The organism is Janthinobacterium sp. SUN128, from assembly GCF_030587275.1.
Taxonomy (GTDB): Bacteria; Pseudomonadota; Gammaproteobacteria; order Burkholderiales; family Burkholderiaceae_D; genus Janthinobacterium; species Janthinobacterium lividum.
Window position 1 is genome coordinate 281,774 of the sequence record NZ_JAPWHY010000002.1, and the last position, 56,370, is coordinate 338,143.

General features: G+C 62.1%; 56 protein-coding genes (2 of these 56 only partly in view). 24 read left to right on the plus strand and 32 right to left on the minus strand.

The window, feature by feature from the left end:
- The 5 genes from O3297_RS21310 to O3297_RS21330 all read left to right on the plus strand — a co-directional run.
- Positions 1-322 carry the 3' portion of a carbohydrate ABC transporter permease gene (locus tag O3297_RS21310; RefSeq protein ID WP_305049989.1) on the plus strand. 509 nt of this gene lie to the left of the window's left edge, so 322 of the gene's 831 nt are visible here — the last part of the coding sequence; the start codon falls outside the window, past its left edge; its stop codon occupies positions 320-322.
- A 26-nt stretch (positions 323-348) separates the two neighbouring features.
- A complete protein-coding gene (locus tag O3297_RS21315; RefSeq protein WP_052140085.1) occupies positions 349-1,677 on the plus strand; it encodes an MFS transporter in 1,329 nt (442 codons plus the stop codon).
- Between the two features lie 14 nt (positions 1,678-1,691).
- Positions 1,692-2,825, plus strand: coding sequence for an ABC transporter ATP-binding protein (locus O3297_RS21320; RefSeq protein ID WP_092611586.1), 1,134 nt, complete (start codon positions 1,692-1,694; stop codon positions 2,823-2,825).
- Positions 2,826-2,984: 159 nt separating this feature from the next.
- Positions 2,985-4,292: a lipopolysaccharide assembly protein LapB gene (locus O3297_RS21325; RefSeq protein ID WP_070257505.1), complete on the plus strand. Its 1,308-nt coding sequence runs from the start codon at positions 2,985-2,987 to the stop codon at positions 4,290-4,292.
- An 81-nt stretch (positions 4,293-4,373) separates the two neighbouring features.
- Positions 4,374-5,576, plus strand: coding sequence for a DUF5009 domain-containing protein (locus O3297_RS21330; protein WP_305049992.1), 1,203 nt, complete (start codon positions 4,374-4,376; stop codon positions 5,574-5,576).
- A 2-nt stretch (positions 5,577-5,578) separates the two neighbouring features.
- Here O3297_RS21330 and O3297_RS21335 read toward each other — a convergent pair whose 3' ends face one another.
- The 3 genes from O3297_RS21335 to O3297_RS21345 all read right to left on the minus strand — a co-directional run bounded on the left by O3297_RS21335 (position 5,579) and on the right by O3297_RS21345 (position 10,776).
- Positions 5,579-6,691 carry an acyltransferase family protein gene (locus O3297_RS21335; protein ID WP_305049993.1) on the minus strand — a complete coding sequence of 371 codons (1,113 nt, stop codon included), beginning with the start codon at positions 6,689-6,691 and terminating at the stop codon, positions 5,579-5,581.
- Entirely contained in the window at positions 6,688-8,001 is a 1,314-nt protein-coding gene (locus O3297_RS21340; RefSeq protein WP_305049994.1) for a glycoside hydrolase family 18 protein, read from the minus strand. The genes O3297_RS21335 and O3297_RS21340 overlap by 4 nt, the downstream gene beginning before the upstream one ends.
- 123 nt (positions 8,002-8,124) lie before the next feature.
- Positions 8,125-10,776, minus strand: a complete 2,652-nt coding sequence (locus O3297_RS21345; RefSeq protein WP_167468636.1) for a TonB-dependent receptor — start codon at positions 10,774-10,776, stop codon at positions 8,125-8,127.
- Between the two features lie 459 nt (positions 10,777-11,235).
- On the opposite strand from O3297_RS21345, the gene O3297_RS21350 reads away from it, so the two are divergent.
- Entirely contained in the window at positions 11,236-11,976 is a 741-nt protein-coding gene (locus tag O3297_RS21350; protein WP_034781815.1) for a GntR family transcriptional regulator, read from the plus strand.
- Positions 11,977-12,168: 192 nt separating this feature from the next.
- Here the strand turns inward: O3297_RS21350 and O3297_RS21355 are convergent, their stop codons facing one another.
- The 10 genes from O3297_RS21355 to rpsP all read right to left on the minus strand — a co-directional run bounded on the left by O3297_RS21355 (position 12,169) and on the right by rpsP (position 19,552).
- The gene (locus O3297_RS21355) at positions 12,169-13,632 is read right to left on the minus strand and encodes a carbon-nitrogen hydrolase family protein (RefSeq protein ID WP_305049995.1); all 1,464 of its coding nucleotides are present in this window, start codon (positions 13,630-13,632) and stop codon (positions 12,169-12,171) included.
- A complete protein-coding gene (locus O3297_RS21360; protein ID WP_151093066.1) occupies positions 13,629-14,447 on the minus strand; it encodes an AraC family transcriptional regulator in 819 nt (272 codons plus the stop codon). Before O3297_RS21360 ends, O3297_RS21355 begins: the two co-directional genes overlap by 4 nt.
- A gap of 78 nt (positions 14,448-14,525) precedes the next feature.
- Positions 14,526-14,975 (minus strand): CBS domain-containing protein, encoded by a 450-nt coding sequence (locus tag O3297_RS21365; protein WP_035825422.1) that lies wholly within the window; start codon positions 14,973-14,975, stop codon positions 14,526-14,528.
- Positions 14,976-15,056: 81 nt separating this feature from the next.
- Entirely contained in the window at positions 15,057-15,392 is a 336-nt protein-coding gene (locus tag O3297_RS21370) for a DUF3579 domain-containing protein (protein WP_029496213.1), read from the minus strand.
- A gap of 225 nt (positions 15,393-15,617) precedes the next feature.
- On the minus strand, positions 15,618-16,577 hold the full coding sequence (locus O3297_RS21375; protein ID WP_034759859.1) for a CobD/CbiB family protein: 960 nt from the start codon (positions 16,575-16,577) through the stop codon (positions 15,618-15,620).
- 97 nt (positions 16,578-16,674) lie between these two features.
- Positions 16,675-17,334 (minus strand): CoA pyrophosphatase, encoded by a 660-nt coding sequence (locus tag O3297_RS21380; protein ID WP_034781809.1) that lies wholly within the window; start codon positions 17,332-17,334, stop codon positions 16,675-16,677.
- Between the two features lie 81 nt (positions 17,335-17,415).
- The gene (gene rplS / locus O3297_RS21385; protein ID WP_010395528.1) at positions 17,416-17,799 is read right to left on the minus strand and encodes a 50S ribosomal protein L19; all 384 of its coding nucleotides are present in this window, start codon (positions 17,797-17,799) and stop codon (positions 17,416-17,418) included.
- Between the two features lie 133 nt (positions 17,800-17,932).
- Positions 17,933-18,679, minus strand: a complete 747-nt coding sequence (gene trmD / locus O3297_RS21390; RefSeq protein ID WP_070282502.1) for a tRNA (guanosine(37)-N1)-methyltransferase TrmD — start codon at positions 18,677-18,679, stop codon at positions 17,933-17,935.
- Between the two features lie 50 nt (positions 18,680-18,729).
- A complete protein-coding gene (gene rimM, locus O3297_RS21395) occupies positions 18,730-19,287 on the minus strand; it encodes a ribosome maturation factor RimM (protein ID WP_070282501.1) in 558 nt (185 codons plus the stop codon).
- A 13-nt stretch (positions 19,288-19,300) separates the two neighbouring features.
- A complete protein-coding gene (rpsP, locus tag O3297_RS21400) occupies positions 19,301-19,552 on the minus strand; it encodes a 30S ribosomal protein S16 (protein ID WP_010395524.1) in 252 nt (83 codons plus the stop codon).
- A gap of 288 nt (positions 19,553-19,840) precedes the next feature.
- Between rpsP and O3297_RS21405 the strand changes: the two genes are divergently transcribed.
- Positions 19,841-20,275, plus strand: coding sequence for an NINE protein (locus O3297_RS21405; protein ID WP_305050003.1), 435 nt, complete (start codon positions 19,841-19,843; stop codon positions 20,273-20,275).
- A gap of 137 nt (positions 20,276-20,412) precedes the next feature.
- Positions 20,413-21,039, plus strand: a complete 627-nt coding sequence (locus tag O3297_RS21410) for a glycine zipper 2TM domain-containing protein (RefSeq protein WP_070282499.1) — start codon at positions 20,413-20,415, stop codon at positions 21,037-21,039.
- A 181-nt stretch (positions 21,040-21,220) separates the two neighbouring features.
- Here the strand turns inward: O3297_RS21410 and O3297_RS21415 are convergent, their stop codons facing one another.
- The 6 genes from O3297_RS21415 to O3297_RS21440 all read right to left on the minus strand — a co-directional run bounded on the left by O3297_RS21415 (position 21,221) and on the right by O3297_RS21440 (position 28,755).
- Positions 21,221-23,011, minus strand: coding sequence for an acyl-CoA dehydrogenase (locus tag O3297_RS21415; RefSeq protein WP_151093058.1), 1,791 nt, complete (start codon positions 23,009-23,011; stop codon positions 21,221-21,223).
- A 92-nt stretch (positions 23,012-23,103) separates the two neighbouring features.
- Positions 23,104-24,036 carry an electron transfer flavoprotein subunit alpha/FixB family protein gene (locus O3297_RS21420; RefSeq protein WP_305050005.1) on the minus strand — a complete coding sequence of 311 codons (933 nt, stop codon included), beginning with the start codon at positions 24,034-24,036 and terminating at the stop codon, positions 23,104-23,106.
- Positions 24,037-24,078: 42 nt separating this feature from the next.
- Positions 24,079-24,828, minus strand: a complete 750-nt coding sequence (locus O3297_RS21425) for an electron transfer flavoprotein subunit beta/FixA family protein (protein ID WP_305050006.1) — start codon at positions 24,826-24,828, stop codon at positions 24,079-24,081.
- 256 nt (positions 24,829-25,084) lie between these two features.
- Entirely contained in the window at positions 25,085-25,312 is a 228-nt protein-coding gene (locus O3297_RS21430; protein ID WP_010395510.1) for a sulfurtransferase TusA family protein, read from the minus strand.
- 237 nt (positions 25,313-25,549) lie between these two features.
- Positions 25,550-28,162, minus strand: coding sequence for an alanine--tRNA ligase (alaS, locus tag O3297_RS21435; protein WP_034781778.1), 2,613 nt, complete (start codon positions 28,160-28,162; stop codon positions 25,550-25,552).
- Between the two features lie 119 nt (positions 28,163-28,281).
- Complete coding sequence (locus tag O3297_RS21440) at positions 28,282-28,755, minus strand: Fur family transcriptional regulator (protein WP_305050010.1); 474 nt, start codon at positions 28,753-28,755, stop codon at positions 28,282-28,284.
- 157 nt (positions 28,756-28,912) lie between these two features.
- Between O3297_RS21440 and O3297_RS21445 the strand changes: the two genes are divergently transcribed.
- Positions 28,913-30,970, plus strand: a complete 2,058-nt coding sequence (locus O3297_RS21445; RefSeq protein WP_191909597.1) for a TonB-dependent receptor domain-containing protein — start codon at positions 28,913-28,915, stop codon at positions 30,968-30,970.
- A gap of 89 nt (positions 30,971-31,059) precedes the next feature.
- Here the strand turns inward: O3297_RS21445 and ugpQ are convergent, their stop codons facing one another.
- Positions 31,060-31,797: a glycerophosphodiester phosphodiesterase gene (ugpQ, locus tag O3297_RS21450; RefSeq protein WP_151093054.1), complete on the minus strand. Its 738-nt coding sequence runs from the start codon at positions 31,795-31,797 to the stop codon at positions 31,060-31,062.
- A gap of 197 nt (positions 31,798-31,994) precedes the next feature.
- Between ugpQ and O3297_RS21455 the strand changes: the two genes are divergently transcribed.
- Together O3297_RS21455 and O3297_RS21460 are read left to right on the plus strand one after the other, a co-directional pair.
- On the plus strand, positions 31,995-33,113 hold the full coding sequence (locus O3297_RS21455) for a sensor histidine kinase (RefSeq protein WP_305050014.1): 1,119 nt from the start codon (positions 31,995-31,997) through the stop codon (positions 33,111-33,113).
- Entirely contained in the window at positions 33,110-33,976 is an 867-nt protein-coding gene (locus O3297_RS21460; RefSeq protein WP_151093050.1) for a LytTR family DNA-binding domain-containing protein, read from the plus strand. The genes O3297_RS21455 and O3297_RS21460 overlap by 4 nt, the downstream gene beginning before the upstream one ends.
- Positions 33,977-33,995: 19 nt before the next feature.
- Here the strand turns inward: O3297_RS21460 and O3297_RS21465 are convergent, their stop codons facing one another.
- Positions 33,996-34,322, minus strand: coding sequence for a hypothetical protein (locus O3297_RS21465; protein ID WP_034781762.1), 327 nt, complete (start codon positions 34,320-34,322; stop codon positions 33,996-33,998).
- A gap of 167 nt (positions 34,323-34,489) precedes the next feature.
- Here O3297_RS21465 and O3297_RS21470 point away from each other — a divergent pair, with 167 nt between their 5' ends.
- Positions 34,490-35,143, plus strand: coding sequence for a hypothetical protein (locus O3297_RS21470; RefSeq protein WP_305050016.1), 654 nt, complete (start codon positions 34,490-34,492; stop codon positions 35,141-35,143).
- Positions 35,144-35,148: 5 nt separating this feature from the next.
- Here the strand turns inward: O3297_RS21470 and O3297_RS21475 are convergent, their stop codons facing one another.
- The gene (locus O3297_RS21475) at positions 35,149-36,426 is read right to left on the minus strand and encodes an MFS transporter (protein ID WP_305050017.1); all 1,278 of its coding nucleotides are present in this window, start codon (positions 36,424-36,426) and stop codon (positions 35,149-35,151) included.
- Between the two features lie 108 nt (positions 36,427-36,534).
- Between O3297_RS21475 and O3297_RS21480 the strand changes: the two genes are divergently transcribed.
- Complete coding sequence (locus O3297_RS21480; RefSeq protein ID WP_034781759.1) at positions 36,535-37,437, plus strand: LysR substrate-binding domain-containing protein; 903 nt, start codon at positions 36,535-36,537, stop codon at positions 37,435-37,437.
- 28 nt (positions 37,438-37,465) lie between these two features.
- Here the strand turns inward: O3297_RS21480 and O3297_RS21485 are convergent, their stop codons facing one another.
- The 4 genes from O3297_RS21485 to O3297_RS21500 all read right to left on the minus strand — a co-directional run bounded on the left by O3297_RS21485 (position 37,466) and on the right by O3297_RS21500 (position 40,059).
- A complete protein-coding gene (locus O3297_RS21485; RefSeq protein ID WP_034781756.1) occupies positions 37,466-38,338 on the minus strand; it encodes a hypothetical protein in 873 nt (290 codons plus the stop codon).
- 19 nt (positions 38,339-38,357) lie between these two features.
- A complete protein-coding gene (locus tag O3297_RS21490) occupies positions 38,358-39,158 on the minus strand; it encodes a hypothetical protein (protein WP_034781755.1) in 801 nt (266 codons plus the stop codon).
- On the minus strand, positions 39,148-39,660 hold the full coding sequence (locus O3297_RS21495) for a hypothetical protein (RefSeq protein ID WP_035828715.1): 513 nt from the start codon (positions 39,658-39,660) through the stop codon (positions 39,148-39,150). The genes O3297_RS21490 and O3297_RS21495 overlap by 11 nt, the downstream gene beginning before the upstream one ends.
- 105 nt (positions 39,661-39,765) lie before the next feature.
- A complete protein-coding gene (locus tag O3297_RS21500) occupies positions 39,766-40,059 on the minus strand; it encodes a DnaJ domain-containing protein (protein WP_010395442.1) in 294 nt (97 codons plus the stop codon).
- A 161-nt stretch (positions 40,060-40,220) separates the two neighbouring features.
- On the opposite strand from O3297_RS21500, the gene O3297_RS21505 reads away from it, so the two are divergent.
- From O3297_RS21505 to O3297_RS21515, 3 genes are all read left to right on the plus strand, one after another.
- Complete coding sequence (locus tag O3297_RS21505) at positions 40,221-41,987, plus strand: glutamine--tRNA ligase/YqeY domain fusion protein (protein WP_305050020.1); 1,767 nt, start codon at positions 40,221-40,223, stop codon at positions 41,985-41,987.
- Between the two features lie 201 nt (positions 41,988-42,188).
- A complete protein-coding gene (locus tag O3297_RS21510; RefSeq protein WP_305050021.1) occupies positions 42,189-44,048 on the plus strand; it encodes a CHASE domain-containing protein in 1,860 nt (619 codons plus the stop codon).
- Between the two features lie 189 nt (positions 44,049-44,237).
- A complete protein-coding gene (locus O3297_RS21515) occupies positions 44,238-44,984 on the plus strand; it encodes a hypothetical protein (RefSeq protein ID WP_034781741.1) in 747 nt (248 codons plus the stop codon).
- A gap of 87 nt (positions 44,985-45,071) precedes the next feature.
- Here O3297_RS21515 and O3297_RS21520 read toward each other — a convergent pair whose 3' ends face one another.
- The 4 genes from O3297_RS21520 to O3297_RS21535 form a co-directional block, all read right to left on the minus strand.
- The gene (locus tag O3297_RS21520; protein WP_029496207.1) at positions 45,072-45,311 is read right to left on the minus strand and encodes a hypothetical protein; all 240 of its coding nucleotides are present in this window, start codon (positions 45,309-45,311) and stop codon (positions 45,072-45,074) included.
- 242 nt (positions 45,312-45,553) lie between these two features.
- Entirely contained in the window at positions 45,554-45,916 is a 363-nt protein-coding gene (locus O3297_RS21525; protein WP_305050024.1) for a hypothetical protein, read from the minus strand.
- Between the two features lie 112 nt (positions 45,917-46,028).
- Positions 46,029-46,289: a hypothetical protein gene (locus tag O3297_RS21530; protein WP_070257479.1), complete on the minus strand. Its 261-nt coding sequence runs from the start codon at positions 46,287-46,289 to the stop codon at positions 46,029-46,031.
- A gap of 84 nt (positions 46,290-46,373) precedes the next feature.
- A complete protein-coding gene (locus tag O3297_RS21535; RefSeq protein ID WP_305050026.1) occupies positions 46,374-47,291 on the minus strand; it encodes an SDR family oxidoreductase in 918 nt (305 codons plus the stop codon).
- A gap of 12 nt (positions 47,292-47,303) precedes the next feature.
- Between O3297_RS21535 and O3297_RS21540 the strand changes: the two genes are divergently transcribed.
- The 5 genes from O3297_RS21540 to O3297_RS21560 all read left to right on the plus strand — a co-directional run bounded on the left by O3297_RS21540 (position 47,304) and on the right by O3297_RS21560 (position 52,177).
- Positions 47,304-48,329 (plus strand): CDP-6-deoxy-delta-3,4-glucoseen reductase, encoded by a 1,026-nt coding sequence (locus O3297_RS21540; RefSeq protein WP_305050028.1) that lies wholly within the window; start codon positions 47,304-47,306, stop codon positions 48,327-48,329.
- An 80-nt stretch (positions 48,330-48,409) separates the two neighbouring features.
- On the plus strand, positions 48,410-49,681 hold the full coding sequence (locus tag O3297_RS21545) for an MFS transporter (protein WP_305050029.1): 1,272 nt from the start codon (positions 48,410-48,412) through the stop codon (positions 49,679-49,681).
- A 38-nt stretch (positions 49,682-49,719) separates the two neighbouring features.
- The gene (locus tag O3297_RS21550) at positions 49,720-50,385 is read left to right on the plus strand and encodes a DUF1345 domain-containing protein (RefSeq protein WP_034781730.1); all 666 of its coding nucleotides are present in this window, start codon (positions 49,720-49,722) and stop codon (positions 50,383-50,385) included.
- 189 nt (positions 50,386-50,574) lie between these two features.
- Positions 50,575-50,952, plus strand: a complete 378-nt coding sequence (locus O3297_RS21555) for an HPF/RaiA family ribosome-associated protein (protein ID WP_034781728.1) — start codon at positions 50,575-50,577, stop codon at positions 50,950-50,952.
- A 259-nt stretch (positions 50,953-51,211) separates the two neighbouring features.
- The gene (locus O3297_RS21560) at positions 51,212-52,177 is read left to right on the plus strand and encodes a GGDEF domain-containing protein (RefSeq protein ID WP_092612043.1); all 966 of its coding nucleotides are present in this window, start codon (positions 51,212-51,214) and stop codon (positions 52,175-52,177) included.
- A 106-nt stretch (positions 52,178-52,283) separates the two neighbouring features.
- Here O3297_RS21560 and O3297_RS21565 read toward each other — a convergent pair whose 3' ends face one another.
- Positions 52,284-52,898: a DUF5610 domain-containing protein gene (locus O3297_RS21565; RefSeq protein WP_305050031.1), complete on the minus strand. Its 615-nt coding sequence runs from the start codon at positions 52,896-52,898 to the stop codon at positions 52,284-52,286.
- A gap of 146 nt (positions 52,899-53,044) precedes the next feature.
- Between O3297_RS21565 and sbcB the strand changes: the two genes are divergently transcribed.
- Entirely contained in the window at positions 53,045-54,493 is a 1,449-nt protein-coding gene (gene sbcB / locus O3297_RS21570) for an exodeoxyribonuclease I (protein ID WP_305050032.1), read from the plus strand.
- Positions 54,494-54,628: 135 nt separating this feature from the next.
- Here the strand turns inward: sbcB and pyrF are convergent, their stop codons facing one another.
- On the minus strand, positions 54,629-55,453 hold the full coding sequence (pyrF, locus tag O3297_RS21575) for an orotidine-5'-phosphate decarboxylase (protein ID WP_305050034.1): 825 nt from the start codon (positions 55,451-55,453) through the stop codon (positions 54,629-54,631).
- A 167-nt stretch (positions 55,454-55,620) separates the two neighbouring features.
- Between pyrF and O3297_RS21580 the strand changes: the two genes are divergently transcribed.
- Positions 55,621-56,235: a LemA family protein gene (locus O3297_RS21580; RefSeq protein ID WP_034781723.1), complete on the plus strand. Its 615-nt coding sequence runs from the start codon at positions 55,621-55,623 to the stop codon at positions 56,233-56,235.
- Between the two features lies 1 nt (position 56,236).
- Positions 56,237-56,370, plus strand: the beginning of a protein-coding gene (locus tag O3297_RS21585) for a YgcG family protein (protein WP_070282465.1). It continues 703 nt past the right edge of the window; the window shows 134 of its 837 coding nt (coding positions 1-134); the start codon lies at positions 56,237-56,239; its stop codon lies beyond the right edge, outside the window.

Sequence of the window (56,370 nt, forward strand, 5' to 3'; positions counted from 1 at the left end):
GATCGACGCGGCGCGTGTCGATGGCGCTACCGAGTGGGTCATCTTCAGCCGCATCATGCTGCCGCTGATTACGCCATGGCTGGCCACCGTCGGCATCCTGACGGCCGTCGAATCGTGGAATGAATACATCTGGCCCTCCATCGTCATGAGCAAACCCGATGAATTCCCCCTGTCGGTGGGCGTGCTGTACTTGCGCGGCACCTTCGGCAGCAGCACGCGCGTGATCGCCGCCGGCACCCTGATCACCATCGTGCCGACCCTGCTCGCCTTCCTGTTTACCCAACGCTTCTTCATGCGCGGCATGGACGGCGCAGTCAAATGAAAACGTCTCTCGATAAGGAAGCCCCCATGCACGACCAGCGCATCAGCATCAGCAAAAAAGTCCGCAGCCCGATTTCCTGGGTGCCCACCTTGTACTTCGCCCAGGGCTTGCCGTTCTACGCCGTGGCCCTGGTGGCCGGCCTGATGTTCAAGAGCATGGGCGTGCCGAACGACCAGATCGCCCGCTGGACGGGCCTGATCGGCTTTGCCTGGGTCTTCAAGTCGCTGTGGAGCCCCTTCCTGGAACTGGCGTCGAGCAAGAAGACCATGGTGGTGCTGTTCCAGTTCGCCGGTGGCCTGAGCCTGGGCCTGATCGCGCTGGCCCTGCAAACGCCGCTGTGGTTCGCCGCCTGCATCGCCGTGCTGTTCGTCGCCGCGCTGGCCTCGTCCACGCACGACATCGTCTGCGACGGCCTGTATATCGCCAGCCTGTCGGACAAGCAGCAGGCAGCCTACGCGGGCTGGCAAGGCGCCTTTTTCAATGCGGGCAAGTTCATCTCGCTGGGCGGCCTGGTGATCCTGGCCGGCTACCTGGAGAAAAAAATCGGCATCAAGCCCGCCTGGTCGGTGATCTTCCTGATCATCGGCGCCATGATGCTGTCGCTGGCCGCGTACCACCTGTGGGCGCTGCCGCAGGTGCGCAATGCAGCCGTGGCCGACAAGAGCGTGGCCGGCATCAGCCGCACCCTGTGGGACGTGCTGGTGGACTTCCTGAAAAAGCCCGGCATCTGGGGCATGATCGCCTTCATCATCCTGTTCCGCGCCGGCGAGGCGCAAGTGCAGACCATCGGCCCGCTGTTCCTGCGCGAAGCACGCGAACTGGGCGGCCTGGGCCTGTCGACGACGGAAGTGGGCGCCGTGTACGGCACGGCCGGCACCGTGGCATTCCTGCTGGGCAGCATCGGCGGCGGCTACTTCACTTCGTGGCTGGGCCTGAAGCGCGCCATGTTCTTCCTGATCCTGGCCATGAACTTGCCGAATCTGGTGTTCTATTACCTGAGCCACAGCATGCCGACCGACCTGACCCTGATCACGGCCGCGCTCAGCGTGGAGATGTTCGGCTACGGCTTCGGCTTCGTCGGCCTGATCCTGTTCATGATGCAGGTGGTCTCCGTCGGCAAGTACCAGACGGCCCACTATGCGTTCGCCACCGGCGTGATGCAGCTGGGCTTCGTGCTGTTCAAGATGATCAGCGGCGACATCCAGACGGCGCTCGGCTACAAGACGTTTTTCCTGTGGGTGCTGGTGTCGGCCGTGCCCGTATTGATCCTGTCGCGCTTCATGCGCATCGGCCCGAAGGATACCTCCGACCAGTCTGACGCTGGCGCCACGTCCGCGCCGGCCAGCGCAAGCTAGGAATCGCACAGTCCATGGCACACATCGCATTAAAGAATATCGTCAAGCTGTATGACGACAAGCACCCGGTCATCCACGGCATCGACCTCGATATCCGCGACGGCGAATTCGTCGTCTTCGTGGGGCCCTCCGGCTGCGGCAAATCGACCCTGCTGCGCATGATCGCCGGGCTGGAAGACATCACGGATGGCGAGCTGCATATCGGCGGCAAGCTGGCCAACGATATCGCGCCGGCCGAGCGGGGCCTGGCCATGGTCTTCCAGAGCTACGCCCTGTACCCGCACATGACGGTGTACGAAAACATGGCCTTCGCCCTCTCCCTGGCGGGACACAAGAAGGCCGAGGTGCGCGCCGCCGTCGAGCGCGCGGCCGACATCCTGCAGATCACGCCACTGTTGAAACGCAAGCCGAAGGACCTGTCGGGCGGCCAGCGCCAGCGCGTGGCCATCGGCCGTGCCATCGTGCGCAAGCCACAGGTTTTCCTGTTCGACGAACCGCTGTCGAACCTCGACGCGTCGCTGCGCGTGCAGATGCGCGTGGAAATCTCGCGCCTGCACCAGGAACTGAAAACCACCATGATCTACGTCACGCACGACCAGGTTGAGGCGATGACCCTGGGCGAGCGCATCGTCGTCTTCAATGGCGGGCGCATCGAGCAGGTGGGCAGTCCGCACGCGCTGTATAACAATCCCGGCAACCTGTTCGTGGCCGGCTTCCTCGGCGCGCCGAAGATGAACTTCATCGCTTGCACGGCCGTTGCCAGCGGCCCCGGCTCGGTGGCCGTGCGCCTGCCCGGCGGCGCCGTCATCGACGTCGAGGCGCAGGGCGGGAGCGTGGCGCCGGGCGACGGGCTGACCCTGGGCGTGCGCGCCGAGCATGTCAGCCTGCAGCACGGGGACAATGCGGACGGCAACGTGATCGACGCGGCCGTCAGCCATGTCGAATACCTGGGCGACGTGGCCATCGTCTACGCCAGCATGCCAGGCGTGGCCGAGATGCTGGCCGTCAAGCTGCCGGCCGAGGAAGGCTTGCGCCAGGCGGGCGACGCCATGCGCCTGCACCTGCCAGCGCAGCGCTGCCTGCTGTTCGATGCCGCAGGGCAAGCCCTGGCACGCACGTTTGCCGCACCCGCTCAGCCGTTTATGTGACAATAGCCGTTTTGTATCATGCCGCTTCTGTTTGACTTACGCAGGCAGAACGGCAGAAATGTGTTTTTCGAGCTTCCTTGCCCCTCTGGCAATGCCACTGCACGATGTTGCGGTTGCCAGTGCAGGTGCGTATTTTTGTTATTGATTGAAGGATTGACCATGTCCCAATTCCGTCTTGCCCGTCTTAGCCTGCTCCTGGCCGCCATCGGCCTGAATGTCCTGCCATCCCTGTCGCACGCGCAGGATGCCAAGCCAGCCGCCGCCGCGGCTGCCGCTCCGGCCGAATCGGTGCGCCCTGAAGTGTTCAAGCTGCTCGATCCGACCGCCGTGAAGGCATCGATGGATGCCAAGAACTACGCCGACGTGCAAAGCCGCATCGACCAGGCTGCCGCCATTCCGGCCCTGACGCCGTATGAAACGTTCGTGCTGAACCGCCTGCGCGTGGCATTGGCATCGGCCACCAACAATGCGCCCATGGCCATGACGGCACTGGAAGCGGTGATCGAATCGGGCAAGCTGGAAAAGAACGTCAAGGGCGATTTCATCCAGGCGCTGGCCAACTACCACTACAACGCCAAGGATTACCCGAACGCCATCAAATGGTTCACCCGCTACCAGACGGAAACGGGCGATGTCGCCAGCGTACGCAAGTACATCGTGCGCGCCTATTACCTGGGCAATGACTTTGCGCGCGCAAAGCAGGAATTGTTGGCCGATATCACGGCACAACAGCAAGCGGGCAAGACACCTAGCCTGGAAGAATTGCAATTGCTGGCCAACACGGGCTCGAAAAGCAAGGATCCGGCCACCTACCTGATCGCCATGGAAAACCTGGTGCGCTACTACCCGTCGGACGACTACTGGACCGACCTGCTGGGCCGTTTGCAGGGCAAGGCCGGCTATTCCGACCGCTTCGCGCTGGACGTGCTGCGTCTGCAATTCCAGGCCGTCGGCACCATGTCGCCGCAGGATTACAGCGACATGGCTGAAATCGCCTTGCAAAACGCCTTCCCGACGGAAGCGAAAAAAGTCCTCGACGCCGGCTTTGCCAAAGGCGTGCTGGGCACGGGCGCGAATGCGGCCAAGCACAAGAAACTGCGCGACCAGGCCAACAAGGCTGCCGCCGACGATGCGAAAAACATCGCCAGCGGCGAAGCGTCGGCCATGAAGAGCAAGGATGGCACGGGCTTGATCAATCTGGGCTATGCCTTCGTGACGATGGACCAGTTCGACAAAGGTATCGACCTGATCCAGAAAGGCATCGCCAAGGGCGGCCTGAAACGTGCTGAAGACGCCAAGCTGCGCCTCGGTTACTCCTACGCCATGGCTGGCAAGAAAGATGACGCCATCAAGGTCCTGGAAACGGTCAAGGGCGGCGACGGCGTGGGCGACCTGGCCCGCTACTGGATCCTGTGGCTGAACCGTCCTGCCACGGCAGCGGCGGCACCGGCAGCAGCGGCACAGTAATTCCCGCTCCGTCCAGCATGCGCAAGGCAGTTCCCGGCTCAGGCCGGGGCTGCTTTTTTTTCGACCTTTTTTCATCCTTCCATGCCGCCAGCCACTGTCGCCACCGCCACCGCCGCCGAACGATTGACCAGCCTGGACGCCTTTCGCGGCTTCGTGATCGTCACCATGATCTGGGTCAACTACCTGGCCGGCATGCCCGGCATTGCCTGGTGGCTCGAACATGCGGGGCCGCGCGCCGACGGCATCAGCGCGCCGGACCTGGTCTTTCCCGGCTTTCTGTTCATGGTCGGCATGGCTATTCCGCTGGCCTTGCAGCGCCATTGCGGCCACGTCACGCCAGCCCTGCTGGGACGCCTGCTGTGGCGCTCCGCCAGCCTGATGCTGGCCGGCGTGGTGCTGGCGAACGCCTACCGCTACGATGCGCAGGCGGCGCTGCTGCCGCACGCCGTGTATTTCCTGCTGTTTTATATGGCCATGATCCTGCTGTGGCGCCAGGGTGCGGGCAAGCTTGAGCTGGCCGCGGGCGGCGCCCTGATGCTGTTCCTGCTGGCGACGTTCCGCGGTGAATTGAATGCGGAATTTTCCAGCACCTGGCTGCAACCGTCCTGGTGGGGCATCCTCGGCATGATCGGCTGGTCTTACCTGCTGTGCAGCCTGCTGTACCTGGCATGCCAGGGCAGCGGCACGGCGCTGATGGGCGTGCTTTCCCTGCTGATCGCGCTGTACATGGGCGGCATGGCGGGCAGCCTGGATTTCCTGCCGGCGGGTATCAACGGGTTTGTCAACGTGCCGCAAGTGCTCGGTTCGACGGCGGCGAATGTGCTGGCCGGCACCCTGGTGGGCCGGCTGTTCCTGCGCGGCGCGGCATTGAACCATGCCCAGAGGATACGTTTCATGGCGTGGTTCGCGCTGGGCCTGCTGGTGGCCGGCCTGCTGCTGCGGCCGTATCACCACATCAACAAGATCGCGGCAACGGAATCGTACACGCTCGTGTGCAGCGCCATCATCCTGGCCCTGTTCCTCGTGTTTTATATCGTCATCGACGTGTGGCGCTGGCGCGCCTGGGCGGTGGTGCTATTGCCCGCCGGCACCAATGCCCTGTTCGCCTACATCGTACCCGACCTGTGGCAGCAACTGGCAACCGTGCTGCACCTGCCGCACTTCTGGTGGCCGTATCTTGAAACGGGCGGCGCGGCCGGCCTGTGGAATGCCGCCGCCGTCACCGCCCTGATGCTGCTCTTCACGGCCCTGGCCACACGCTATGGCCTGAAGCTGAAGTTCTAGCGCTAGACCTTGATATAGATCTTGCGCTTGTCCATGCCGTAGGCGATCAGCCAGCACAGCAGCATGAAGCTGACGGCAAACAGCAAGGAGCCCACGCGCGCCGGCGCCCAGCCCGTAAACCACTGCTGATACAGCCACTGGTACAGGTTGCCGCCACCGATGCGCACGGTAAACGCAATGATCACCAGCACTTCCGACACCAAGTAGATGAACAGGGTGTTCTTGCCGAAGACTTCAAAAAAATACGTCCAGCCCGTGATCTTGCGCACGTCGATGATGAACATCAGCAACGCCAGCAGCAGCAAGTCCAGGCCGATACCGAGCATCACGTAAGAGCTGGTCCACAGCTTCTTGTTGATCGGAAACACTTCATTCCAGCACAGGGCCACCGCCACGCAAATGGCGCCGGCCACGGCCAGCTGATACAGGCTCGAGCGCAATTGCACCGGTGCCGCCTGGCGCAGGAAGCTGCCCGCCAGGTAGCCGGCAATCACATTGACAATCGAGGGCAAGGTACCGAGGATGCCTTCCGGATCGAAGGCGATGCCTTCGCCGTGGTACAAATGGCTGTCGCCCAGCAGGATCAGATCCAGCTTGGCCGGCGCGTTGCCGTGCAAGCCGTAGTCGCCCCAGGTCGCCAAGATGGCCCAATAGCCAAGCAAGGCGCAGGCGCTGAAGACCAGCGCGCCCCGCGTCTTCCAGTAATGCAGGATCAAGGCGGCGGCCAGGTAGCACACGGCGATGCGCTGCAGCACGCCGGGGATGCGCGTGTGCGACAGGGGCGACCAGGCGAACTGGCCCGCATCGTCGAGCTTGAAGAAGGGAAACCAGTACAGCAGGAAGCCCAGTAAAAAGATCAGCGCGCTGCGCTTGCACAACTTGGCCAGCACGGCGCCATGGCCCAGGTTTTCATACTTGCCCAGCGCAAAGGCCAGCGCATTGCCAACGACAAACAAAAAGCTGGGAAAGACCAGGTCCGTCACGGTAAAACCATGCCATTCGGCATGCAGGAACGGCGCATACACGCTGCCCCAGTCGCCCGGCGTATTGACGACGATCATCAGGGCGACGGTCAGGCCGCGCAGGACGTCGAGGGCGAGGTAACGCTGGTTCATGGCTGCGCCCCCTTCAGAATAGGCGCCAGGGCCGTGCCCAGCACCTGCTGCGCATCGCCGCTCAATTCCCAGAACATGCCACCGCGCAAGCCCTCGTCGCGGATATAGCGCACTTTACGGGCCACCGATTGCGCATCTTCATAGCTGATGAAAACGCCGCTGTCGCGGTTATACAGATACGGCACTTGCGATGCAGCATTCCAATGGCGCTGGAAACCGCGCGCGCCCTTGCCATCGACCAGATAGCCCTGCTCGAGCAGATGCCGGTACGTGAATGTCGGCGTACCGTCATTGCCGCTGGCCGCGCCCTGGCAAGGCTGGTACAGGCCGTCACCGCGGGGACCGGCGGCGCACTGCTTCCAGCCATAGCCATAGAAGGGCACGCCCAGCACCAGCTTGGCGGCAGGCACGCCGGCGCGCAGGAAGCGCGTCACGGTGGCGTCCGCATGCAGCGCCTTGTCGCGCTGCGGGTCGGCGGGATCCGCATACAGGGGCGCCAGCTGGCCATTCTCGGCATCCCACACGCCACGGTAGTCATACGTCATCAGGTTGATCCAGTCCAGCTGCGCCGCCAGGCGGACGATCCAGCCGGGCGCGGCGTCGCTGTCATCGGTCAGGCTGGCATGCGCGCCAGCGGCGATGGTGATCAGGTAATGGCGGCCGGCCGCCTGCTTGCCAGCCTGGTCGAAGGCGCTGCGCAATTCGGCAACCAGGCGCACATAGTTTTCCTTGTCGTCGCCGCGATGGCAGACCTTGCCTTCGATGCAGGGAATCCCCCCCGTGGCCGGATGTTCCCAGTCGATATCGACGCCATCGAGGCCATGCCGGTGCACCAGCTCCAGCGCGGAGGCGATGAATGCCCGGCGCGCGGCAGGCGTGGCGGCCACGTCTGAAAAGCGGTTCGACCAGATCCAGCCGCCCACCGACAGCAGGACGCGCAGCTGTGGATTGCTGTGCTTGAGAGCATTGAGTTTGCGCAAGTTGTCGGCATCGGCTTGCGGTGCCGGCAGCACGATGCTGCCATTGGCCGGTCGCGACGGCTTGCCGTCCGCATCCAGGCAGGCGCTCACGCCGCCGCCATCGGGCGCGGGATTGCCGTGTTCGCCATCCCAGCAGATGTCGGCGAACGCGTACTGGATCAGGCTGACATTGCCAGCGCGAATATTGTGCTCGTTAACGGGAAAATCGGCCGATTTCCAGCCGGGATAATAAGCCACCACTTCCGGCGCAAAGGCCGGAGCGGCAGGCGCAGCAGAGGCGGCCAGCGGCAGCGCGCAGGCGAAGCAAGCCAGCATTGCGTGTAATGTCATCGGATGTATCCCACCATGTAAAGAAAACCATCTTGCAATAAAAAAATGGCGGAGCCAGCTGCGCTCCGCCATTGTCATGCCATACCGGGTGTCCGCCGGGAGGCATCAACTACATAAAACGTCTTACATCTTGCCTTGCAGTGCCAGGTAGATCTGACGGCCGTTCTTGTAGAACGCGCCTGGCATGTCATCCGAACCTGGGGTCTTGATGGTCGAACGCGACAGTGGATTGTTCAAGTCCTTGCCGTCCAGGGTGATGGCCAGGTTTTCCGTCAACTGGTAGGCGATCGATGCGGACAGGCCGCCGATGCCAGCCTGGTAGGCGGCGCTGCGACGCGAGGTGCCGTTCAGGAATTCCGAACGGTAGCTGTACGTCAGGCGTGCGCTGAACTTGTCGTTTTCAAAGAACGCGCCAATGTTATACGCATTTTTCGAGGTGCCGATCATGGTGCATTCGCCGAAATCACCGCATGGCGAACCCTTGACGTTGCCCGTTTCCTTGCCATCGGTATAGGTGTAGTTGGCGTTCACACCGAAGCCTGCTGGCAACGCTTGCACATACGACAGTTCCAGGCCTTTGACTTCCGCCGTGGTATTGGTTGGCGTGCCAACTTCATACTGGGTGAACTTGTTCTGCAACTGGTTGTAGAACGTCGTCACACCTTTGCCGTAGGTCACATAACCATCAAGCGACGAGTAGAAGATACCAGCCGAGACCATCGATTTTGGCGCGAAGTACCATTCCACGCCGATGTCGGCGTTGTTCGAACGAATAGGACGCAGGTTAGGATTGCCGGCGTTGCCGTCGAGCTGGTTGTCGCGCAGATCCAGGCCAGCCATCATGCCCAGTTCAGGACGGGCCATGGTGCGGCTGATGCCGAAACGGCCGATGATATCCTTCGTCACATCCAGGCGGAAGTTGGCGCTAGGCAAGAAATCGTTATACGTGTTGGTGTAGTTCTTGATTTCGTACTGGGCAGCCGGGTTCAGCTCGTAGCGGTTGACGTCTTCCTTGGTATGCACATAGCGCACGCCAAAGTTACCCGACAGGCCTTCCGTGCTGAAGTTCGCCATCGCGTAGACCGACTGGGTCGGTTCCTTGATGTTGAACTCGGACTGGCGCAGGTTGCCTTCATACGTGGCGTTATCCTTGAGCCACTTGTTGACGCTCGCTTGCGAGAACGTCCAGTAGCCGGCGCCGTTCACGCCCAGGTCCTTGAAGTTGCTCGGGAACGAGGTCAGGCCATCCATCGGCAGGTTGGCGGTGACGCCCAGCGATGGCTTGGCGACGATGCCGATGGCGGTCAGGTCACGCTTGTGTTCCGCGACGCGGGCACCGAATTCCACCGACGAGATCGCTGGCAAGTCCAGTTTCAGGATACCGTCGATCTGGCCATAGGTTTCCTTGTCGTTCGCGGTGACGTGCGAACCGTAGGTGTAAGGCGTTGCCTGACGGCCGCCGATCGAGAACTTGTTCGCGCCCGGGGTATCGTAGATCACGCCATGGCTGGCGCCGTTCTGGGTGTAGCCGCCGCCCGTCCAAGGCATCCAAACGCCCAGCGCGCCGCTTTCCGTGTTGCCCACGCCCTTGGTCGTGCCGACTTTGCCCGAGAAGGTCAGGCGGTCATTGACGCGGTATTTGGCATCGACGTTGAAGAAGTCGGACTTGCTTTCCGCCACAGGACGGCTGAACTCTTCCTGCACTGCGCTGGAATAGCCGGCGCAGATGGCGCCGCAATTGGCTGGCACGGTGGTGTGCAGGCCGGTAACGATACCACCCTTGTAGGTGCCGCTGACGTTGCCGACAGGATAACCACCCTTGCTGCCCGTTTCCAGGCCCACGGTCTGGATGAAGTTATGGTTGATGTTAGGGGCGTCGAGTTCGGAATGGAACAGGGTGAAGTCCAGGGTCAGCGCGCTGCTCGGCTTGATCTGCACGTCGATCAGGCCGCCCTTGCGGGTGCGTTCCTGTTCGAACCAGGCGGTGCCGCCCATGTAGTTGACGCGGCCACCGGCCGAACCTGGCAAGGCGCCAGCGACTGCCGAATCCGCGGCAACGCCGTCATACCAGACGCCATTTTCCTGGCCGACGCGGCTCAGTTTGCGCTTCTGATAAAAGCCCTGCAGCATCACACCCATGGTGTTGTTATCGTTCTTCCAGTTCAGCATGCCGCTCACTTGCGGATCTTTCTTGCCCGAGTTGGACGAGTACACGGCGCCCAGGCTGACCTGGCCCGTAATTTGTTTCTTGAAGTCCAGCGGTTTGCGCGATTCGATATCGATCACGCCCTGTGCGCCGCCTTCCAGCAGGTTCGCTTGCGAACCTTTGTGCACGGTGACGCGGCCGATCAGTTCGGAAGGGAATAGCGAGAAGCTGACGCTGCGGCCACCGCCGATGATGTTGTCGGCAAACCAGTCGCCGCTGCTGACCGAGTGGCCATTGAAGGTGGTCAGGGTCAGGCCGAACGGTGTGCCGCGCAGTGCCACGCGGTCATTTTCGCCAAAGCTGCCTTCGTTGCCGCCTGCGGCGGCGACGCTGACGCCGGGCACGCGTTGCAGCGAGTCGGCGATGTTTTTGTCAGGCATCTTGCCCACGTCTTCAGCCGTGATCACTTCGACCAGGCTGTCGGAATTGCGTTTTTGGTTCAAGGATTGTTGCAGCGATGCACGGATACCCGTCACGACGACGGTCTGGCCTTCGTCAACTTCGGCCGCCGCTGCCGGCTTGGCTGCCACGGCTTCCTGCGCATGCGCCGAGAAACTCGCGCCTGCCATCAACATAGCCACAGCAGCGGCGATAGGCGTCAAATTGCGTGCTGCAGAGCTAGCTGTCAAATTGCGTTTCATGTACTCCCCCTTGATTTAGGCTCCAGGATTGGATCCTTTTCATTTTTAATGTAGGTCTTCTTTCCAGCCGCCCACTCTCGCCGGCATGCTGCAGACCCTTCGGCACAACCACTTACAAAACCAATTCAACGCCAATATACTACTATCCAATACCAGAACACTACCAGTTGCAACTTTTTTTTTATAACGTTGCTTGAATCACACAGACCACTTTATCTAAATCAATCCGTAGCCCGTATGAGCGGGCTAAATCTCAGCGAAGCCAGGCATAAATTGCTGGCATGACAATTCAAATTGGTTTTATAACGGCCTTTTTTGGTATTATCCAGCGACACAAAACAGATACAGAGCGCGTCTGCAACGCGCCGTAACGGAGACCCTCAGCGTATGACAACCCTGGCTCACATCATGCAAGGCCTGGGGCAGACGAGTAGCCTGCCCCTGTACCAGCAACTGCAGCGCGCGCTGCGCGAAGCGATCGACAAGCGCATCCTCGGCCCCGAGGAAGCCTTGCCGGCCGAGCGCCAGCTGGCCAGCGACCTGTCCGTCTCGCGCATCACCGTGCGCAAGGCCATCGATGGCCTCGTCAACGAGGGCTTGCTGGTGCGGCGCCCCGGCTCGGGTAATTTCATCAATACGCGCATCGAGAAAAATTTCGCCAAGCTGACCTCGTTTTCCGAGGATATGCGGGCGCGCGGACGCACGCCGCGCAGCGTGTGGCTCAAGCGCGCGGAGGGCACCGTCACGCCGGAAGAGGCCTTGCGCCTGCGGCTGTCGCCGGGCGCGCCCGTGTACCGCTTCCACCGCATCCGCTATGCGGACGAGGTGCCGATGTGCCTGGAATACGCGACCATCGTCGCCAGCTGCCTGCCGAACCTCGACGCTGTCGATATCTCCATGTATGACGCGCTGGAACAGGCGGGCAACCGGCCCGTGCGCGCCTTGCAACGGCTCAGCGCCTTGTTGTTGACGGGGGAACAGGCCAGCCTGTTGCAGGCGGAGGAAGGCGACGCGGGATTGTCGGTGGAAAGACTGGGCTTTTTGCGCGATGGCCGCGCCGTGGAATTTTGCCGCTCCTACTTCCGCGGCGATATGTATGATTTCGTGGCTGAATTAAGTACCAATTAATACCAGCTGCCCGAATTTCTGAATACCAGATAAAACCACTTATTGCAGTGCAATATATATGCCGGCATCGCGGCTATATATGCACGGCAATGGTGCAATCATCGGCGGCGATTATGTGGCTGCCTGCGCGGAATATAAAATAAGAGCGCGCAATACGCTTTTTGCGCATTGCAGCAAAACGGTGACTACCCGTCAGGAAGCGGGCGCGGCGCAGCGGCCCACGCACAGCAAAATCACGCCCAGCGCCACGCACAGCCAGCCGAATAGCGGCCGCAGCCATCCGGCCCAGGTCGCGACGCTCGGGTGCGCCGGCAGCGGCGCCAGCAAGGTACTGCCCGGCATGGCGCTGCTGGCCCGCTCCGCCAGCACGCGTCCATACGCATCGCTGACAGTCAGCACACCCTCGCGCGCCGCGCGCAGCACGGCATAGCCGTTTTCCACGCCGCGCACCACCGTCATGCGCGCCCCCATCCAGGCGTCCAGCTGGAAATCCCAGGCCGGCACCAGCATCGCCTGCGCCCCGGCCGCGCCATACGCCTGTCCCAGGGGTGCGAAATGCATGTCCTTGCAGATGGCCAGTCCCATGGCCATCCCCGCTACCGGCTGCACGGCATAGGCGCTGCCGGCAAGAAACTCGCGCTCGGGCGGCGCCAGATGATGTTTTTGATAGCTGACAGGCGCCGCGCCATCGGGCGCGAACAGCCACGCCAGGTTGCGCCGGCCGGCAGCGTCCTGCACGCCCAGCCCCAGGGTGATCCACACGCCCGTGCTGCGCGCCAGCGCCTGGAAACGCTGTTGCACGACGTCCGCCTGCGCTGGGGCCAGCACGGCTATTTTTTCCGGCAACAGCACCAGCCTGGCGCCCTGCCCGGCCAGTTCTTCGACATGGCGCGCGTACTGGTTCCAGATGGCTTGTGCGCGCGCTGGCGGCGTGGCCGGGCCGATAAAGTCATCGATGGCTACCAGGCCCGCCAGTGGCCCTGCCGGCGCAAGTGCCGGAGCGCCCTGCACGCGCCAGGCGCCGCCTGCCCAGGCGGCCGCCAGCAGCAGCGCGGTGGCACCGGCCGCTGGCGCATACGCGCGGCCGCCTGCCAGCAGCAAGGCCAGCGCGGATGGCGCCAGGCACAGAAAAAACAGTAGGCCAGGCACGCCCGCCAGGGCCGCCACCTGCAGCACGGCAAGGTTATCCGCTTGCGAATACGCGAGGCTGCCCCAGTTACCATCCGGCAGCAAGGCCGCCATCAGCGTATCGATGGCCACCCACAGCACGGGATACGCCAGCACCGTCCAGGGCGCCCGGTAGCGCAGCACGAGGCGCCGTGCGGCCAGCACCACCAGCAGCCACAACAGTGCCTTGACGGTGATCACGGCCAGCACGGCCGGCAAGGGCATGAGCAGGCGGAAATAGGCAAAGTTCGATGACAGGCCGAGCACAGCGGCCAGGAACGTCATCCAGGCCGCATCGCGGCGCGACGAGCGCAGGGCCAGCCACAGCACGGGCAGCGGCGCGCACCAGGCCAGCCAGCCCAGCGGCTGCGGTCCCAGCACCCAGTACAGGGGCAGGCCCGCCGCCAGCGCGGCGGCGGTTTGCAACAGGCGCTGGCGCAGCGCGGTGCCGCCGACAGCCGAGGTAGTCAAGGTCGGGAACATGCTCATGCTTTCAAGGGGAGCCAGATTTCCACGCCGCCGATGCCGCTGGCGGGATCGAAATGCTGGTCGTAGCGTTCAAAATCGGGCGCGTCGGCCACTTCCAGGCCGGACTGGGGCAGCCATTCGTTCCACACCGTGTGCCAGGTGGCGCGGATGGTGGAAATATGCCCGCGGTGATGAAACACGGCGTAGCGCTGCGGTGCGATGCGCAGCCGCGTCCAGTTCTCTGGGGCCTGGGAAAAGTCGCTTACCGGCATGGCGCACAGGTAGTCGAAATTGCCCGCGTCGTCATTGTTGCAGCACACGCCATACACCAGTTGGCCGGGCGCCACATGGGGCAGGAAGCGCTGCCACAGGGCGGGGATGCCGGCAGCCGTTTCTGCGCGATAACGTTCGACGAAGCCCGCCACCAGCAAGGCGGGGCCCTGCTCGAAACGGGGTGCTTCCAGAGGCACGCCCGTCGCCACATCCATTTTGATGGCGTCCACCAGCGCGAGGTTGCCGACATGGCGCTGGGCCCGTACCCGCTCCGGCGTGATCTGGAACTGCTCGCGGAAGGCCCGCGTAAATGCCTCATGGGAACTGTAGCCCGCTTCCAGCGCGACGGCGAGGATGTCTTGCGCGCCCTGCGCCAGCGCGCGGGCCGCCTCGCTGAGCCGGCGCGCCCGCACATAGCGCATCACGGAATGGCCCGTGGCCAGGCCAAACGCACGCGTCAAGTGACATGGCGAGGCACCGCCCACATTGGCGATGTCGCCGAGCGAGATATTCTCCGCATAATGCGATTCGATATACCAGAGTGCCTTGGCCAGATAGTGCATGAATGCTTCCCGTTGAACGAGCAGCGACTGTAGCATTTTCGGGGGAAGTGGATTTGACTGGAATTGCGCAATACGGGCTTACTTCCGGGTGCGCTTTTCGTACACCAGCTGGCCGCTGCTGATGCGGGCCAGCTCGGCCATTTCCTGGGCCAGGAAGGCAAGCAGGTCGTCGATGCTGACGACGCCGGAGAGCGCGCCCAGGCTGTTGACCACGGGCAGGCGGCGGATGCCGTTGACGCGCATGCGTTCGATGATGTCATAGACGTCCTCGTCTTCGCTGGCGGTCAGCAGCTGCGCGCTCATGATGTCGCCCACCAGCAGGCTGGCGGGGTCGAGGCCCAGGGCAATGACGGAAATGACGATGTCGCGGTCGGTGAGGATGCCGATGGGGACGCGCTCGCCGTTCGGCTGCTCGGCCACGATCAGGTCACCCACGTGGTGCTGGCGCATCAGCAGCGCCGCGTCTTGCACGCTGGTGTCACGCTGGCAATGGATGGTGTGCAGGGTACAGATGTCGCCGATGCGCATGTCGCCACTCCGTTTGAGGCCGAGTGTCCACGCTACGCCAGCCCGCCGTGGCGGGTTTGAGGCACATCAATGAAACGGGTCTTACTTTTCTTCGGGAGGCGGCAGGAAGCAGGCTTCGACGATTTGCAGGTCATTATCCTTGGCGAATTCGCGCACGAAGTGAAACGCCATCGGCTCGATCTCGCGCAACTTCGTGTTGACCACCACCGACTTGACGCCATTGACGACGGTCGGGCGCACGTAGGGCGAATACTGGAGGTGCGCATTGCGCCCGCCACCTTCGGGATTGAAACAGGACATCACTCCGCAAAGGCGCTCGGCCCAATCGCTGGGTCGGAATTGCTTGCCATTGCTGGTGAGACCAAGGATGAAGAACTCGTCTGAGAGTTCCCCTGTTTTTTGAGATAACTCGGCCATGTGGCTTGTCGGGACTGGATTGCGTGAATGGCCCCGGCGGGTAAGCCGGGCTGGTAATTCAACTACGTTTGCTGCGGTAAGCCAGTATTATATCTTATAGAAGACTTGGGTTCTACCTCGATCTGCCCTGACTATGCAAACAGGGGCCGGCACGCCTTGCGCGCCAGCCCCTATTTTAACCTTGTTCCACGCGCAAGGCGCATGGATGGCGCATGTGCGCCCGCGTCAGCCGAGGAAAACGGCGCCCGACATCAACAGCAGCAGCAGCATCCACAGCAGCAAGGCGCGCCACACGAGGCCCACAGTACTCTGCAAGGCGCGCGCGCCCGGCTCTTCGCCTGGCAGGATATCGCTTTCGCTGTCGCTGTCATCGACGGCCATGTCCGGCGTGACGAGCACGCGGGCCGCCGTTTCCGCTGGCGTGCCCAGGCGTACGCCCATGGCGCCGCCGCCGGCAGTCAAAATGATGCCGATGGCCTCGTCCTGCCAGCGCTGGGCGAAGTTGCGCCAGGCGTAGATGGCATCCTCGAAATTGCCGACCACGGCAAACGCCACGGCCGTCAGGCGCACGGGAATCCAGTCGATCCAGTAAAAGGCGCGCGCGGCGAACTGGCCGAAGGCTTCATTGCGCATGTGCTCGGGTTCGTTCCAGGCGCGCGCCAGGTATTCGGCCACGCGGTACATCACGGCGCAGGCAGGGCCCAGCGGCATGAGGAACCAGAAGAACACGCCAAATACATTGCGGTGCGTGGTGACCAGGGCTTTTTCCACGGCGATGCGGGCGATTTCGCTCGCTTCCATGCCCACCGTGTCGAGCTTGGTCCACTCGGCTAGCAAGGTGCGCGCGGTCGCTTCGTCGCCGGCGCTCAGGGCCAGCTGGATCGACGTGAAGTAATGGCTGTAGTGGCGGAAGCCCAGGGTCAGGTAGACGATGAGGACGTTCCAGGCAAAGGCCAGCAGGGTCAGCTGATAATGCTGCAAGAGCCAGTAAATGCCGGCCGTCGGCACCATCAGCACGCCGATCATGAGGAACCAGCCCATGCGGCCATGGTTGGCGTGGCCGGCATTGAACCAGGTCTCCATGCGCATTGCCAGGCTCTTGATTTCGGCGTAGATCGGATTGTCCGCGCGCAAAGGTTTGAGCTGCTCGATCAGCAATGCGCAAAGTATGGAGAGAAATGTCATCAAACGTCCTTTTTGTCTTTTTCAGCAATACCGCAATGCCCGCTACGATAGCGCAGTGCAGTGCTGGAATCAAACTTATTACGTGCGGGGCGCCATTTTACGCGCGCAAGAGGTGAAACAGATTGCGCAGCATGCCGGCGGTGGCGCCCCAGATGTAGAAGCGCTCGTACGGCATGGCGTAGAACGAGCGCCGTCCGCCGGGCAACTCCACCGACAGGCGCTGATGGTTGAGGCCATCCATGAGGAAGACCAGCGGCACTTCGAAGATTTCCGCCACTTCGGACGGGTCGGCGCGCAGCTCGAACGGCGGCGTCACCAGCCCCACCACGGGCGTGACCTGGTAGCCGGTACCCGTCAGGTAATCGGGCAGGCAGCCCAGCACTTCGATATGCTCGCGCGCCAGGCCCACTTCTTCTTCCGTTTCGCGCAAGGCCGTGGCGATGGGCGACGCATCGAAGGCTTCGCTGCGCCCGCCTGGAAAGCTGACCTGGCCCGCATGGCTGCTCAGGTGGTCCGTACGCATGGTCAGCAAGATGGTCAAGCCCTGTGGCCGTTGCACCAGGGGAATGAGCACGGCGGCGCGCACGGGCACGGCACGGGCGGAAAGAAAATCCTGGGTAATCTCGGGCTGCCAGTCAGGCTGTTCGGCCAGGCGCTGGCGCAGCCAGGCAGGCGTCAGGCGCACGGCGTCCAGCGCCGCCTCGCCGGCGATCGAATCGATGGCGAGTTGTTTTGGATCAAATGCGATAGTGGCCATGGCAGCTTGCCTCAATAGCAATTCAGAATAAAAAAAGGGGCACCATAACAGGCACCCCTTTTCCCAACGCAGACGCTGATATTACGCGCTTGCTTTCGCCACAACGCGGCGATTTGGCAATTTTTCTTTGATACGCGCCGATTTACCCGAACGCTCACGCAGATAGTACAGCTTGGCGCGGCGAACGTCACCACGGCGTTTCACTTCGATCGAAGCGATCAGCGGCGAGTACAGTTGGAACGTACGCTCAACGCCTTCGCCGGACGAGATCTTGCGAACGATGAAGTTCGAGTTCAGGCCACGGTTACGACGGGAGATAACGACGCCTTCGTAAGCCTGGGCGCGCTTGCGCGTACCTTCGACTACGTTGACGCTGACGATAACGGTATCGCCTGGTGCGAATTCAGGAATGGTTTTACCCAGACGAGCAATTTCTTCCTGCTCTAATTGTTGAATCAAGTCCATTTTTATAACTCCGAAAACCATCATGCCGGCGCACTGTGGATAGCAAGTATCCGCCCGGTAGAGGATGGGTATTACCAATTTGGGCAACATGCCCGGCACTGCAAGGCCACCCTGCTTGCCGTCCGAAAACGGCTTACAGGCTGGCCAGGAATTTTTCGTCGGTCTTGCTGAGCAAGCCGGCGGCACGCGCGCTAACCAGCAGGTCAGGCCGCTTTGTCGCGGTCGCTTCCAGCATGCGCTGGCGGCGCCACTTGACGATCTCGGCATGATTGCCACCCATCAAGACGGGCGGCACGGCCATGCCTTCATATGTTTCCGGCCGCGTGTAGTGCGGCGAATCGAGCAAGCCATTGACGAAGCTGTCCTCGATGGCCGATGCCTCGGTGTTCAAGACACCCGGCAACAGGCGGATCACCGCATCCATCAGCGCCATGGCAGGCAATTCACCGCCCGACAGGACAAAGTCGCCGACGCTGATTTCTTCGTCGACGCAACGGTCCAGCAAACGCTGGTCCACGGCTTCATAGCGGCCACACAGGATAACCAAACCAGGTTCGGCTTTCAGTTGCGTAACGCGCTCGTGCGTCAACGGACGGCCTTGCGGCGACATGAACACCACGCGGGGCGCCGCCAGACCGAGATCGGTCTGGCGTTGCTTCGCAGCATGAATTGTCGCTTCGAGGGGACGGGCCATCATCACCATGCCGGGGCCGCCGCCATACGGGCGGTCATCCACGGTACGGTGATTGTCGGTCGTGAAATCACGGGGATTCCACAGCGACAAGCCACATTTCCCCTGCTCGAAGGCGCGCCGGGTCACACCCGACTGCGTCAGCGCGGCAAACATTTCCGGGAACAGGGTCACGACATCAAATTGCATCGTTCACCATCCTGCAAAGTTTGCCCGGCGCAAAGTTAAGCGCAGGCGGTTTAATAATCGAGGCCCCAGTCGACCGTGATCTTGCTGGCAGCCTTGTCAACGTTAATGACAAACTGGCCAACAAACGGGATCAGGCGCTCAGGCGCCTTTTCAACGGTCTCATCGGCAGTGGCGACGGGCGTAACGCGCAAGATCGACTGCGGACCATTGCTCATCATGTCGTGCACTGTGCCGAGGCACTCGCCTTGCAAATTCTCGACTGTCAGTCCGATCAGATCGGACCAATAAAATTCATCGGCCGTCAGCGTCGGGAAATGGCTACGCGGAATTTGCACAGAGACGCCTTTCAGCGCTTCTGCGGCATCCCGCCCGACCACACCCACCAGCTGGGCCACGACGTCGCCGCCGTGTAACTTCGCTTGCCTGACTTGAACATCATGCAAGGTCGGTTTATCAAACCACCAGGTTTTGACGCTTAATAATGCATCCGCATCTTCGGAGAAAGGAGTGATCCTGACTCCGCCAGCAATGCCATAAGCACCGGAGACATAGCCTACCTGTACCAGGTCATCGGGGACTTTCACCCCGGATGCAGTCTTGACCGTCAAACCAGTGATCTAATTAAGCTGCTGCTTTGTTGTTGCTGGCTACCAGGCGAGCAACGGTTGGCGACAATTGTGCGCCAACGCCTTGCCAGTAGGCCAGACGGTCTGCGGTGATACGCAGTGGAACTTCGCCACCTTGCGCCATCGGGTTGTAAAAACCGATACGCTCAATGAAGCGACCATCGCGGCGATTGCGCGAATCAGTAGCGACGATGTTGAAGAACGGGCGCTTCTTGGCGCCTCCACGAGCTAAACGAATAACGACCATAATATTTCCAAAAAGTGTGCTGAGGCGGAAAAAGCCGCAAATTATAGCGCGCTTTACCGCCAGGCAGCAAGCGTTATGATGACGGGCGTGTAATTTGGGCTAATCAAACATTATGACCAGTCATGGCCGAAGACGCAATAGGCGCGTGCGTCTATCGTGCCTGCCATGCCACGTCCAGGCGATGATCTTGCACGACAGCATCGCCTGAATGCCGTCTGAAAGTGCTATCGTTGCGGCAAGCAATGACCGATACTGGCAATCTTTACCGATGAGCAACTCTGGAGTCCCATGACCACCGCTACCATTTTGCAACAGTCGCACAAGAACAAGGCATTCACGACACTACTGGCCTTCCTGCTGGGCATGCTGGGCGCCCACCGCTTCTACCTGCATGGCAGCAAAGACCGCTGGGGCTGGCTACACCTGGCCGCCCTGCCCGCCTCCTTGCTGCTGCGCCAGCTGTTTCCCGAAGCGGACTGGTTTTACCAGATTTTGCCGCTGACCCTGTCCGCCCTGGGCGGCTTCCTGGAAGCGCTGGTGCTGGGCCTGATGCCGGACGACAAGTGGGATGCGCGCTACAACGCTGGCTCCGGCCGCCTGTCGGACACGGGCTGGCCCCTGGCCGTGGTGCTGGTCGCTACCTTGATGCTAGGCGCAGGCGTGCTGATCGCCACCATGGCGCGCCTGTTCGACTTGCTGTATACAGGCGGTGCCTACGGTTAATTTCCATGCGGAAAATGACTTCAGATATGGCGCGCCACACGCACATGTAAGTGTTGGTAAGCAATCATGATTTTCCTCTATACTGCATTCACAATGCCGACATTACTGGCACATTTAACACCCCCTAGGAGAAGATCATGATTCGTCGCCCACTCATCCTCGCAGTCGCCGTCACGGCCCTGTTCAGCACCTCCGCCTTCGCGCAAAACTTGTCGCCGAAGGCGCAATACGCCTACGACACCAAGCAAGCCAGCACGCGCTATGCGGACGACAAGAAACTGTGCGCAGAAGAAAGCAGCTCGAAAGCCCGCATGCAATGCCTGCGCGACGCCAAGGGCGAATACGACCAGGCCATCATCAACGCCAAGGCCGCGCAAAAGGCCGGCAATTCGTACGCAGGCCAGAACAACAAGCCAGCCCAACAGCAGATCTGCGCCGAGTGCGGCAAGGTGCTGGCAGTCAACGTCGCTGAAAAAGCGGGCGAAGGCGGCGCCCTGGGCATGATCGGCGGCGGCGTGGCCGGCGCCCTGCTGGGCCGCCAGGTCGGCGGCGGACGCGGCAAGGACCTGGCCACCCTGGCCGGCGCCGCCGGCGGCGCTTTCGCAGGCAAGCAAGTCGAAGGCCACATGAAAAACAGCAAGGTGTGGACTGTCACCGTGCAATACGAAACAGGCGCCAAGGCTGACTTCGCATTTGACCAGGATCCTGGACTGGCGGCTGGCGACTTGGTACGTAATTCCGGTAATGGTATTGCCAGAAGATAAGAACGCAGGCAAAGCGTCCATGGCGGCGTTGCATTGTCTTGTCGCACTAGCGTGCTGCCTGCGACAACGCGCCTTGCCCTGAACGCTTTCCCAAGCATTCTTGATAGAAATAAAAAAAGCGCTGGAGAGTGATCTCCAGCGCTTTTTGCATTCAGCCAGCTTGCACTGGCCAAGCTTCAACTTAAAACTGCTCTTCCGACAAGGCCATCACGCCGGCGCTGCCATCGATGATGGTGGCGCGCAATCCTGGCGCTTGCGACAGGATGTGGTCGGCAAAGAAGCGCGCCGTGGCGATTTTTGCCTTGTAGAACGAAGCGTCGCCGCTGCCCTCGCCCAGCTTTTGCTGCGCCACCACGGCCGCGCGCGCCATTTGCCAGCCGCCCAGCACGATCCCGGCCAGCTTCAAATAGGGCACGCTGCCCGCGAACACGGCCTTGATGTCCGTCTTCATGTTCGCCACCACGTACTCGACCACGGCTTCCAGCGCGGCGCTGCCTTCGGCCAGGTGGCGCTGCATGGCCTGGAAGTCGGCGCCGGTCAGCTCGCCCAACTGGGCTTCCGTGGCGCGCACCTGGGCGATGATGGCTTTCGCCACGGCGCCGCCGTCGCGCACCGTCTTGCGGCCCACGAGGTCGTTCGCCTGGATGGCCGTGGTGCCTTCATAGATGGTGAGGATCTTGGCGTCGCGGTAATGCTGGGCGGCGCCTGTCTCTTCGATGAAACCCATGCCGCCATGCACTTGCACGCCATCGCGCGTGACATCCTGCGACATTTCCGTGGCCCAGCCCTTGATCACGGGCACCAGGTATTCATACGTCGCCAGGCTTTCCGCGCGCACGTCCGCCTCCGGATGGTGGTGCGCCACGTCGCTGATGGCCGCGCCCACGTAGGCCAGCGCGCGCGCCGCCTCCGTCTGCGAGCGCATCGACATCAGCATGCGGCGCACGTCCGGGTGGTGGATGATGGGCACCGGGCCAGGCGAGCCCGCCAGGTCGCGCGACTGCACGCGGTCCTTGGCGAACGCCACGGCCTGCTGGTAGGCGCGCTCGGCCAGGCCGATGCCTTGCAAGCCCACGCCGAAGCGGGCCGCGTTCATCATGATGAACATGTATTCGAGGCCGCGGTTTTCCTCACCCACCAGGGTGCCGATGGCGCCGCCGTGGTCGCCAAACTGCAATACCGCCGTCGGACTGGCCTTGATGCCCAGTTTATGCTCGATGGAAACACAGTGGGCGTCGTTGCGCGCGCCCAGGCTGCCATCGGCGTTGACGAGGAATTTCGGCACGATGAACAGCGAGATGCCTTTCACGCCAGCGGGCGCATCCGGCGTGCGGGCCAGCACCAGGTGGACGATATTTTCCGCCATGTCGTGTTCGCCGTACGTGATGAAAATCTTCGTGCCGAACACTTTATACGTGCCATCGTCCTGTGGCACGGCGCGCGTGCGCACGGCGGCCAGGTCGGAACCGGCCTGCGGCTCCGTCAGATTCATGGTACCCGTCCACTTGCCGGACACCAGGTTTTCCAGGTAAACCGCCTTTTGCTCATCGCTGCCGGCCGTCAGCAGCGCTTCGATGGCGCCGTCCGACAGCAGTGCCACGAGGGCGAACGAGATGCTGGCCGAGTTGAGCATTTCGATGCACGGCGTGGCCAAGAGCTTGGGCAAGCCCTGGCCGCCGAATTCCGTCGGATGCTGCACGCCCTGCCAGCCCGCTTCGCCATACGCCTTGAACGCTTCCTTGAAGCCTTTCGAGGTGGTGACTTGGCCGTCGTGCCAGAAGCTCGGCTCCTTGTCGCTGGGGCCGTTCAAGGGGGCCACCACGCCGCCGCAGAACTTGGCGTTCTCTTCCAGCACGGCTTCGGCCGTGTCGGGCGTCGCGTCTTCGCAGCCGGGCAAGGTGTGGATTTCGGCCAGGCCGGCCAGTTCGTTCATCACGAACAACATGTCTTTCAGCGGGGCTTGATAGCTCATCTTCTTTTCTCCAAGAAAAAAGCCACGCGCGGCTCGCCGTGTGGGGCGGGCCGGCGTGGCTTTGTCAGTAACAAAACCGGAAGGGGTGTGACTTAACCCAGTTCTTTGACCAGTTGCGGCACGATCTCGAACAGATCGCCCACGATGCCGTAGTCGGCCACGGCAAAGATCGGCGCTTCAGGATCCTTGTTGATGGCGACGATGGTTTTCGAGTCTTTCATGCCGGCCAGATGCTGGATCGCGCCCGAGATACCGACGGCGATGTACAGCGATGGCGCGACGATCTTGCCCGTCTGGCCCACTTGCCAGTCGTTCGGCACGAAGCCGGCGTCGACGGCGGCGCGCGAAGCACCCATGGCGGCGCCCAGCTTGTCGGCCAGCGGCTCCAGGATGTGGAAGTTCTCGGCCGAACCCATGCCACGGCCGCCCGACACGATGATTTTCGCGGCGGTCAGTTCAGGGCGGTCGGACTTGGCCAGCTCGCGGCCCACGAAGGCCGATTTGCCATTGTCGGCAACGGCGGCGACGGTTTCCGTGGCAGCCGAACCGCCGGTGGCGGCAGCCGCGTCGAAACCGGTGGTGCGCACGGTGATGACCTTGATCTTGTCGCCAGATTGCACGGTAGCAATCGCGTTACCGGCGTAGATCGGACGCTCGAAGGTGTCAGGGGAATCGACCTTGGTGATTTCCGAGATTTGCGCGACGTCCAGCTTGGCGGCCACGCGCGGCAGGATGTTCTTGCCGTAGGCGGTGGCTGGCGCCAGGATATGGCTGTAGTTGCCGGCGATGGCCAGCACTTGCTCGGCCACGTTTTCGGCCAGGCCGTCGGCAAAGTATGGCGCGTCGGCCACGATGACTTTCGCCACGCCGGCGATTTGCGCGGCGGCAGCGGCAGCGGCCGATGCGTTCGAACCTGCGACCAGTACGTGCACGTCGCCGCCGCACTGGGCGGCCGCGGTCACGGTGTGGTGGGTGCTGCCCTTTAAGGTAGCGTTGTCGTGTTCAGCAATAACTAATGCGACCATGATGTGTCCTGTAATTGTTCTGGATAAACGGCGGGGCCGCGCTTAGATGACTTTGGCTTCGGTACGCAGCTTGGCGACCAGGGTAGCGACGTCAGGCACCTTGATACCGGCCGAGCGCTTGGCTGGCTCGACGACTTTCAAGGTCTTCAGGCGTGGCGCAACGTCGACGTCCAGGTCTTCCGGCTTGACGGTCTCGAGCGGCTTTTTCTTCGCCTTCATGATGTTCGGCAAGGTCACGTAGCGTGGCTCGTTCAAACGCAGGTCGGTGGTGATAATCGCTGGCAAGGTCAATGCCAGGGTTTCCAGGCCGCCGTCAACTTCGCGGGTAACGGTGACTTTACCGTCTTCCAGCACGACTTTCGAAGCGAACGTGGCTTGCGGCCAACCCAGCAGGGCTGCCAGCATCTGGCCGGTCTGGTTGCTGTCGTCATCGATGGCTTGCTTGCCCAGGATGATCAGTTGCGGCTGCTCTTTCTCGGCCAGGGATTTCACCAGCTTGGCGACAGCCAGCGGTTCCAGTTCAGTCGTCGTTTCCACCAGGATGCCGCGGTCGGCGCCGATGGCCATGGCCGTGCGCAGGGTTTCCTGGCACTGCGTCACGCCGCAGGAGATGGCAACCACTTCAGTGACCTTGCCAGCTTCTTTCAGGCGCATCGCTTCTTCCAGTGCGATCTCATCGAAAGGGTTCATCGACATTTTGACGTTGGCGGTATCGACGCCAGTGCCGTCACTCTTGACGCGGACTTTGACGTTGTAGTCGACCACGCGTTTGACGGGTACCAAGACTTTCATAGCTATGCCTTTGGGAAATTATAAAAATGACGGATCAAGTGCTGATTGTGCGTTCGATTATAAGAGAAATTTGAATCCTGAACCGAATTTAAGCACGATCGTGCGATTTTTTGTTAGAGCAATCCATCTAAACTGTCCAGCTTTGAGGATTTCAGGGGGCTCGGCCGCTACGCTGCAGGGCAGCAAAAGGGCCTGAAAGTGACGCGGCACGGCAAGGAGAAACCAGGCCGCACCACGGCGGCCCCGGCTGGCAGAATTATTTGCGTTGCATCAGGAAGACGAACTCGGTGCCCGTCTGCACATGCGACAGCAGGGCATTGCCCGTTTGCTTGGCGAAAGCCTGGAAGTCGCGCACGGAACCGGGATCGGTTGCCATGATGCGCAGCACTTCCCCGCTCTGCAGCTCTGACAAAGCCTTTTTCGCCTTCAGAATCGGCAACGGGCAATTCAAGCCCCGCGCGTCGAGTTCTTTGTGAAATTCCATAATCTCGGTATCAAGTAGTGTGTCGCTCATCATCAATATCCCACCATTGTTTTGTTGTACTGATTTTCGACATACTACTCTAAATCAGGGGCATTGACGCGCTGCACCAAAATAGTTCATCGGCTGTTGTGGTGTCACAACGAGATTCCACACGGCAAAACGGCCCACAAACAGTGTCTGCGGGCCGTTTTCAAGGGGCTGGGGAACGAAAACCCCGCATGCCCTCTAGCTTACGCCTTATTTTGCGCGTTCGCCGACCCAGGCCGGCACGCCAGCCAGGGCATTCGCCAGGCCGCTCGGATCGGTGCCGCCAGCTTGCGCCATATCGGGGCGTCCGCCGCCTTTTCCGCCCACTTGCTGTGCAACGAAGTTCACCAGCTCGCCCGCTTTGACCTTGGAAGTCGCATCCGCCGTCACGCCGGCGATCAGGCTGACCTTGCCGTCCGCCACGCTGGCCAGCACGATGGCGGCCGTTTTCAGCTTGTCCTTCAGCTTGTCCATGGTTTCGCGCAAGCGGGCCACGTCGGCGCCGTCCAGCACGGCTGCAAGCACCTTGATGCCATTGACATCGACGGCTTGCGTGACCAGTTCATCGCCCTGGCCCGAGGCCAGTTTCGATTTCAGCGCGGCCAGCTCCTTCTCCAGCGCCTTCACATGGTCCTGCACCTGGCCGATGCGGGCAGTCAGCTCTTCCGGCTGCGCCTTCAGGGCGTTGGCCGCTTCAACCAGGCGGCGGTTGATGGTTTGCACCAGCGCCAGCGCACCCTCGCCCGTCACGGCTTCCACGCGGCGGATGCCGGCGGCAACACCGCTTTCGCCGATGATCTTGAACAAGCCGATATCGCCCGTGCGCTGCACGTGGACGCCGCCGCACAGCTCTTTCGAGCTGCCGATATCGAGCACGCGCACTTCGTCGCCGTATTTCTCGCCGAACAGGGCCATCGCGCCATGCTTGACAGCATCGTCAAACGACATCAGGTGCGCTTGCGTGGCGCGGTTTTCCAGGATCTCTTTGTTGACGATGGTTTCCACGGCGGCAATCTGCTCGGCCGTCATCGGCGCATTGTGGCTGAAGTCGAAACGGGTTTTGTCCGGGTCGACCAGCGAGCCCTTTTGCGCCACGTGGCTGCCCAGCACTTCGCGCAAGGCCTTGTGCATCAAGTGCGTGGCCGAGTGGTTGCGGATGGTGCGCGCGCGCTTGGCCGTGTCGACTTGCGCCGAGACGGCGTCGCCTACCTTCAGCACGCCCGATTCGAGCACGCCGTGGTGGCCAAACACGTCGGCCTGGATTTTCAGGGTATCGCTGACGGCAAAGCTGCCTGCGCCCGAGGAAATCACGCCCTGGTCACCCACCTGGCCGCCCGATTCCGCATAGAACGGCGTGGTGTCGAGCACGACGATGCCATCCTGGCCCGCCTTCAGTTCCGTGACCTGCGTGCCGGCCGCGTACAGCGCCACGACCTTGCTGCTGAACGTCAATTGATCGTAGCCGACGAAGGTGTTTTTCTCGCCCGTGTACTCGACCTTGCTGTCCTTGTGCGTCTTGCCTCCCTTGCGCGACAATTCCTGGCTTTCCTTCAGGGCCGCGTCGTAGCCGGCCTGATCGAACGTGATATTGCGCTCGCGGCAGATATCGGCCGTCAGGTCTGGCGGGAAGCCATACGTTTCATACAGCGTGAAGGCAGTGGCGCCGTCGATGCCGGTGGCATCCTTGGCCAACTGCGCTTCCAGCACTTTCATGCCCGTTTCCAGGGTTTCGCCGAAACGCTCTTCCTCGGCTTTCAGCATGCTGGCGACGTTGTCTTTCGCTTCTTCCAGCTCGGGATAGGCGCCGCCCATCTCGATGGCCAGGTCGGCCACCAGCTTGTAGAAGAACGGTTTCGTCTGGCCCAGCTTGTGGCCATGGCGCAGGGCGCGGCGGATGATGCGGCGCAGGACATACGCGCGGCCTTCGCTGCCCGGGATGATGCCGTCGACGATCATGAAGGCGGCGGCGCGGATGTGGTCGGCGATCACGCGCAGCGACTTGTTTTCCAGGTCGGTGGCGCCCGTTTCGCGCGCGGCGGCCTTGATCAGGTGCTGGAACAGGTCGATCTCATAGTTCGAATGCACGTGCTGCAGCACGGCGGCCAGGCGCTCCATGCCCATGCCCGTGTCGACGCACGGCTTCGGCAGCTTGTGCATGACACCGGCTTCGTCGCGGTTGAACTGCATGAACACCAGGTTCCAGATTTCAATGAAGCGGTCGCCATCTTCGTCAGGCGAGCCCGGCGGGCCGCCAGGAATGTCGGCGCCATGGTCGTAGAAGATTTCCGTGCATGGACCGCATGGGCCCGTATCCGCCATCTGCCAGAAATTGTCCGACGCGTAGCGCGCACCCTTGTTGTCGCCGATGCGGATGATACGCTCGGTCGGCACGCCGATTTCTTTCGCCCAGATATCGTACGCTTCGTCATCTTCGATGTACACGGTGACCGTCAGCTTGTCAGCAGGCAAGCCGTACACCTTGGTCAGCAATTCCCACGCGTATTGAATCGCATCGCGCTTGAAATAGTCGCCGAAGCTGAAGTTGCCCAGCATTTCAAAGAAAGTATGGTGGCGCGCCGTGTAGCCGACGTTTTCCAGGTCGTTGTGCTTGCCGCCAGCGCGCACGCAGCGCTGCACCGAGGTGGCGCGCGTGTACGGACGGCTGTCCGTGCCCGTAAACACATCCTTGAATTGCACCATGCCGCTGTTCGTCAACAGCAAGGTCGGATCGTTGCCTGGCACCAGGGAGCTGGAACGGACGATGGAATGGCCCTTGGACTCGAAAAATTTGAGGAACTTGTCGCGGATTTCAGTTGATTTCATGTTTTTTTGGCAAAGAGTGGCGGCAGCTTTAAAGGGAAGATTATACGTGATATGGGGTGCGGCAATGACGGCCGGCCAGGGCATTGTTGCGCCCGTGCCAACATCGACGACCTGCCCGCTCAGGCCGGGTCGTGGTGGCTGGCGCAGGCGTGCGGTGCAGGCGTGGCCTTGGCCCCGGCAGCGGCGCCTTTGGCCGCAGAGCCTGTGGCGCCGGCGGCGGCATTGCAGTCGGCGCAGCGGCCGTACAGGGTCAGCTCGTGGCGCTCGACAACAAAGCCTTGCGGCGCCATGCGCTTCAAGTCGCCCGGGCAATCATGCACGTCGAACACACGCTGGCATGTGGTGCACTGGAAATGGTGGTGGTGGTGATTGGCGACCGTGTTCGACTCGTAGCGCGGGTTTTCACCCGGCAAGGTCACCACGTGCACTTTTTCTTCCAGTACCAGGGACTTCAAATTGCGGTAGACGGTAGCGATGCCCAGCTGCGTCACTTGCAAGCTGGCCTGTTCGAGGATTTCCTGCGCCGACAGGGGGCGCTGGGCCGACTCGATGGCGGCTTGAATAGCGGTTTTTTGACGTGTTGTGCGTTCCATAGCCGACAGAATACACCATCCGACTATATCTACCGTCCGGAAAAACTGTCACACAGTAATGATAATGGGTTATCATTATCATCTTAGGGCAGGCTATTTCCTTTTCACGCGCTGCCCCAACCCTGCCAACACTGATAGCCGATAAGGAACCTTGCCCATGTCCGTCCGTCCTCACCAACCCACTCCCCTCGCGCTGGCCATCATGCTGGCCTTTGCCGCTCCCGCCAGCGCCCTGGCGCAGCAGGCCGCCACCTTGCCTGCCGTCACCGTCTCGGCCAGTGCGCTGGCCTTGGGCAGCGACGACATGAGCACGCCCGTGACCGTGCTTGAAGGCGAGGCACTGGTGCGCGCCCGCGAAGCGACCCTGGGTGAAACCCTGGCCGGCCAGCCCGGCATCACGTCCAGCCATTTCGGCGCCGGCGCCAGCCGTCCCATCATCCGCGGTATGGATGGCCCGCGCGTCAAGGTGCTCTCCGATGGCGCCGAAGTGCAGGACGCGTCGACCATCAGCCCGGATCATGCCGTCGCGGCCGAACCGATGCTGTCGGAACAGATCGAAGTCTTGCGCGGCCCGTCCGCGCTGGCCTACGGCGGCGGCGCCGTCGGCGGCGTCGTCAATGTGATCGACAAGAAAATCCCCACGCGCGTGCCGGCAAAAGGCTTTGAAGGCAGCGCGGAAGTGCGCGCCAACTCGGCCGCGCGCGAAAAGGCGGGCGCCTTTGAAGTGACTGGCGGCTCCGGCAACATCGCCTTCCACGCGGAAGGTGTCAAGCGCGACGCGAAGGAATACAAGGTCGGCAGCGGCTGGGAAGGAGGCTCGAAAGTGGCCGGCAGCTACAACAAGACGGACACGGGCAGCGTGGGCGTGTCGTGGGTGGGATCACGCGGCTTCCTGGGCCTGGCCTTCACCAGCCAGCACGCGGAATACGGCTTGCCTGGCCACAACCACGAATTCGAAAGCTGCCACCCGCACGGCACGCACCTGCATTGCGGCGGCCACGAAGGCCACGACCATGGCGATGAAGAGGAACACGACCACGATCACGGGCATGAAAGCGTGCCGTACGTGAAGCTGAAGAGCGAACGCTGGGATGTGCGCGGCGAATTGCGCGACCCCGTGCCCGGCTTCGCCAAGCTGCGCCTGCGCGCCGCGTTCACCGATTACAAGCACGATGAAATCGAAGGCACGGAAATCGCTACCACCTTCAAGAACAAGGGCCACGATGCGCGCCTGGAAATGGAACACCATCCCGTCTTCGGCTGGCGCGGCGTGGTCGGCCTGCAAACGTCGAAGCGCGATTTCTCCGCCCTCGGTGAAGAAGCGTACGTGGCGCCGACGGTAACGAAGAAACACGCGGCCTTCCTGGTGGAAGAATACAAGCTCGACCAATGGCGCTTCGAAGCGGGCTTGCGCCACGAATGGCAGGACATCACGGTCGACAGCGCCACCTTGCAAGACCGCAGCGCCAAGGGCACGTCCATCTCGCTGGGCGCCGTGTGGAAATTCGCGCCCCAGTACTCGCTCGGCTCGACCATTTCCCGCACGCACCGCCTGCCCAGCGCCGAGGAACTGTATGCGCACGGCGTGCACATGGCCACGGCCACGTATGAGCTGGGCAATGAAAACCTGGGCAAGGAAACGTCGAACAATATCGACTTGACCTTGCGCAAATATGCGGGCGCCACGACCTTCTCGGCCAGCGCCTACCGCAACAAGGTCGACAACTACATCTTCGGTTCCACCCTGGACAACCACGAAGGCTTCCAGCTGATCCAGTACGCCCAGCGCGACGCCACGTTCACGGGCGTCGAAGGCCAGATCCGCCAGCAATTGAACCCCATGTTCGGCGCCAGCGTGTTCGGCGACTACGTGCGGGCCAAGCTGGCCAACGACGGTGGCAACTTGCCGCGCATCCCGGCCCAGCGCGTCGGCGTGAAGTTCGATGCCAACTGGCAGGCATGGAGCGGCGTGGCCGAGTTCTACCGCGTGGGCAAGCAGGATAAAGTGGCAGCGTTCGAAACGGCAACCCCGGGCTACAACATGCTGAACCTCTCCGCCAACTACGACACGCGCATCGGCACGACACCGGCCCAGTTCTACATCAAGGCAAACAACCTGACGAATGAACTGGCGTACAGCCACACCTCGTTCATCAAGAATGCGGCGCCATTGATGGGGCGCAATGTCACCGTCGGCATGCGCGTGACGTTCTAAGGATGGAAGCGTAGGTCGGCTTAGCGCGTGGCGCGTAAGCCGACGTTGCCACGGCACCATGAAGTCGGATTACGCTACGCTAATCCGACCTACGCCTTGATCAGATCGATCCTGTCCGTGCAAAAACCGTCCACGCCCCAGGCCAGCAGCTCGCTGGCCCGCTCGGGCGTGTTGACGGTGTAGCAGAACAACCCGTATCCCGCCTCCTTTACCTCTCGCGCCAGCTCCGGCGTCAGCTGCTGGTGATCGCAATGGAGCGCCACCACGCCCAGTTCGCGCGCCTGTCGTTCCCAGCCATCCGGTATCTGTTCGACCAGCCAGCCGCGCGCCAGTTCCGGCGCCGCCTCGCGCGCCGCCTGCAAGGCTTCGATGCTGAACGATGACAGCAGCGGCAGCAATTCCCCTGCCGCGATTTCCTGCGCAAAGTAACCGCGCGTGGCGCGCGCCACCGTTTCGCCCGTGGCCACGTCGAAGCCGGGCGCCGGTTTGATTTCGATATTCATCCAGATGCGCTGCGCCTTGCAATACGCCACCACGGCCTCGAACGTGGGCACGCCGTCACCGGCGAATGCGGCGCCGAACCAGGCGCCCGCTTCCATCGCTCCCAGCTGCGCGGCCGTGTAATCGCTGATATGCCCGCTGCCGGCCACGGTGCGCCCCAGCTCGGGGTCGTGCACGACGACGGGCACGCCGTCGGACGCCAGCATGACGTCGAATTCCACGGCATGGTAGCCGTAGGCCAGGCCGCAGCGCAGGGCGGCCAAGGTATTCTCAGGCGCCAAGGTGCCGCCGCCGCGGTGCGCCAGGGTGCGTGGATAGGGCCACATGATGCTTCCTTTATAGCAATTCCATGGATACAAACTGTCTTGCCATACTATTGCGTGCCTGTCCTGAAAAGTAAAGCGGCCCCGTTTGGCGACCCTCCGCGGCGAATGGCGATGCGCCAGCCCCGTTTCGTCGCAGCCCGGTTGCGCGTGGGCCTCTGCTGGCACACAATGCCCCATCGCTACCAGCAGACAACAACATGAAAACCGACGCTCCATCCGCCGCTGCGCCAGCAGCCAAGGCCAAGTCTCCGTACTACCGCATGCTGCACGATGCGCGCTACGCACTGGCGCTGAACGTGATCTGCGCGCTGGTCATTACCTTCATCCTCAACCCGGGCAGCCATTTTGGACAAAACCTGGTCGCCTCGATGTGCATCGGCACGATCGCCTTCCTGCTGATCGACGGCATGCGCGTGACGTTATGGGGCGCTGACCAGCGGCCCAAATTCCTGCCCTTCATGCTCATCATCCTGATTTCCGTGCCTGTGGCGCAAGTGCTGGGCCTGACGCTGTTCAGCTGGCTGACGGGCGTGGACGTGGGCGGCTTCGAAAACCTGCTTCCCACGCAGATGGTCAGCACCCTCGTGTTCACCTTGCTGGCCACGGGCGGCGCCGTGCTGTTTTTCTCCAGCCGCGAAAAGATTACCCGCCTTCAAATGGCGGCAGCCCAGGAAAAGGCCCGCGCCGAATCCGTGGCGCGCCAGGCCATGCAGGCGCAGCTGCAATTGCTGCAAGCGCAGATCGAACCGCACATGCTGTTCAACACCCTGGCCAACCTGCAGGGCCTGATCAGCTTTGATCCAGACCGCGCCCAGTTACTGCTCGACCAGCTGATCCAGTATTTGCGCGCCACCCTCTCTTCCTCGCGCGCCGAATCGACCACTCTCGAACAGGAGTTTTCCCTGATGCAAGCCTACCTGGGCCTGATGTCCATCCGCATGGGCGCGCGCCTGAGCTTTGCGCTGGACTTGCCCGAGGCTTTGCGCCAGATCAAGGTACCGCCCATGCTGCTGCAGCCGCTGGTGGAAAACGCCATCCAGCATGGCCTGGAACCTAAGATCGAAGGCGGCCATATCCATGTGCAAGCCTCCACGGACGCTGGCGTGCTGATTCTTACCGTCAGCGACGATGGCCTGGGCCTCGACCATCCGGGCCAGACCAAGGGCACGCACCTGGGCGTGGAAAATATCCGCGAACGCCTGCGCGGTATGCACGGCGATGCCGCCAGCCTGTCGCTGGCCGCCAACCATCCGGCAGGCGCGACCGCACGCCTGACATTTCCCCTTCCACCCACCATCACGAGTCCCCTCGCATGAGCCAACACACCGCACGCGCGCCACGCGCCCTGATCGCCGAAGACGAACCGATACTCGCCGCCGCCCTCGCGCACGCCTTGCAGCGGCTGTGGCCGGAACTCGACATTGTCGCCACCTGCCCCAACGGCGTGGAAGCCTTGCGGCAAGGCCTGGCGCTGCAGCCCGACATACTATTTCTCGACATCAAGATGCCAGGCAAGACGGGCCTGGAAGCGGCCGAGGAGCTGGCAGAGCTATGGCCGGACGGCGTCCCTTTTCCTCACATCGTGTTTGTGACCGCCTACGACGAATACGCGCTGGCCGCCTTCGAGCACGCAGCCGCCGATTACGTCTTAAAACCCGTCAACGATGCGCGCCTGGGCAAGACGGTGGAACGCCTGCAGCAGCGCTTGCGCGACATCGGCGGTGGCAATGCTGCGGCAGCGCCGGCGAACGCGACAGCGACGGCCGCCACGATGGCGCCGGCAGCCGGATCCGCCAGCGACGACAACATGGCCCGCCTGCTGAGCCAGCTGCAAGCCATGCTGCCGCCCGCGCCGCGCCTGCAAATGATACGCGCGGCCGTCGGCAACAGCGTGCGCATGATCGCCCTGGCCGACGTCGTGTATTTCGAAGCGCTGGACAAATACATTAACGTCGTGTGCCAGGACAGCGAAGCGCTGATACGCACGAGCCTGAAGGAACTCTTGCCCCAGCTGGACCCGCAACAATTCTGGCAAATTCACCGGGGTACCATCGTCAACGCCAGCGCCATCGCCACGGCCGTGCGCGACGAGGCGGGCAAGCTGTCGCTGACCCTGCGCCAGCACCCGGCGCAGTTACGCGTCAGCCCTCTATATGCCCATCTGTTCCGCCAGATGTGAAGCGGTCAAGAGGTAAGACCTAGTGCAGCTGATGTTTCAGGTCCGACAATTCATCATGCACCTTGAGCACGGCACTCTTCATTTCCGGCGTCACGCTGGTCGCCGTGCCGCACGCCCGCTTGGCGCGGTCGCCCAGTGATTCCATCTGGTCGACCGCTTGCCGGATGCGCGCATCGTCTTGCGTGTCGATGGCTTGCCGCACGGCGTTCTTTTGCTGGTCCAGCTGGTTGATGCAATCCTTCAAGTCCATCGGCATGCCCTGCTGCTTGCCGCACAGCTGGGCTGCCTGGCCGATCGCGTGTTCGATGGCGCCAAAGCGCCGTGCCACTTCCTTTACTTGCATCATGATGATCTCCTGTTCGCGTGATGTCCGGGTTGGATCACCAGACTGGCGCAGGGTTCCCCGCCAGCCGCCATGGCATCGAAATTTCCATGTGGCACTTTTTTGTAAGCGCTTGTGACATTTTAGATAATTATCAAATCCTTCAGATACATTGGCGTACCTGAACCACCATGCCCTCCATGACCTCGCTGACTACCTTGCCCCGCCGCGCTCCCGGCCTGCTGCTGATTATCCTGCTGCACGTGGGCCTGGCATATAGTGTCTTGCAATCGCGGCCCCGCGCTATCACGGACGAACACCTGCCGCCGGGCCCGGCCATCGCCTGGCTGCGCTACACGCTCCCCGCGCCGCCCAAGCCGGTCCCCGTACCATTGCCCGACGTAAAACCAGCCGCCGCGCGCCTGCCGCGCCTGCCCATGCCGGCGCCCGTCAGCCGCCCCTTGCCCGTTCCCGCCGCCGGGCAGGCGCCGGCGCCAGCAACGCCGGAAGCGATCACACTCGTCGCGCCACCCAGCGCGGCCGATATCCTGGCGCAAGCCAAACGCGACGTAGGCAAGATCGACAGGGAGTTACGCAAGGAATTCCCGCAGCGGGGAGAGCAAAAACTGGACGACACAGCCTTCAAGCGCATGCAGCAAGGCTTTGCCGAGGCCTACGCAGCCGTGCCGCCGAAATGGTATGAAGCGTCAAGAATCGAGGAGATCGGCGCGAATGAGGCCAAAGGCAGCCGCACGTATAAGATCACCAGCGCGCTGGGTACCTTGTGCGTGACCACGCGCGCGGGCAAGCAGGGTGAAACGATGATCGGCATGTGTCCCAAATAATTGCCTCAGCCCACCGCTTCGCGCGCCCCCAGCGGCTGCAAATGGCGCAGGCGCAAGGCGATCAGCACGCCGCCGCCCAGGCACAGGCCCAGCATGATGACCACGCCCGTCCAGCCGTCGAAGCCCCACATCATACCCGAGGCGGAACCGATCAGGCTCGATCCCAGGTAATAGAACAGCAAATAAAAGGCCGAGGCCAGGGCCTGCGGTGCGCGGGCACGGCGGCTGACCCAGCTGCTGGCGATCGAATGCGAGGCGAAGAAGCCGAAGGTGGCCAGCGCCATGCCGATGACGATCAGCGGCAGGGAATCGAACAGGGTCAGCAAAATGCCGGACAGCATCACCGACAGCATGATCCACAGCACGCCCCGGCGCCCCAGGCGGTCCACCAGGCGGCCTGCCCAAACGGAACTGAAGATGCCGATCAGGTACAAGAAGGCCAGCAAGCCGACCGTGCTCTGGCGCAAGCCAAATGGCGCGGCCAGCAGGCGGTAGCCGATGTAGTTATACAAGCTGACGAAACACCCCATCAGCACGAACGCCAGGCAGAACAGCCACGGCAAGCCCCGGTCGGAAAAATGCTGCTTGATGGCGTGCGGCAAGGCGTTCCAGCCCTTGGTACTGGGCACGAAGTTCTTCGATGCGGGCAGGCTGCGCCAGAATTCTGCCGCCGCCAGCACGCCGGCCACGCCCAGCACGCCCAGGGCCCAGCGCCACGACAGAAAATCGCTGAGCATTGACGCCACCAGCCGCCCCGACATGCCGCCAAACGCGCTGCCGGCAATATACAAGCCCATCGACAGGCCCAGCGATGGCCCTTCGATTTCCTCGCCCAGGTAAGCCATGGCCACGGCCGGCATGCCACCCAGGGCAATGCCCAGCGCGGCGCGAATCGCCAGCAGCTGCGCATAATCCTGCGCGAAGGCGGACAAGATGGTAAGGATCGCGGCGGAAAACATCGACGCCACCATCAAGGGCTTGCGGCCGACCCGGTCCGAGACGGCACTCAGCAGCACCAGCGAGATGGCCAGCAAGCCGCTCGACACGGACAGGGACCAGCTGCTTTGCGCTGGCGTCAGATGAAACTGGTGCGACAGCAGCGGAAACAGGGGCTGGATGCAATACAGCAGGCTGAAGGTGGAAAAGCCGCCAAAGAACAGGGCGCGGTTGCTGCGCTTGAATTCCGCCGTACCTTTGGCGATGGCCGAACGGGGAGCGGGAGGAGCGACAGGAGCAAGCGCCGGAGTGGCGACGGAGGCAAAAGCAAGCGATGAATCAGACATGGCCGTGTTTCGAAGAGGAAGCGAGTCTTCATCTTAGGATTGCCAACTCATATCGTCCAATATATATTCAAGGCCCAACTCATACTTTAAAACGATTACTGGGCAAACATGGAACTGCGCCACCTGCGTTATTTTGTCGCCGTCGCCGAGGAGCTGCACTTCACGCGCGCGGCCGAGCGCCTGCACATCGGCCAGCCGCCGCTGAGCCAGCAAATCCAGGCGCTGGAGGCGGAATTGGGGGCGCAGTTGTTCGAGCGCAACAAGCGCTCCGTGCGGCTGACGCAGGCGGGCACGCTGTTCCTCGACGATGCGCGGCGCATCCTGGCCCTGTCGGAACAGGCGGCCGTCACGGCGCGCCGGGCGCAGCGGGGCGAAGCGGGCGAATTGCGCATCGGCTTTACGTTTTCCACGCCGTTTACGCCGTATTTCGCCACCGTCATCAATCGCTACCGCCAGCAATTCCCGCACGTCACCTTGACCCTGCACGAAATGGCGACCCTGCATCAACTCGAAGCGATCTCGGGCAGGACCATGGACCTGGGCTTCGTGCGCCCGCCGGAAACGACGTACCCCTCCGATATCAAGCTGACGCAATTGCGGCAAGACCCGTTGTTCCTCGTGCTGCCTGTCGCCCACGCGCTGGCGGCCAAGAAGGCGATTGCCATTGCCGACATGGCGGGCGAAGGTTTTGTCATGTACCCCAAGGATGCGGGCACGGGGATTTATCCGCAGATCTTCCGCCTGTGCAAGGCGGCAGGCTTCGTGCCCCAGGTCGCGCAGGAAGCGGGCGAAGCGTCCACCATCATCGGCCTGGTGGCGGCCGGCTGCGGCATTTCCGTGCTGCCCGCTTCGTTCGACCGCATCCGCATGGATGGCGTGTGCTACCGCCCGATCGCCGACCCGCAGGCGACGACCAGCTTATTGCTTGCACAACGGGAAGAAGAAACGTCGCCGCTGGTGGCGGCGTTCGTCAAGCTGGCCGAAGAGGCCGCAATGGAAGGGGGAGCGTAGGCCGGCAGGCGCCGGCCCACGTACTGCACTACGAGTAATCCGCGTCCAGCTCGGAACCCGCGTAGTTTTCCAGGTCCTCGAACAGGCTCTTCATGCTGGCCCGCGTGAGGATTTTATGCACGACGGTGCAGCTGCGGCGGTACGAGTCTATGCGGTCGAGCAACACGGGATGGTGCTGCACAGGCACCTTGGCCACCAGGGCGGCCCAGCCTTCCTCGAAGTCGGGCTTGTTCTTGCGCACGGAACGCACAAAGCGTTCAAACTCCTTTTGACCCGTGCGCGCGATGATGCGCCCGCCGCCTTCGATGGCGAAGATGATGGCCAGGGCGATGACGCCCTCGGCATTCAAGTCGCTGTCGCTGACGGGGCCGTTGTCATGGTGGCGGCGCAGCCAGCCGGCCAGGCGCACGACGGCTTGCACTTCCTTGCGCTGTTGCAACTGCAGCGCATACTTTTCATAGCCGGCCCAGTTCTGGTTCGGGTCGGCCTGGCAAATATCGATGAACAGCTCGCGCAAACGGCGCTGCAGGTAGACGGGGTCCTGGTCGTACTCGCCGACGAGGGCGTCTTCCGGCAACTGCGACAGGTCCTTGATCAGGCGAAAGCCCACCTGGAACGCGTGCTCGGCGCCGTGCTCGACGAGGAAATCGAGCGCGGCCTGGTCGCCTTCATGCGTGACGGCCTGCTCCAGGCCCAGCGACACGCCACCCACCGTCAGGTACAGCGCTTTCTGGATGCCATCGGCCGTGCGTTCATTCGTGAACTTCTCGGCCACCATGGCCGTGATGCCCGTCAATTCGTCGGCCAGGTTCAGCGCCGCGTCCTCGCGCGGGTCGCGCGGCAACAGTTTGATGGCGCGCACCAGGCGCGGAAGATTCTCTACAACAATTGCTGGCAGCATTAGACGTTCCCTGCTTTCATTACGAGAAAATGCCGGTGCCCAGGCTGCGGCGCGTGCTGGAGCGTGGCGCGCTGCGCGTGCTCGGCACTTGCTTGCGCAGGCGGTACAGCAATTCCTTGGTGCTACGCTGCAACATGGTCGGCTCTTCGTCCGGGTCGTCCGAGTATTCCGCGTCGGCCAGGTCGGCGCTGTGGCGGAAGTCGGGGAACAGTTCGAACAACGAGCGGTCCCAGCCGTCTTCATTCGCTTGCGCCAGCTCGATGGCCAGCGGCACGACGTCGTTGTCGGACGACGTCACGCCCGTCACATACGGTCCCTTGATGACGATCTCGCCCGCCACTTCGAGGATTTCCTTCGGCGCCATCGAGAACAGGATCGCAAACGCCGTGGCGCCCCAGTCGGTGGCCGATGCTTCCAGCAGCAGCTCGCGGCGGCGCTCGGCGTCGTCGGTGGAAAACACCACGCCGTGGATGTGCGCGAACAGGGCTTCGGCGATGCGTTCAGGATCGTCCTCGATCTGGTCGTCGCTCCAGGTGGCGGCGATGAAGGCCAGGCTGTCGGCCCAGGCTTTCGGCGGCACCAGCAAGGTCGCCAGCGACATCTTGCCGCCGTCGAAACCGGCCAAATGCAAGGCCGTCACCTGTGGCGGGATGGCATTCAATACTTCCACCACGGCCAGGTCTCCATACTGGTCGGCCGCATCGGCAAACGCCTGCTCGGCGTGGCCCAGCGAACCGGACAGCACCAATTCCGTGACCTGTTTCGTCAGCGCGGGAAGATTGCTCTTTTGATCCGCATTTTGCTTGTCATTATCTGCCATGGTCATCTCCATCCTGGTCAAACATCTGGGCGAAATCGTCGGTGGCTTCGTCTTCGTCGTGATCGTCGTCGCCGTCGTCATTGGCGGCCAGCTGGTCGAGCGACTGGTCGTCGTCGTCCCACAGGCGCGGATTCTTGTGCAGGAAGGCCGTGATGATGGCCTGGCGCGCCAGGTCGGGGAAGCTCTCTTCGATGGCGGCGTACATCTTCGCCGCTTCCGGCGCGGCGCATGCGGCCATGGAAAACACGCGGGCCGTATCGCCGAATTCGTAGTCTTCGCTTTCGGCCAGCAAGCCCTTCGGATCGCTGAAGGTGATGTGGTCGACCAGCGCGAAGGCCAGCATGTTCACGTCTTCGATGCCGCCGCCGCTCGCATATTCACCGACCAGGGCGTCGACCATGCTTTTGTAGTTCTTGCGGTTCGGCGGGTCGCCGAGGATGCCTTCGATCTGGCCTTCCAGCTCGCGCGACTGGTACGCGAATTCAGGGTGTACTCTTCTCATGCTGTGCTTTCCAATGTGGTGCGCGGCACTTTTACTTAAAAGCAAAAGCACCATTGTTTGTTGTTTTTCAAATCATTCAGGCTGGCCGGACAGCCGCCAGCAGGCTTAATCTGCCGGTAGGACGGTGCCATGCAGGCGGAACACGCCGCACCACAGGGCATAGGCTTCCGCTTCCGGGTCGATGATGATGCGGTGATTCACGCTCTGGTCGTACTCGGCGCGCTTGGCCGGGTCGGCCAGGATTTCATACGCCTTGGTGACGCTCTTGAAGCGCGCCTCGGCGCCGGGGGCCTGGTTGCGGTCGGGGTGGAAGCGCATGGCCAGCGAACGGTAAACCTTCTTGATTTCATCGTCGCTGGCATTGGGCGCGACACCGAGGACGTTATATAAATTTTCCATAAAAGGCTCCGGAGTCACGTTTTTCTACTAATTAAAGGCGAATTATCCTATAGAACGGCGCCCGCGTCGCTTGCATGCTGGGATATGGGGGCAAATACGTGCTTATAAAGCGCTTGCGGTACGGTAAAATGCTTTTTACTGTCACTCTTCCGCATTGATCAATGAGCAACGATAAACCGAATACCGCCGCGCCAGCGCTGGCGCCCAATTTCTTGCGTAACATCATCGAAGCCGACCTGGCTGCCGGCGCCCACGTGCGTCCCGGCCTGCCCCAGGTGATCACGCGTTTCCCGCCGGAGCCGAACGGCTACCTGCACGTGGGCCACGCCAAGTCGATCTGCGTCAACTTTGGCCTGGCGCGCGATTACGCCGGCCAGTGCAACCTGCGCTTCGACGACACCAATCCGGCGAAGGAAGAGCAGGAATACGTCGACACCATCATGGACAGCGTGAAATGGCTGGGCTTTGACTGGGAGCCGAAGCATGCCGATGGCCAGAGCCATCTGCACTACGCGAGCGACTATTTCGACCAGCTGTACGCGATGGCCGAATACCTGATCACGGCCGGCTTTGCCTATGTGGACAGCCAGAGCGCCGAAGACATGGCCGCCAACCGGGGCAATTTCGGCCAGGCCGGCAAGAATTCGCCGTTCCGCGACCGTCCGCGCGACGAATCGCTGGCCCTGTTCCGCGCCATGAAGGCGGGCCAGTTCAAGGATGGCGAGCACATCCTGCGCGCGAAGATGAGCGAAGATGCCATGAGTTCGCCGAACATGAACTTGCGCGACCCGGCCATCTACCGCATCCGCCATGCGCACCACCACCGCACGGGCGACGCCTGGTGCATCTATCCGATGTACGACTACACGCACCCGATCTCGGACGCGCTGGAAAACATCACGCATTCGATCTGCACGCTGGAATTCCAGGACCACCGCCCATTCTACGACTGGCTGCTGGAAACACTGTCGGCCGGCGGCTTCTTCGCCAAGCCGGTGCCGCACCAGTTCGAATTCTCGCGCCTGAACCTGACCTATATCGTCACCAGCAAGCGCAAGCTGCGCCAGCTGGTGGAAGAAAAAATCGTCGACGGCTGGGACGACCCGCGCATGCCGACCCTGGTGGGCATGCGCCGCCGCGGCTACACGCCGGAAGCGATCCAGCTGATGTGCGAACGCACGGGCGTGACGAAATCCGACGGCTGGATCGACTACAGCGTGCTGGAAGGCTGCCTGCGCGAAGACCTGGATCCGAAAGCACCGCGTTCGGTAGCCGTGCTGCGTCCGTTGAAACTGATCATCGATAATTTCCCTGAAAACGAAAGCGTGGAATGCACGGCGCCCGTGCACCCGCACTTCCCGGAACGCGGCTTGCGCACCTTCCCCATCTCGCGCGAGCTGTGGATCGAGGAAGACGACTTCATGGAAGTGCCGAACAAAGGCTATTTCCGCCTGTATCCGCCGATCGACGACAAGCCGGGCAGCAAGGTACGCTTGCGCTACGGCTACGTGATCGAGTGCACGGGCTTTGACAAGGATGCGGACGGCAAGGTCATCGCCGTGCATTGCACCTATTTCCCGGACAGCAAGTCGGGCACGGAAGGCAGCGCCAACTACAAGGTCAAGGGCAATATGCACTGGGTCAGCGCACCGACGGCCATTCCCGCCGAAGTGCGCCTGTACGACCGCCTGTTTACGGACCCGCAGCCGGACGCGGGCGGCAAGGACTTCAAGCTGGCCTTGAATCCGCTGGCCAAGGAAGTGGTGCAGGCGTGGCTGGAACCGGGCGCGGAACTGGCCCAGCCGGAACAGCGCTTCCAGTTCGAGCGCCACGGCTACTTTGCGGCCGACCGGGTCGACAGCCAGCCTGGCAAGCCCGTCTTCAACCGCATCGTCACCCTGAAAGACAGCTGGCAGCCCGCCAAGTAAGGCGCCGGGACGACCCACAAAAAAACCGCTGCGGCGGTTTTTTTTCGTTTCAACGGGAAATATTGCCTGTTGACTATAATAACGATAATTTTGTATATTAGGCAGCTATTGAGCAATTTGCAATTTTAATAGTGCTTGTACAACCTAGCCTAGCCTCCGCCACCAGGCGGCACCCGATTCCTCTTCCTGATGCGGATGGCAATGCCTTCTACTGCCGGCGAACACCCCTTAGCTGCTGAAAAAAGACCGCTGTGGCTGTTCGGCTTTGTCGTGTCGACGATGGTGGGCCTGCTGTTCTACATGGCCGCTTCGCTGTCGATCGAAAGCGATGCCAGCGAAGAATTCAACAATCTGGCGCACAACACCCAGAAAAACATCGAATCGCGCACCAAGTCGTATGCCAACCTGCTGCGCGGCACGGCCAGCCTGTTCCAGGCCAACGAACACGTGAGCCGCGAGCAATTCCACCGCTACGTGGCAAACATCGCCCTGCAACAGAACTACCCGGGCGTGATGAACCTCAATTACAGCCAGGAACTCGACGAGACGCAGCGCGCCGCCTACGAAGCGGCCATGCGGCGCGACTATCCGCCCGGGCGCGACGGCTATCCGGCGTTTACCATCCACCCGCCCGGCCCGCGCGCCCAGTATTCCGTGCTCGTATACATCGAGCCGATCGCCAGCGCCCCGGAAAAGTATGGCCATGACATCGCCTCGCGCCCCCAGATCGCGGAAGCGCTGGCGGAGTCGCGCGATTCCGGCCGCATCAGCAATTCCGGCGTGCCCGTGCCGATGGACGGCCGTCCCCAGCTGACGGGCATGGCCATGCGCCTGCCCGTGTACCGCTTCGGCATGCCCGTCGATACGGTGGAGCAGAGGCGCGCGGCTTACCAGGGTTCCGTCGGCATCGGCTACGACCTGGTGACGATGATGCGCAGCGCGCTGGCCGACATGCCGGTACGCAACGTCCGCCTGACCCTGTTCGATATCGGCCCGCAGGCGCTGCAACAGCGGGAGGTGCCGCTGCAGTTGCCGCACGACATGCGCCCCATCTTCGACAGCACGGCCGCGGGCATGCATGCGCCATGGTGGCAGCCCGGCAGTTCGGGCCGCTACCTGAGCAGCACGCTGCTGATCGAGCACAATGGCCGCGCCTGGCAAGCGCTGTTCAGCGTGCGCAAGAGCGACCTGTATTCGCGCTTCGACGCCTTCCTGCCGTGGCTAGCCCTGCTGATCGGCTTTGCCAGCACCATGCTGCTGTATGTGCTGTTCCACACCCTGGCGTCGTCGCGCCGGCGCGCCATCCAGATGGCGACAGGCATGACGGAGGAATTGCGCGCCAGCCAGATCCGCCTGCAGCTGTCGCACCAGAAACTGCGCCGCCTGGCGGCCCACGCCGACCAGATCAAGGAAGAAGAGCGCAAGCGCATCGCGCGCGAAATCCACGACGACCTGGGACAGAACCTGCTGGTGCTGCGCATTGACGCCGACATGCTGGCCTCGCGCACGCAGCGCCGCCACCCGCGCCTGAACGCCCGCGCCCGCTCAACCCTGGAGCAGATCGACGCCACCATCAAGAGCGTGCGGCAGATCATCAACGACTTGCGCCCTACCGTGCTGGACCTGGGCGTGAATGCGGCCGTCGAATGGCAGGTGGCGCAATTTCGCCAGCGCACGGGCATCGCCTGCGAAGTGAGCGAAAGCCATGACGACATTTGCCTCAGCGACCAATGCGCGACGGCCCTGTTCCGCATCCTGCAAGAGTCGCTCAGCAATATTTCCCAGCATGCGAATGCCAGCCGCGTCCAAGTCAAGCTGGAAAAGTGCCGCGATACGGTGTCGATGAGCGTCAGCGACAACGGCGTGGGCGCGGCCATCGACGGGCGCAACAAGCTGGGCTCGTTTGGCCTGGTGGGTATCGAAGAACGTATAAAGTTGCTGGGTGGTACTTTCTACATTGAAAGCAGCCCCGGCGCCGGCATGAGCGTGCATGTCAGCGTACCGCTGGGCGCGGACGCCACCGCGTTTCCCTACCAGGAAGAAAGCCGGGCCAGCAGCTGAGCGGCGCGCGTTCCGCATGAAACAAGCTCAGCTTGCGTATTTTGTAATTAGATGCAATATTGATGTAGAACAACTTAGCGCCTGCCCGCCATCGGCCAGGCATTCCCCGACTACTTGCCAGGAGTACACAGCCACCGCTTTCCCTTGTTTTACCGCAGTTCCCACAACGCTCTTTACCAAAGGACATTCATGGATACGAACGACAGTTTCAAGGCAATTGCCGATTTGAATTTGGACGCGATCAAGGTCAAGCTGATGCACCGGGAGTCAGGCGAAGGATGGAGCCTCGAGAAGGCGAATGCGGTGGAATTCGAATACCGCCGCTTCCTGATCCTGATGAAACAGTTTCCGCAGGAAGAAACGGCGCCGCTGATGGACGTCGATACCTTCTGGCACTACCACATCCTCGATACCCTCAAATATGCGGCGGATTGCGAACAGGTGTTCGGCTACTTCCTGCATCACTTCCCGTACATCGGCTTGCGCGGCGAAGACGACGAAGCGGCGCACCACCGCGTGGGCGAACGCATGAAGCAGTTGTACGAGCAGACATTCGGGGAAGATTATCTCCGCGCGGAGACGGCATATTCGGGACGCGCCGTGCAGGCGGCATTTTCCAGTGCGGCGGTACAGGCGACGGCATTTTCCAGCGCGGCCGTGCAGGCGACGGCGTATTCGGGGCGCGCCGTACAAACGGCGTTTTCCAGTGCCGCGGTACAGGCAACGGCGTATTCTGGCCGGGCCGTGCAGACGGCGTTTTCCAGTGCTGCGGTTCAAGCGACCGCGTATTCGGGCCGCGCCACCGGTGCTGCCCAGACCGCATTTTCCAGCGCGCCCGGCAAAGTGGCCGCAGCGCTGGTCGAGTCATCCCCGACTGGTCTGGAAACAGGGCGCTTCTATACGGATCGTCCGACGCTGAGCCCGGACACGCAATAGAAAACGGGAAGGCAGGTATGGCTGCCGCACGCGGCAAGCTTGACTAACGCAGACGGCACCTCTCAGTTTGCCGTCTGTCAGGCGCTCTTAGGCAGCCATCAACTCGCGCAGTTCACGAATGCTGAAATCGCTGATTTCATGCATGCGGATGAGGATCGTGGCGCCGATCGGCAAGGTGTTGTGACGAATCTTGCTGATGACCGGTGGCGCCACTTCCAGTGCTCGCGACAGGGCCGCATCGTTCTTCAGTTGCAGCTTGTCGATGATCGCATCGAGGACGCGATTCGGGTTGTAGGTAGGCAAAGAGGTAATTTGTTTGAGAGACATGATCGAAAATCCGTACTTGTTGTATTAAGGCAAAAAGAAACCGAATGTCTCTTCTGCAATAATTCAGGGTAAACACACTAAAAAGCGCCATCACTTATGCGGCTTTTACGCCGCAAACAATATAATACACGCTATTGTTGATTTTTGCGTAACTTAAAGCAAAATTGTGATAATTGAAGAGAATTGACGCACTTGGAATGTGCTAGAGGATAACTCAAATTGGAAAAATTTGCTGCACGTCATCAATTTTTACGATGAGCAACACCGCTATGCATGAGCCAGGCTATGGCCATGAGGGTGCTCAGGCGGGCCATTTCCGCTGATAAATACCAGCCTTGCGCAGCCACGCCAGCCGGGGTGGCAAGCGGGCAAGTGCCCTGAATGGCATCCACGCGGCACCAGGCCAGTTGCCGGCGGATTTCATCGGGCGGCGGCGGAGGCTGCAGCGCGCGTTCGCGCCGGCGCATATAGGCGCGTACCTGTTCCTTGCTGGGGTGACTCGTAGCTCGCATGGCTCGCTCCTGCTGACGGGAAACAACGCCACGCTCATTGTAGATGCCGAGCCCGCCACAAGAGCCCAGACGCGTGACGACATTGCTCACCATATCGCCAGCGTGCCATGGCACGTTTGCGCTGCATCAAATGGCCGGGCCCCGGCATTGCGCCGAAGCCCATGTTGCGCCATGGCCAGGCGGCCAGAGGCCCAGTGATCCGTTCTTATTTCTTTTGCTGGCGCACGCGCTGCTGCTGTTTTTCCTGCGTTTGCTGGCGATTCTGCTTGCGCTCGAACAAGGTGACCGCATCCTTCTTGGCTTGTTCAGCGGTACGCATTTCTTCATGGGCATCGTGCGGGACAAAAAATTCGGCGTCCTGCGCCGCCACGACCAGCTTGATGGCGGCGTCGTCGTCGAGGTCATACAGTTCCGTCAGGACAGTGGTGACCTCGTCCAGGTATTCTTCGTAAGTGAGGGTGCTCATGCGGTATTCCTTAAGTAAATGGCGCACCGCCGGAACGGCGCGCTGCGCGCCGGCCCAGGAAAAGTGCGCAGATAACCGGCCATTTTACCCGATGCCGGCCCCGTCGGCAGACAGCGACCGCAAGGCATCGGCCACGCGCGCGTAGCGCAGGCGCACGCCCAGCTCGCGCTTGATGCGCGTATTGTGCAGGCGGCGCGATTCGGACATGAATGACAGCAGCATCGGCGTGACCACCTGCTGCAGTTCGGCGCGCGGCAGACGCGGCGGGCGCGGCAAGCCGAACGTGTCGGCCACGGCATCGAAATACTCCGCCATTTTGAGTTCGCTGTCATCGCTGGCGTGATACACGCGCCCCGGCTTGCCCCGCCACAAGGCCCGTTCGATGATGCGCGCCAGGTCATCGGCATGGATATGGTTGGTGTATACATCGTCATCCACGGCCAGGGCTGGCGTGCCCTCGCGCAGGCGCTTCAGCGGCAGGCGGTCATCCGCATAGATGCCGGGCACGCGCAGGATGGCCACGCTGGCGCCGCGGCGCGCGCCCCAGCCGCGCAAGACCTGCTCGGCATCGACGCGCCGCTTCGCACGCGCATTCGCCGGCGCCGTCGGCCGCGTCTCATCGACCCAGGCGCCGCCGCAATCGCCATACACGCCGCTGGTACTCACATACACCATGCGTGCGTGCTCGGGTAAAATGGCGGCCAGATTGCGCGTGCGCCGGTCCAGCAAGCCCGACGACCGGGGCGGCGCCAGGTGCACGATCATCGTCGCCAGTCCCGCCAGCCGTTTCAGGCTGGCGCGCTCGTCGAGGTTGGCCACGATGGGCACGGCGCCGGCCGCCCGCAGCTGCGCGCAGCGCGCCGGCTGGCTGGTGACGGCAAAGACGCGAAAGCGCGTACGCAGCAAGGGCAGCAACCGCATGCCGACGTCGCCGCAGCCCAGGATCAGCAGGCGCGGCAAGCCTGACGGCTTGCGCAAAGAGTGCATTAACATATTTTTCATCTCAAGGATTGTATGACTTTTCAAGTTACTGTTCAGCCCAGCGGCCACCAGTTCAGCTGCGAAGCGGACGAAACCGTGCTGGCGGCGGCGATACGCGCCGGCGTCGGCCTGCCATATGGCTGTAAAAATGGCGCCTGCGGTTCCTGCAAGGGCAAAGTGCTTTCCGGCACCGTCCAGCACAAGGCGCACCAGCAGCGCGCCCTGACGCCGGAAGAGGAAGCGGCCGGCTTTTCCCTGTTCTGCTGCGCCACCACCAACGCCGACCTCGTCATCGAAGCGCGCGAAGTGGCGGGCAGCAGCGACTACCCGATCAAGAAAATGCCGTCGCGCGTGACCACCATCGAGAAAGTCGCGCCCGACGTCGTCGTGCTGACCCTGCAGTTGCCAGCCAGCGAACGCCTCAACTACCGCGCCGGACAGTATATCGAAATCCTGTTACGCGACAACAAACGCCGCAGCTACAGCATGGCCAGCGCGCCCGCCGATGGCGGCCCGATGACCCTGCACATCCGCCACCTGCCGGGCGGCCTGTTCACCGACCAGGTGTTTGGCAGCATGAAGGAGCGCGACATCCTGCGCTTCGAAGGCCCGATGGGCACTTTCTTCCTGCGCGAAGATTCCGACAAGCCCGTCGTGCTGCTGGCCTCGGGCACGGGCTTTGCTCCCTTGAAAGCCATCGTCGAGCACATGATCAACGAGCAATCCACGCGCCCGATCACCCTGTACTGGGGCGGCCGCCGTCCGCACGATCTGTACATGGATGCGCTGTGCCGCCAGTGGGCCGCCGACTTGCCGCAGTTCACCTATGTACCCGTCGTTTCGGACGCCTTGCCGGAAGACGCGTGGGAAGGCCGCACGGGCTTCGTGCACCAGGCCGTCATCGCCGACTTGCCCGACATGTCCGCGTATCAGGTGTATGCCTGCGGCGCGCCCGTAATGGTCGATGCGGCCCACCGCGACTTCGTGCAACTGTGCCAACTGCCAGCCGACGAGTTCTACGCGGACGCCTTCACCACGGAAGCCGACCTGGTCAAGTAAGCATCCAGACAGCGGGGTGCTGCTGGCGCGGCATCCGCTGCCGCCACCCGCCTCACCCCGTCGTGTCCTGGAAAGTATTCATGTCTCTCGCCTCTGCCGGCAACGGCTTCAGTATCCTGCGTCACCGCAACTTCGCCTTTTATCTTTCCGCCCGCGTGCTGGGCACGGTGGCCGTGCAGATGCAAAGCGTGGCCATCGGCTGGCAGGTGTACCAGATCACGGGCAGCCTGTTCGACCTGGGCTTGATCGGCCTGGCGCAATTCGCCCCTTTCCTGGTATTGATTTTGCCTGCCGGCCACGTGGCCGACCGCTATAACCGCCGCAATATCATCGCCTGGTGCCTGGCGGCGCAACTGGCTTGCGCGCTGGCCCTGCTGGCGTTCACCTTGAGCGGCCTGTCCATCGTCTGGCCCGTGTTTGCCGTGCTGGTGCTGTTCGGCAGCGCGCGCGCCTTCATGATGCCGGCCACGCAAGCCGTGCTGGTCAACATGGTGCCCACGCAACATTTCAGCCGCGCCGTGGCGCTCAGTTCGTCGAGCTCGCACGTGGCCATCATCCTGGGGCCTACCTTGGGCGGCTTGCTGTACTACTTCGGCCCCAAGGTGGTGTATCTGATCTCGTCCGCACTGCTGGTCGTGTCCGTCCTGCTGATGCGCGCCACCACGCCCGCGCCGCAAGTGGTGAAGCGCGAACCCGTCAGCTGGCATACCCTGCTCGAAGGCTTGCGCTTCGTCTGGTCGAAACCCATCGTACTGGGCGCCATTTCGCTCGACCTGTTTGCCGTGCTGTTCGGCGGCGCCACGGCCCTGCTGCCGGCGCTGGCGCACGACGTGCTGCATATCGGCCCCAGCGGCCTGGGCTTGCTGCGCACGGCGCCGGGGGCCGGCGCGGCCCTGTGCTCGATCGCGCTGGCCATCTTCCCCATCACGCGCCGCGTGGGCGCCTGGATGTTCGGCGGCGTGGCCATCTTCGGCCTGGGCACCCTGGTGCTGGGCAGCACCAGCTATTTCCCGCTGGCGCTGGCGGCGCTGTTCCTGATGGGCGCCGGCGACATGGTCAGCGTCTACATCCGCCACCTGCTGGTGCAGTTCGAGACGCCGGACGAGATCCGCGGCCGGGTCAGCGCCGTGAATGCCGTCTTCATCGGCGCCTCGAACGAACTGGGTGAATTCGAATCGGGCCTGACGGCCGGCTGGTTCGGCCTCGTGCGCGCCGTGCTCTTCGGCGGCGCCGCCACCCTGGCCGTGACGGGCATCTGGGCCGTGATGTTCCCCGTGCTGTCGCGCATGGACCGCTTCCCCCACCACGAGAAGGAAGCGGCCGCCAGGACGGCCACCACGGCAAGCGCATAAGGTCTAAGATGCGCTATCGCCACTGACGAACCCGCACCATGAAAATCACGCTTCCATTCCACAGCTTCATCCGCAGCCGCCCCCACCTGAGCATGGCCACGGCTATCGGCGTGGCGGCCGGCCTGCTGCTGCCCGCATCCTGGCAACAGATGACGCGTTTGCTGACGGCGTGGAACGTGGCCGTCTGGTTCTACCTGGCGACGATGGCCTGGATGATGATGCGCGCCAACCATCACAAGGTGAAAGCCATGGCGGCGCGCCAGGACGAGCGGGCGGCAACCGTCCTGTCGGCCCTGTCCGTCGCATCCGTGATGAGCCTGGTGGCCATCGTCTCGCAGCTGTCCTCGATGAAAGACATGGCGCCGGACGAGCGCGCGCTGCACTACGGCCTGACGATCCTCACCCTGGTCGGCTCCTGGTTCCTCGTCGGCACCCTGTTCTGCTTTCATTACGCCCACCTGTATTACCAGGCCGACCCCGCACTGCGCCCCCTGAAGTTTCCCGACGATGAGCAAGACCCCGATTACTGGGATTTCCTGTATTTCGCCTTCACCATCGCCGTCGCCGTGCAAACGTCGGACGTTTCCGTGCAGACGCGCATGATGCGGCAGATCGTGCTGGGGCAATCCGTGCTGAGCTTTTTCTTCAACTTGGTCGTGCTGGGGCTGTCGATCAATATCGCGGCCGGTCTCATCAATGGCTGAGGGTAAATAATTTCGTAGTGGAAACTTGACCTGGCTGAAGGGTTAAGCCCATCTTAATCGTGCGCACCCTCTTGAAATACTGGAAAGAGGAGTAAGATAAGTTCCATACACGAGGTCATGTGCATGAGGCAGCAACCAGGCCGCATCACGCCTGAGATGGGTTTTTTTTGAATTGACAGGAGTAAGCATATGCAAATCAATATTCATACCGACAGCACCATCGCCAACACCGCTGGACTGAACGAACATGTGCAATCCGTACTTGAAAGCGCACTGAACCGCTTCCGCGACAACCTGACCCGCATCGAAGTCCACATCAGCGATACGAATGGCCCGAAAGGCGGCGCCGACGATATCCGCTGCGTCATGGAGGCACGCGTTGCTGGCTATCAACCGATTGCCGTGACCGAACAGAACGCCACCGTGCATCAATCCGTTGCCGGCGCCACGGATAAACTGAAACGCGCCATCGATAGCGCCCTGGGCCGCCTGCAAGACAGCAAGCGCCACGCCACCGGCAAGAATGCCGTGATCGATACGGCCGAAGCGGAAGAAACCGCCGAGTAACTCCCCACCCGCAGGATTTCCAGAGACTGAGGCAGCCGTTCAAGGCTGCCTTTGCACATCTGCCCCGCCGTTCACGCGCGGCAACATCCATACTAAAACAGCAAGTGTTCCAGCGTATTAACGCGGCAATGAAATAATTGTCGTATTTCTCACAGTAAGTGACCTCAAGCAAGCCTTTGCCGTTACAGCCAAGGCTGCTTTACGCTATCATGAAGATACCGGCACCCTGCTCGCGCGCCGGCTTTTTGAAAGTGTGATTGTGGAACAGATCGGCAACTTCGGCGCTTCAGGCTGCAACATCGGCGATTTACAGCTATTTCGCGATGGGGCGGATAGCCAGACGGCTGCCATGCTGGCGCCCTGCCCCGTCATGCGCCTCGAAGCGGGCGAAGCCATTGCCGACACGCAAGGCGCCAGCCTGTACATCGTCCTGCGCGGCTCGCTGGCCGTGGCCGCCGACACCCACACGGGCATGGATGACGGCACCGTCAGCAAGGTCTTGCCCGGCGAAAGCGTGGGCGAACAATCGGTGCTCGATGAAGCGAGCAACCTCGCCGCCATTTCCGCCCTGGAAGAAACCGATTTGCTGGTGATCGACGCGGCCATCGTCTGGGAATTGATCGAACAGTCGAACGGCCTGGCGCGCAACCTGCTGCGGCTGCTGTCCTTCCGCATCCGCGCCGCCAATGCCCTGCTGCGCCGCCGGCAGAAACTGGGCGAATTCTACCGCCAGCTGTCGATGGTCGACAGCCTGACGGGCTTGTACAACCGCGCCTGGCTGACGGATTTACTGCCGAACATGATTGTCACGGCCCACGCCAGCGGCTCGCCCCTGTCGCTGGTGATGATCGACCTCGACCATTTCAAGCGCTTCAACGACACGCACGGTCATCAGGCTGGCGACCAGGCACTGCGCATCGCCGCGCAAGTGCTGGGCGCAGCTCTGCGGCCCACGGATTTTGCCGTGCGTTATGGTGGCGAGGAAATGATGGTGATCTTGCCCGACACCAACGAACACGTGGCCCTGCGGGTCGCCGAGCGCCTGTGCGAACGCATGCAGCTCGCCGTCATCTTCGCCGACATGCGCAGCGCGTTGCCGCACATCACGGGTTCCTTCGGCGTAGCCAGCCTGGCGGCCGAACAGGACGACCATGCGCTGATCGCCGCGGCTGACGCGGCGCTATATCGCGCGAAGGCGGGCGGGCGCAACCGCGTAAGCACCTGATAAAAAGCCCATGGCGTCGTTGCATTGCCTCGCCGTACATTCGTACTGCCTTCGGCAATGCGCCTAGCCCTGGACATTTTCTCAGGCGCTTCCGGCGTAATAATGATCAGGCAGCCTTGCTGTCGGCCGGCTTGGCGGCCTCATCCTTCTTGCTGCTGTGCGCGGCGATGAAGTCCGCATAGCCTTTCTGCACCAGTTCATACGTCTTGTCGATATTGCCGGCGATATCGCCTTGCAACACTTTCAAGCCGCCCAGGATATCGCGCGCTTCCTTGAAGCCTTTTTCCATGCCGCCGCTGATGGTGTCCATGAACTTGCTCAGGGCCGTATCGTCGTCCAGGCCGGGATTCTGTTTCTTGAACGCATCAAAAAACCCCGTCGACAGCGATACAATGCGGTTCGCCGTCGCTTCGGCGCTGTTATCCTGCGAAGCCGCGTTCTGGATCGCGTCTTCGCCATACTGGCCCCTCAGCGCTTCATTGATGTTGGTGATGGCCGTCTTGTACAGCAGCGCCAGCGGTTCGTTCTCGGAACCGATCGACACGTTCAGCGACGCCTGCATGATGGACGCGTTCAATTGCAGCTTGGTGCGGTCGTTAACGCTCATTTCAGTCTTGACGCCGTCCTTTTGCTGGACTTTATCGTCCTTGCCGGCAACGCCCGTACTGACGGAAGTCACGGAAGGGGTGGAATTGCCGCTTGCGGCGATGGGAATTGACACGATAGACCTCCTTGAACAGGCAATGTATGCCACCATGCGGGAAACGCGATGATGACCATCCTCTCGTGTAGTATCGGCAGGTTTTCAGAAAACTGTAGCAGCGGCTCTTTCACGGGCCCGGATAACCCATCAAGTAACGACCATCAATGACTAACCAGACCTTTCTTTGGCACGACTACGAAACCTTTGGCGCCCAGCCGCGCCGCGACCGCCCGGCCCAGTTCGCCGCCATCCGCACGGATGCAGAGCTCAACGAGATCGGCGAACCGATCATGCTGTATTGCCAGCCTGCCAATGATTTCCTGCCCGACCCGCAATCGTGCCTGATCACGGGCATCACGCCGCAGCAATGTCTGCAGCTGGGCGTACCCGAACACCAGTTCGCCGCCGCCGTCGAAGCGGCCTTTTCGGAACCGGGCACCATCGGCGTGGGCTACAACACCATCCGTTTCGACGATGAAGTCACGCGTTTCCTGTTCTGGCGCAACCTGATCGATCCATATGCGCGCGAATGGAAAAACCATTGCGGCCGCTGGGACATCCTCGACGTCGTGCGCATGACGCACGCGCTGCGCCCGGAAGGCATCGAATGGCCGAAGCGCGACGATGGCCAGACCAGTTTCAAGCTGGAACACTTGAGCAAGGCCAATGGCCTGGCCCACGAAGCGGCGCACGATGCGCTGTCCGACGTGCGCGCCACCATCGCCCTGGCGCGCCTGATCAAGGAAAAACAGCCGAAACTGTTCGAATTCTGCCTGGCCCTGCACAAGAAGGACAGGGTCGCCAGCGAAATGGGCATGCACCTGGCCGCCAGCGAGCGCCAGCCTTTCCTGCACGTGTCCGGCATGTTCCCCGCCGAACGGGGCTGCCTGGGCGTCGTCTGGCCGCTGGCCACGCATCCGAGCAATAAAAACGAAATCCTCGTCTGGGATTGCGCCTACGATCCGCGCGAACTGTTCCAGCTGGACGCCGACACCATCCGCACGCGTTTGTTTACGCGCAAGGACGCCATGCCGGAAGGCATGACGCGCCTGCCCGTGAAAAGCGTGCACCTGAACAAGTCGCCCATGCTGGTCGGCAATCTGAAAACCCTGTCGCCGGCCATGGCCGCGCAGTGGGGCATCGATCTGGACGCGGCGAAGGTCAACGCGCAATTGGCCGCCACGGCGCCGAACATGGATGCCATCTGGGCCGAAGTGTTCCAGCGCCCGGGCGCGAATGTCGCGCTGGACGTGGATGAGGATTTGTACAATGGTTTCGTCAGCAACGACGACCGCCGCCTGCTCGAATCCCTGCGCCACGACACGCCGGCCAAGCTGGCCACGGCCCGCCCTTCGTTTGCCGACGAACGCCTGCAGGAACTGCTGTTCCGCTACCGCGCCCGCAATTTCCCGCAAACCCTGAGCGAAGCGGAAAGCCTGCGCTGGGAGCAGCACCGCGCCGCCCGCCTGTTCGACGGCGATGGCGGCGCCCGCACCATCGAAATGCTGTTTACGGAAATCGACGTGCTGTCGGAATCCGTGGATGAGCGTGGCGAGGAAATTCTGGGTGAGTTGTACGATTACGTGGAAATGGTGGCGCCCATGCGCGACTGAAAGTCGGGTAGGTCGGATTAGCGAAGCGTAATCCGACAAGTGCCGACGACGACTCATGTCGGCTTACGCCATGCGGCCAAGCCGACCTACCAATGAAAAATGCCGGGCTAGCCCTGCATTTTTTATGCATGCAACTTAAACCGAACGATGCGCATTGATCGCATCGCGCGTTTCAATGGCCACGCGGCGCGCCGCGTCGGCGTAGTCTTCGCCAGCCTGCGGCGTGGCATAGATGATGGCGCGCGAGGAGCTGATCATCATGCCCATGCCGTTGGCCGTCTGGCCCGCGCCGACGGTGGCGGCAATGTCGCCGCCCTGGGCGCCGATGCCGGGCACCAGCAGCGGCATGTCGCCGACGATGGCGCGCACCTGCGCCAGTTCTTCAGGGAAGGTGGCGCCGACGACGAGCGCGCACTGGCCATTCTTGTTCCATTTGTCGGCCACCAGGCGCGCCACGCGCTGGTACAAGGGCACGCCATCCGTGTCGAGGAATTGCAGGTCCGAGCCGCCCGGGTTCGAGGTGCGGCACAGGATGATCACGCCGCGGTCTTTCCACGCCAGGTAGGGATCGAGCGAATCCTCGCCCATGTACGGGTTCACGGTGACGGCGTCGGCGCCGTAGCGCTCGAACGCTTCGCGCGCGTACTGCGTGGCCGTCGCGCCGATGTCGCCCCGTTTCGCGTCGAGGATCAGCGGGATGTGCGGATAGTTTTCGCGCACGTAGCGGCAGATGTCTTCCAGCTGCTTTTCCGCGCCCAGCGCGCCAAAATACGCGATCTGCGGTTTGAAGGCGCAGGCCAGGTCGGCCGTGGCATCGATGATGCGCGTGCAAAAGGTGGTGATTCCATCAGGCAGATCGCGCAGTTCGGCCGGCAGTTTCGCCAGGTCGGGGTCCAGGCCCACGCACAGCAGGGAATTATTGGCCGTCCACGCGGCGGATAATTTATTGATGAAATTCACGGCACACCTTCTCTATATTCAGTTGCAAACCCCGTATTGTAACGCGGCGCGGGGTTGCCACGGCGTGGCAACGCGGTCAGACGCGGCGGCCAGCGCTTATTAAACCGACATCCCGGGCCGTTTCAGGTATATTTGCCTCACCTCCCTTACTCTGCACGGAACCCATCATGCAAATCACCAATCAATTCACCAAATGGCTGCGCCTGGCACTGAGCGTCACCGTCCTGGCCGGCGTCCTGACGGGCTGCGGCTACAACGACTTCCAGAGCAAGGATGAAGCCACCAAGGCAGCCTGGGGCGAAGTAGTCAACCAGTACCAGCGCCGCGCCGACCTGATCCCCAACCTGGTCAACACCGTCAAGGGCTATGCGACGCACGAGCGCGAAACCCTGGAAGCGGTAACCAAGGCGCGCGCCGCCGCCACCAGTTTCCAGATCACGCCCGAAGTGCTGAACGACCCGGCCGCCTTCGAAAAATTCCAGCAGGTGCAAGGCCAGCTGTCGTCGGCCTTGTCGCGCCTGATGGTGGTGTCCGAGAAATACCCGGACTTGAAGGCCGACACTAGCTTCCGCGACTTGCAGTCGCAGCTGGAAGGCACGGAAAACCGCATCACCGTGGCGCGCCAGCGTTACATCGTTGCCGTTCAGGATTACAACGTGCATGCGCGCAGCTTCCCGAACAACCTGACGGCCATGGTCTTCGGCTACAAGGTCAAGCCATCGTTCACGGTGGAAAATGAAAAAGCCATCTCGACCGCACCGACCGTCAACTTCGGCAAATAAGATGAAAGCCTGGTCTTATCTGGCGGCGCTGGCGACGGCGCTGCTGCTGTGGACGATGCCGCCAGCCGGCGCACAGGGCTTGCAGCCCGTGCCGCCGCTGGCCGCGCGCGTGACGGATGACGCCGGCATGCTGGA

Bases quoted from the DNA above. Each gene is read 5' to 3' on its own strand.
- alaS (WP_034781778.1), bottom strand. From the start codon at position 28,162: ATGAAATCAACTGAAATCCGCGACAAGTTCCTCAAATTTTTCGAGTCC.
- O3297_RS21515 (WP_034781741.1), top strand. From the start codon at position 44,238: ATGGATACGAACGACAGTTTCAAGGCAATTGCCGATTTGAATTTGGAC.
- O3297_RS21370 (WP_029496213.1), bottom strand. From the start codon at position 15,392: ATGGCCGAGTTATCTCAAAAAACAGGGGAACTCTCAGACGAGTTCTTC.
- O3297_RS21495 (WP_035828715.1), bottom strand. From the start codon at position 39,660: ATGAGAAGAGTACACCCTGAATTCGCGTACCAGTCGCGCGAGCTGGAA.
- O3297_RS21380 (WP_034781809.1), bottom strand. From the start codon at position 17,334: ATGGCCACTATCGCATTTGATCCAAAACAACTCGCCATCGATTCGATC.
- O3297_RS21345 (WP_167468636.1), bottom strand. From the start codon at position 10,776: ATGGCAGGCGCGAGTTTCTCGGCGCATGCGCAGGAAGCCGTGGCAGCC.
- O3297_RS21460 (WP_151093050.1), top strand. From the start codon at position 33,110: ATGAGCCAACACACCGCACGCGCGCCACGCGCCCTGATCGCCGAAGAC.
- O3297_RS21445 (WP_191909597.1), top strand. From the start codon at position 28,913: ATGTCCGTCCGTCCTCACCAACCCACTCCCCTCGCGCTGGCCATCATG.
- O3297_RS21440 (WP_305050010.1), bottom strand. From the start codon at position 28,755: ATGGAACGCACAACACGTCAAAAAACCGCTATTCAAGCCGCCATCGAG.
- O3297_RS21340 (WP_305049994.1), bottom strand. From the start codon at position 8,001: ATGACATTACACGCAATGCTGGCTTGCTTCGCCTGCGCGCTGCCGCTG.
- O3297_RS21500 (WP_010395442.1), bottom strand. From the start codon at position 40,059: ATGGAAAATTTATATAACGTCCTCGGTGTCGCGCCCAATGCCAGCGAC.
- O3297_RS21470 (WP_305050016.1), top strand. From the start codon at position 34,490: ATGCCCTCCATGACCTCGCTGACTACCTTGCCCCGCCGCGCTCCCGGC.
- O3297_RS21555 (WP_034781728.1), top strand. From the start codon at position 50,575: ATGCAAATCAATATTCATACCGACAGCACCATCGCCAACACCGCTGGA.
- O3297_RS21405 (WP_305050003.1), top strand. From the start codon at position 19,841: ATGACCACCGCTACCATTTTGCAACAGTCGCACAAGAACAAGGCATTC.
- O3297_RS21410 (WP_070282499.1), top strand. From the start codon at position 20,413: ATGATTCGTCGCCCACTCATCCTCGCAGTCGCCGTCACGGCCCTGTTC.
- rpsP (WP_010395524.1), bottom strand. From the start codon at position 19,552: ATGGTCGTTATTCGTTTAGCTCGTGGAGGCGCCAAGAAGCGCCCGTTC.
- O3297_RS21485 (WP_034781756.1), bottom strand. From the start codon at position 38,338: ATGCTGCCAGCAATTGTTGTAGAGAATCTTCCGCGCCTGGTGCGCGCC.
- O3297_RS21490 (WP_034781755.1), bottom strand. From the start codon at position 39,158: ATGGCAGATAATGACAAGCAAAATGCGGATCAAAAGAGCAATCTTCCC.
- O3297_RS21355 (WP_305049995.1), bottom strand. From the start codon at position 13,632: ATGAGCATGTTCCCGACCTTGACTACCTCGGCTGTCGGCGGCACCGCG.
- O3297_RS21360 (WP_151093066.1), bottom strand. From the start codon at position 14,447: ATGCACTATCTGGCCAAGGCACTCTGGTATATCGAATCGCATTATGCG.
- O3297_RS21545 (WP_305050029.1), top strand. From the start codon at position 48,410: ATGTCTCTCGCCTCTGCCGGCAACGGCTTCAGTATCCTGCGTCACCGC.
- sbcB (WP_305050032.1), top strand. From the start codon at position 53,045: ATGACTAACCAGACCTTTCTTTGGCACGACTACGAAACCTTTGGCGCC.
- O3297_RS21480 (WP_034781759.1), top strand. From the start codon at position 36,535: ATGGAACTGCGCCACCTGCGTTATTTTGTCGCCGTCGCCGAGGAGCTG.
- O3297_RS21465 (WP_034781762.1), bottom strand. From the start codon at position 34,322: ATGATGCAAGTAAAGGAAGTGGCACGGCGCTTTGGCGCCATCGAACAC.
- O3297_RS21365 (WP_035825422.1), bottom strand. From the start codon at position 14,975: ATGCGCATCGGCGACATCTGTACCCTGCACACCATCCATTGCCAGCGT.
- O3297_RS21330 (WP_305049992.1), top strand. From the start codon at position 4,374: ATGCCGCCAGCCACTGTCGCCACCGCCACCGCCGCCGAACGATTGACC.
- O3297_RS21375 (WP_034759859.1), bottom strand. From the start codon at position 16,577: ATGACATTTCTCTCCATACTTTGCGCATTGCTGATCGAGCAGCTCAAA.
- O3297_RS21540 (WP_305050028.1), top strand. From the start codon at position 47,304: ATGACTTTTCAAGTTACTGTTCAGCCCAGCGGCCACCAGTTCAGCTGC.
- ugpQ (WP_151093054.1), bottom strand. From the start codon at position 31,797: ATGTGGCCCTATCCACGCACCCTGGCGCACCGCGGCGGCGGCACCTTG.
- O3297_RS21420 (WP_305050005.1), bottom strand. From the start codon at position 24,036: ATGGTCGCATTAGTTATTGCTGAACACGACAACGCTACCTTAAAGGGC.
- O3297_RS21335 (WP_305049993.1), bottom strand. From the start codon at position 6,691: ATGAACCAGCGTTACCTCGCCCTCGACGTCCTGCGCGGCCTGACCGTC.
- rplS (WP_010395528.1), bottom strand. From the start codon at position 17,799: ATGGACTTGATTCAACAATTAGAGCAGGAAGAAATTGCTCGTCTGGGT.
- O3297_RS21510 (WP_305050021.1), top strand. From the start codon at position 42,189: ATGCCTTCTACTGCCGGCGAACACCCCTTAGCTGCTGAAAAAAGACCG.
- O3297_RS21530 (WP_070257479.1), bottom strand. From the start codon at position 46,289: ATGAGCACCCTCACTTACGAAGAATACCTGGACGAGGTCACCACTGTC.
- O3297_RS21325 (WP_070257505.1), top strand. From the start codon at position 2,985: ATGTCCCAATTCCGTCTTGCCCGTCTTAGCCTGCTCCTGGCCGCCATC.
- O3297_RS21455 (WP_305050014.1), top strand. From the start codon at position 31,995: ATGAAAACCGACGCTCCATCCGCCGCTGCGCCAGCAGCCAAGGCCAAG.
- O3297_RS21525 (WP_305050024.1), bottom strand. From the start codon at position 45,916: ATGGTGAGCAATGTCGTCACGCGTCTGGGCTCTTGTGGCGGGCTCGGC.
- O3297_RS21415 (WP_151093058.1), bottom strand. From the start codon at position 23,011: ATGAGCTATCAAGCCCCGCTGAAAGACATGTTGTTCGTGATGAACGAA.
- O3297_RS21475 (WP_305050017.1), bottom strand. From the start codon at position 36,426: ATGTCTGATTCATCGCTTGCTTTTGCCTCCGTCGCCACTCCGGCGCTT.
- O3297_RS21320 (WP_092611586.1), top strand. From the start codon at position 1,692: ATGGCACACATCGCATTAAAGAATATCGTCAAGCTGTATGACGACAAG.
- O3297_RS21535 (WP_305050026.1), bottom strand. From the start codon at position 47,291: ATGAAAAATATGTTAATGCACTCTTTGCGCAAGCCGTCAGGCTTGCCG.
- O3297_RS21350 (WP_034781815.1), top strand. From the start codon at position 11,236: ATGACAACCCTGGCTCACATCATGCAAGGCCTGGGGCAGACGAGTAGC.
- O3297_RS21520 (WP_029496207.1), bottom strand. From the start codon at position 45,311: ATGTCTCTCAAACAAATTACCTCTTTGCCTACCTACAACCCGAATCGC.
- O3297_RS21430 (WP_010395510.1), bottom strand. From the start codon at position 25,312: ATGGAATTTCACAAAGAACTCGACGCGCGGGGCTTGAATTGCCCGTTG.
- O3297_RS21580 (WP_034781723.1), top strand. From the start codon at position 55,621: ATGCAAATCACCAATCAATTCACCAAATGGCTGCGCCTGGCACTGAGC.
- O3297_RS21550 (WP_034781730.1), top strand. From the start codon at position 49,720: ATGAAAATCACGCTTCCATTCCACAGCTTCATCCGCAGCCGCCCCCAC.
- O3297_RS21315 (WP_052140085.1), top strand. From the start codon at position 349: ATGCACGACCAGCGCATCAGCATCAGCAAAAAAGTCCGCAGCCCGATT.
- trmD (WP_070282502.1), bottom strand. From the start codon at position 18,679: ATGCAATTTGATGTCGTGACCCTGTTCCCGGAAATGTTTGCCGCGCTG.
- O3297_RS21425 (WP_305050006.1), bottom strand. From the start codon at position 24,828: ATGAAAGTCTTGGTACCCGTCAAACGCGTGGTCGACTACAACGTCAAA.
- O3297_RS21505 (WP_305050020.1), top strand. From the start codon at position 40,221: ATGAGCAACGATAAACCGAATACCGCCGCGCCAGCGCTGGCGCCCAAT.